The organism is Methylobacterium cerastii (assembly GCF_022179125.1).
Lineage (GTDB): Bacteria > Pseudomonadota > Alphaproteobacteria > Rhizobiales > Beijerinckiaceae > Methylobacterium > Methylobacterium cerastii.
On sequence record NZ_BPQG01000048.1, the window covers coordinates 1 to 54531 of the forward strand.

Here is a 54531-nt window from a genome sequence, read left to right on the forward strand (position 1 = left end):
AAACTTCTCTTTGGCCATGGTAGCCTCCGGTTCGGTGAGTGGTGCGCGCCGGGCCTGCGGTCAGGCCGGCGTCGCGGATGGGATGTCGAGGATCGGCTTACGCGTACTGGAGCTAGGCGTACTTGGCGATGACCTTGTCGGCTTCGCCGCGCGGCACTTCCTCGTAGTGGTCGAACTGCATCGTGAAGTTGGCGCGGCCCTGCGAGAAGGAGCGCAGCTGGTTCACGTAGCCGAACATGTTGGCGAGCGGCACCATCGCGTTGATGACGTTCGCGTTGCCGCGCATGTCCTGGCCCTGGATCTGGCCGCGGCGGGAGTTGAGGTCGCCGATCACCGAGCCGGTATACTCTTCCGGCGAGACGACCTCGACCTTCATCACCGGCTCGAGCAGCACGGAGCCGCCCTTCTGCAGCGCCTCGCGAAGAGCCGCGCGGGACGCGATCTCGAAGGCCAGCGCCGAGGAGTCGACGTCGTGGTAAGCGCCGTCGATCAGCTCCACCTTGATGTCGACCACCGGGAAGCCAGCGAGAATGCCGGCGCCGAGGACCGAGTTGAGGCCCTTCTCGACGCCCGGGATGTACTCCTTGGGTACCGCGCCGCCGATCACCTTCGAGGCGAACTCGAAGCCCTTGCCGGGCTCGTTCGGCTCGACCACGAACTTCACCCGCGCGAACTGGCCGGTACCGCCGGTCTGCTTCTTGTGGGTGTAGTCGATCTCGGTCCGCCGGGTCAGCTTTTCGCGGTACGCCACCTGCGGCTGACCGATGTTCGCGTCGACCTTGTAGGTGCGGCGCAGGATGTCGACCTTGATGTCGAGGTGGAGCTCGCCCATCCCGCGAAGGATGGTCTGGCCCGACTCCTGGTCGGTGGAGACGCGGAAGGACGGGTCCTCGGCCGCGAGCTTGGCGAGCGCGATGCCGAGCTTTTCCTGGTCAGCCTTCGACTTCGGCTCGACCGCGATCTCGATGACGGGCTCGGGGAACTCCATCTTCTCGAGGATCACGACCTTGACCGGGTCCGACAGCGTGTCGCCGGTGCGGGTGTCCTTGAGGCCGGCCAGGGCGACGATGTCGCCGGCGAAGGCCTCCTTGACGTCCTCACGGTTGTTGGCATGCATCAGGAGCATGCGGCCGACGCGCTCCTTCTTGTCGCGCGAGGAGTTGAGCACGTTGGCGCCCGACTCGATCTTGCCCGAGTACACGCGGCAGAACGTGATCGTCCCGACATGCGGGTCGTCCATGATCTTGAAGGCGAGCATCGAGAAGGGATCGCTGTCGGTCGGATGACGGACGATCTCTTCCTCGGTCTTGAAGTCGAGGCCCTTGATCTCGCCGCGGTCGGCGGGAGACGGCAGGTAGTCGACGACCGCGTCGAGCAGGGGCTGCACGCCCTTGTTCTTGAACGCCGAGCCGCAGAGCACCGGGTGGAAGGCGCGCAGCTGCACGGCGCGGCGGACGAGCATGCGAAGGGTCTCTTCGCTCGGCTCGACGCCGTCGAGGTAGGCGGTCATCGCCTCGTCGTCGAGTTCGACGCAGGCTTCGATCATCTTGGTGCGGTACTCGACCGCCTGATCCTTGAGGTCGGCGGGGATCTCTTCCTCGTCGTAGTTGGCGCCGAGCGCCTCGCCCGACCAGACGATCGCCTTCATCTTGATCAGGTCGATCACGCCGCGGAAGGTGCTCTCGGCGCCGATCGGCAGCTGCAGGCAGACCGGCTTGCCCGCGACGCGCGTGATGATGTCGGCGACGCACTTGAAGAAGTCGGCGCCGATCTTGTCCATCTTGTTGACGAACACGACGCGCGGCACGTCGTACTTGTCGGCCTGGCGCCAGACGGTCTCGGTCTGGGGCTCGACGCCCTGGTTGCCGTCGAGCACGCACACCGCGCCGTCGAGCACGCGGAGCGAGCGCTCCACCTCAATGGTGAAGTCGACGTGGCCGGGCGTGTCGATGATGTTCAGGCGCTTCTCGCGCCAGAAGCACGTCGTCGCGGCGGACGTGATCGTGATGCCGCGCTCCTGCTCCTGCTCCATCCAGTCCATGGTGGCGGCGCCCTCATGGACCTCGCCGATCTTATGGGACTTGCCGGTGTAGTAGAGGATCCGCTCGGTGGTCGTGGTCTTGCCGGCATCAATGTGGGCCATGATGCCGAAGTTGCGGTAGTCCTCGATCGCGTGGGTGCGGGGCATCGGGATCTCTCCGAAAGGGGCGTCGGGCCGCTTACCAGCGGTAGTGCGAGAAGGCGCGGTTGGCTTCAGCCATCCGGTGCGTGTCTTCCCGCTTCTTGACGGCGTTGCCGCGATTGTTCGCGGCATCGAGGAATTCGGCCGAGAGGCGCTCGACCATGGTGCGGTCGTTGCGGCCGCGGGCGGCCTGGATCAGCCAGCGGATCGCCAGCGCCTGACGGCGCTCGGTGCGGACCTCGACGGGAACCTGGTAGGTCGCGCCGCCGACGCGGCGGGAGCGCACCTCGATCATCGGTGCGACGTTCTCGAGCGCGGCGCGGAACACCTCGATCGGGTTGGCGCGGGCGCGGTTTTCGACGATCTCGAAGGCGCCGTAGACGATCCGCTCGGCAACCGATTTCTTGCCCTCGTACATGATCGAATTCATGAACTTGGTGAGAACGATGTCCCCGTACTTCGGGTCGGGGATGATCTCACGCTTCTCTGCGGAATGGCGACGGGACATGGCGGGTTCTTTCGAACGACAAAGGGTCTAAGCACCCCGCGCAGGCCGCCTTGAGCAACTCCCTTCGGAGCGCCGGCGACATCCTTACGAGGCAGTGGAATGCCGTGATGTCCGCCCAGACCAAACGTCCGGGCGGGTCGTGCTTACTTCGGACGCTTGGCGCCGTACTTGGAGCGGCGCTGCTTGCGGTTCTTGACGCCCTGCGTGTCGAGCACGCCGCGCAGAATGTGGTAGCGCACGCCCGGAAGGTCCTTCACGCGGCCGCCACGGATCATGACGACCGAGTGCTCCTGAAGGTTGTGGCCTTCGCCGGGGATGTAGCCGATCACCTCGAAGCCGTTGGTAAGGCGGACCTTGGCGACCTTGCGGAGCGCCGAGTTCGGCTTCTTCGGGGTCGTCGTGTAGACGCGGGTGCAGACGCCGCGCTTCTGCGGGCAGGCGTTGAGCGCCGGCACCTTGTTGCGGCTCCGCTGGATCTTCCGCGGCTGCGCGATCAGCTGGTTGATCGTCGGCATCTGGTGCCCTCTTCCTCCGGATCGCGGCGCTGCGCGATCCCGTGCGACGTAACGTGGCTCCCTGCGGAGCCGCCCACGAATGCCCCCGAAGGGAAATCCGCAAAACGAATATGCGCCAGGGGTCGGTGAGGACCCTTGGCGCGCTGTCGGCAGAGGAGCACCCCTGTTGAGGCAGGCGCGCTCGTACCTACTGATCTGACGAGGACGTCAGGCGATGTGAGCCTTCGACGGTGGTTCGGCGCGTCGTCGACGGTCGGTCGGGCTTGTCGCCCAGCCTCGTCAGCAGCCCCCCGGCCGTTCGAAGTGGCGCGCTTCTAGCCTCCATCGCCGGGTGGGTCAATGGTTTCCGGCCGATAATCTCGCCTCCGACGAGAGGTTAAGGTTTTATGCGGGGCGGCGGCGGGCCGAAGCGATTGTCGCCCGGGTCGCCCTGGCGGATCAGGACGGCGAAGAACAGCCATGCGCCGGCGATCAGGGCGAGGAGGCTGCAGACCACGACGACCGCGACGGCGGCGTCTCCGGCGTTCGACAGCGCCAGGGGAACCGCCGCCAACCCCGCTACGAGCGGAACGATCGGCAGCCAGCTCCACCAGCCGCTGCGGTTTACGTCGTGGCACCTCTTGGTCGCGAGCGCGATGCCGGCCCAGGCGGCGACGAGCGAAGCGATCTGGCCGAAGACCGGGATCCAGCCCAGCAGCAGGTTGACGGCGAACAGGACGAGGAAGCCGTAGAGCCAGTAGTCGCCGAGGGCGACGCGTCCGTTCGGGCTGAGATAGAAGCGCGTCCAGTCCGGCCTGGCTGCGCCGTGGAGCGCCACCGGGTGCGTCGGAGCCTCCGGGAAGGCCGGCACGACGCCGGGAATCAGGTACAGGTCTCGCGCCGTTCCGATCGGCCGGGCCGAATCGCCCGATCCGGGCTCGACCTGGAAGTCGACTGCCTCGCCGGCGTGCGGGGCGGCGCTGCACAGGTCGGTCAGGCCGTAGGCGTAGCGGCGTCCGTCGTCGCCCGCGACGAGGCCCGGGGCCGAGGCTTCCGCAACCGCCAGAACGCGTCCCCGCATCGCCCCGAAATCCTCGTCTCCGCCCGATGCGGTGCTGTGTTCCCCGTGCGGGGCGGCCCGTCAATCCGGGCGTGGCGTGCCGGATCGGGGCAGGTCGTGCCGGATGCGGGCCGACATCGCTCACGGAAGATTAAAGCGATTGGTCGAATTCTCCGCTTCGTCGGGGCGGCGCGCTGCGCCCCCGGCGGTTCGCGATGTCGACGGTCAGGGTGATGCGTATGGGTAGCGTTTCGAGTGCGGCCGAGAACGTCGTCCCCTTCCGGCGGATCGCCGCCGCGGGCCGGCCTCTGCCGTACGAGGGTGGCGTGCGCGAGGGGCAGGCCCGGCGCCGGTCCGAGCAGCGCGCGCTGATGGATGCGGTCTACGCCACGGGGACGCTCACGGTGGCCGCGGGCGATCGCGAGACCAAGCTCATCGCGTCCCGCCTTCAGGTCTACGGGTTCCTCGCCGTGGAGGAGGTCGAGCCGGAGGGCTCGCTGCGCCGCCTGCGCCCCTCCGAGGCGATCCGCGCCCGCGCCGAGCGCCCGTGGCGCCTGTCGAAGCCGGCCTATGCCGGTCTTTCGGTCAGCATTCCGACGGTGGACGACTTTCTGTTCGAGCCGACGGGCTTTTCGGCCTGAGATTCACTCGGCCGGCGCTTTTCGATTCGTTGGCCCTGACATGAAGAAGCGCGCCGCCCTCTCGGGCCGGCGCGCTTCTTCGTTCTGGATGGCTGATTCGAGGCGGTGCGGGACTTACGCCTCGCCCTCGTCGAGCTCGTCCTCGGTCGGCTTGGCGTTCTCGAGGATCTTCTCGGCGACGAGCCCGGAATTCTGCCGGATCGACGCCTCGATCTTGCCGGCGATCTCGGGGTTGTCGCGCAGGAACCCCTTCGAGTTCTCGCGGCCCTGGCCGAGGCGCTGGCTGTTGTAGGAGAACCAGGCGCCGGACTTCTCGACGATGCCGGCCTTGACGCCGAGGTCGATCAGCTCGCCGACCTTCGACACGCCCTCGCCGAACATGATGTCGAATTCGACCTGCTTGAACGGCGGCGCGACCTTGTTCTTGACGACCTTGACGCGGACCTGGTTGCCGATCGCCTCGTCGCGATCCTTCAGGGTCGAGATGCGGCGGATGTCGAGGCGGACCGAGGCGTAGAACTTCAGCGCGTTGCCGCCGGTGGTCGTCTCCGGGCTGCCGTACATCACGCCGATCTTCATCCGGATCTGGTTGATGAAGATCACCATGCACTTCGAGCGCGAGATCGAGCCGGTGAGCTTGCGCAGGGCCTGGCTCATCAGGCGCGCCTGGAGGCCGGGCTGGCTGTCGCCCATCTCGCCCTCGATCTCGGCGCGGGGCGTCAGTGCCGCCACCGAGTCGACCACGAGCACGTCGATGGCGCCGGAGCGCACCAGCGTATCGGTGATTTCGAGCGCCTGCTCTCCGGTATCGGGCTGCGAGATCAGCAGGTCGTCGAGCTGGACGCCGAGCTTGCGCGCATAGATCGGATCGAGGGCGTGCTCGGCGTCGACGAAGGCGCAGACGCCGCCCGTCTTCTGGGCCTCGGCGATGGTGTGGAGCGCGAGCGTGGTCTTGCCCGAGGATTCCGGCCCGTAGATCTCGATGACGCGGCCCCGCGGCAGGCCGCCGACGCCGAGCGCGATGTCGAGGCCGAGCGAGCCGGTCGAGACGGTCTCGACCTCCGCGATCTTGTCGTTCTTGCCGAGCCGCATGATCGAGCCCTTGCCGAAGGCCCGCTCGATCTGGGACAGCGCGGCGTCGATCGCCTTCGCCTTGTCCTTGTCCACCATGCCGGGGGTTTCCACCACTTTCAGTGCGGCCTGAGCCATCGTTCGGCATCCTTATGCAGGGGTTGGGCGCGCATCTCAATGCGCCGGAACCTGCATTTGATGTACCTATTTTGTTCTCATCGGGCAAGGGTGGAATCGCCCCCATGAGGAGTCATCTCCGTGCCTGCCCGCCGCCTTACGGCTCGGCCATCGTCGCCTTCACCGTCTCGACGAGTTGCTTGAGGCTGAAGGGCTTGGGCAGGAAGTTGAAGGTCTCGCCCTCGGGCAGGTTCTTGCGGAACGCGTCCTCGGCGTAGCCCGAGACGAAGATCACCTTGAGGTCCGGTAGGTGCTTGCGAATCTCGCGCAGCAGGGTCGGGCCGTCCATCTCCGGCATCACCACATCGGAGACGACGAGGTCGATCTGATGGCCGCCCTCGCGCACGATGTGGAGCGCGTCGATGCCGGAGGCGGCCTCGAGCACGGTGTAGCCGCGGGCCGAGAGCGCGCGGCTGTTGACGGCGCGGACCGGGTCTTCGTCCTCGACGAGGAGAATCACCCCCTGCCCGGTATGGTCGGCCGAGGGCTTTCGCGGAGGCGTTTTCGGAGCCGTCGTGGCCTTCGGATCGCCGACGAGGACGAAGTTCTCTCCCCCCGGCTGCGCGCCGGCCGCAGAAACGGACGCGTCGGCCGCGGCCGGCGGCAGCGCCGGCGCCGGCTCGGGCAGGGCCGCGGGCTCGTGGCGCGGCAGGTAGATCCGGAAGCTGGTGCCCTCGCCCACCGTCGACTGCACGTCGATGGTGCCGCCGGACTGCTTGACGATGCCGAACACCGTCGAGAGGCCGAGGCCGGTCCCCTTGCCGATCTCCTTGGTGGTGAAGAACGGCTCGAAGATCTTCTCCATCAGGTCGGACGGGATGCCCTCGCCGGTGTCGAGCACCTCGATCAGGACGTGGTCGCCGGCCGGCGCGCCGCCGCGCCCGTCGGGTTTGGCCGCCGCGCCCGGGTCGAGCACGTTGGCGGTGCGGATCAGCAGGCGGCCGCCGCCGGGCATCGCGTCGCGGGCGTTCACCGCGAGATTCACGATCACCTGCTCGAACTGGTTCACGTCGGCCTTCACCGGCCAGATGTCGCGCCCGTGCTTGAGGTCGAGCCCGACGCGCTCGCCGAGCAGGCGCTTCAGCAGCAGCGTCAGCTCCGAGAGCGCCTCGCCGACGTTCATCACCTCCGGCCGCAGCGTCTGCCGGCGCGAGAACGCCAGGAGCTGGCGCACGAGGCCCGCCGCCCGGTTGGCGTTCTGCTTGATCTGCATGATGTCCTGGAAGGCCGGGTCGGTCGGCTTGTGGCTCGCCAGAAGCAGGTCCGAGTAGCCGATGATCGCCTGGAGGACGTTGTTGAAGTCGTGCGCGATGCCGCCGGCGAGCTGCCCGACGGTGTCCATCTTCTGGGTCTGCGCGATCTGCTGCTCGAGCTGGCGCTGGGCCGTGGTGTCCAGGGCGTAGAGGATCAGCGGCTCGCGGTCGGCCTCCTCCTGCCCCTGCCCCGGGGCGCCCTCCCCGCCCGCGGTGCTGAGCCAGACCCGGGCCGAGCGGTTGGCGTTGCCGACCAGCATGACCTCGATCGGCTCGATCTCGGAGAGCCCGCTCGCCGCCTTGGCGAGCGCCGCATCGAGGGCCGGGCGGTCGCGCTCGACCACCGATTCGGCGAAGTTCGGCTCCTCGGCGCCGGCCGCGGATTCGGCCACCGCATGGCGCGGCAGGGTGCCGAACAGGCGGGCGAACGAGGCGTTGGCCCTGGCGATCCGGCCCGAGCGGTCCAGCGTCGCGATGGCGATCGGCGAGTTGTTGAGGAAGCGCGCGAGCCGCACCTCGGCCGCGCGCTGCGGCTCGTCGCTCTCCGCGCCGGCGGAGCGGTTGATGACGAAGGTGCGCGACGCGCCGGGCTTGCCGTCCTTGCCGAAGGCGACGCGGTGGTAGAGCCGGGCCGGCATCGGGTGGCCGTTGCGGCGGCGGAGATCCAGGTCGAACCGGTCGGTGCGGACCTCGCCCGGGAGCCCGGCGTTCTGGATCAGCGCGTCGGCGGCGGGCGCGATCTCGGAGAGGTGCGGGCCGCCGGGGCCGACCACCGCGAGGTCGTAGCCGAGCCAGGCCGCCAGCGTCGCGTTCATGTAGACGATCGCGCCGGTCGGATCGATCGAGAGGAAGCCGGCGGGCGCGTGGTCGAGGTAGTCGATCGCGTGCTGGAGTTCCTGGAAGACGTTCTCCTGGCGCTCGCGTTCGGCGGTGATGTCGCCCACCGTCCAGAGCGAGGCGGCCCGTCCCGGCCGCGGCAGCGGCCGGACCTGGATGCGGTACCAGGCGAAGTCGCGCCCCCGCGCGCCGCCCGCCGGCGGCGGCGACATCCGCACCTCCTCGGCGTGGCTGCGCCCGTCGCGGGCGGCCTGCGACAGGCGGTAGATCGCCTCCGACACCTCCGGCGAGCCGACGAAGATCCGCTCGACCGGGCGCAGCGTCGAGAAGCTGTCGCCGCCCGCCACGTTCAGGTAGGCCTCGTTGGCGTAGATCAGCCGGCCGCCCTCCTCGACCACGACGGTGGCCTCGGGGGCGGCGTCGACGATCGCCTTGGTGATGTCGTCGCGCCCGCCCTGCCCGCTGAGCTGGATCGCCCCGATCGCCATCGCGAACAGGAAGAACACGCCGGCCATGGCGAGCAGCGCCAGCAGCCAGATGATCAGCGACTGCGCCTGCTCGTTGGCCACGAACGACAGCCCGATCGCCGCCCCGACCAGCAGCCCGGCGAGCACGAGCAGCAATCCGACCCGCCCGGGCCGTTCCGACCGGTCGATCGAGCCCGAAACCGCGGGCGTGGGTCCACTCAGATCCGGCATCGGGCCTTGAATCCACAAACGAAGGACCGGTTATGCCCTCACCCCGCCGATCGGCAAGCGCTGTCTTTCGGGACGCGCCGACTTCCGACGGGGGCCGCCTTCCGGTCGGTCCCGGCTTAGTCTGGCCGAGGAAGGTGGACAAACCGTGCGTTCGGCGCGCTCACGCGGCCCGGCGGCGCAGGCGCATGACGAAGCCGATCACCTCGGCGACCGCCTTGTAGTGCTCGGCCGGGATCGCCTCGTCGATCTCCACGGTGGCGTGGAGCGCACGCGCCAGCGGCGGGTTCTCCAGCACCGGCACGTCGTGCGACTTGGCGAGCTCGCGGATGCGGAAGGCCAGGGAGTCGACGCCCTTGGCGACGACGACCGGCGCGCCCATCCCGGCCTCGTAGCGCAGGGCCACCGCGTAGTGGGTCGGGTTGGTGATGACCACCGTGGCGGTCGGCACCGCCGCCATCATCCGCTTCTTCACCCGCTGCATGCGGATCTGCTTCATCCGCCCCTTCACCTCGGGGTTGCCGTCGGATTCCTTCATCTCCTGCTTCATCTCCTCCTTGGACATGCGCAGGCGCTGGCGCCAGCGGTAGCGCTGGTACAGGGCGTCGGCCATCGTGATCGCGAGGTGGATGGCGAGCACGCCGCCGAGCAGCTTGATGCTGATGCCGAGGATCGCCGTGAGGCAGGCGGCGGGGTCGAGGCGGGCGAACACCTCGAGGCGGTCGCGGTCGCGCCACAGCAGGGTCCCGACCACGACGCCGACCACCGCCATCTTGGCAAGGCCCTTCACGAACTGGAACAGCGCCTCCATCCCGAGGATGCGCTTGACGCCGGCCATCGGCGAGATCCGCTCGAACTTCGGCCCGAGCGTCTCGGTGGTGAAGACCAGCGGGTGCTGCAGCAGGCCGGCGGCCAGACCCGCCACCGCCACGAGCCCGGCCGGCACCGCGAGCGCCTGCAGCCAGATCGTCAGGGTACGGCCCGCGATGCCCACCATGGCGTGCGGGTCGTCGGGCACCGCGTGGGCGTTCATCAGGAAGCCGCGCATCTCGGCGACGAGCCCGCGGGCGATGCTCGGCCCCGCGATCACCAGCGCCAGGGTGAAGGCCGCCAGGATCGCGAAGGTGTTGATCTCGGTGCTGGTCGCGACGTTGCCCTGCTCGATCGCCTGGTCGAGGCGCCGCTGGGTCGGTTCTTCGGTCTTGTCTTCCTGCTCGGTGCCCTCGGACATGGCTCAGCCGCTCCCGAGACGGACCAGGATATGTCCACGTTCGGCGCCGACCTGCCCCCTCTCCCATGGGGAGAGGGCTGGGGTGAGGGTCGTGACCTCGCCGGAAAACTCACGCCCCTCATCCTGTCCTTCTCCCCCTGGGAGAAGGGACCTGCGCCTCGACCACGCGATGGTCCGACACCGGCTCACCGTCCGGCGAATTCCAGCAGGTAGCGGCCGAGGTCGTCCAGGAACACGGTCATCATCACGCCGAGCGAGCCGAACAGGATCAGCATGCCGATCAGCACCGAGGCCGGCACCGCGACGAAGAACACCTGCAGCTGCGGCATCAGCCGCGACAGCACCCCGAGGCCGAGGTTGAACAGGATGCCGAAGGCGATGAACGGCGAGGCGATCTGCACGCCGAGGGTGAAGCCGCGGCCGATCGCCTTCAGCGCCAGGGTCGCCGCGTCGCCGAAGGCCGGCACCGCCTGCGGCGGCAGCACCGCGTAGCTCCGCCCGATCGCGTCGAGGGCCACGTGGTGCAGGTCGGCCGCCAGGATCAGCGTGATGCCGAGAAGCGAGAGGAAGTTGCCGAGCGCCGGCTGCTGGCCGCCCTGCGACGGGTCGACGGTCATGGCGTAGGACAGGCCGACCTGCTGCGAGATGATCAGGCCCGCGGTCTGGAGCGCGGCGAGGATCATCCGCACGGTCAGCCCGATCACAAGCCCGACCAGCGTCTCCGAGAACAGCAGGCCGATCAGCCGGGGCGTGCCGATCGCGTCGGCACCCACCGCCAGCAGCGGCCGCACCATGGGAAACAGCAGCAGCGAGACCAGCAGGGCGAAGGACAGCCGGATGCGCGGCGAGACCGATTGCTCGCCGACGCCCGGCATCAGCATGATCAGCGTGCCGACCCGGGCGAAGGTCAGCAGGTAGGCCGCCGCGATCCCGGGCAGGAGCAGGTTCATGCGCCGTCATAGCAGCAGGCCGCCCGCTTCGTCTCTTCTCACTGTCCGGCGGCGATGCGCGCGGCGATGCGGGTCATGTAGCCGGCGAGCGCGTCGCCCATGAACGGCAGCATCAGCAGCAAGGCCGCGAACACCGAGACGATCTTGGGCACGTAGATCAGGGTCTGCTCCTGGATCTGCGTCAGCGCCTGGACCAGCGAGACCACGAGCCCGACGGCCAGCGCCACCAGCATCAGCGGGCCGGCGACCTTGAGGAAGACGAAGATGCCGTCGCGCGCGACGTCGAGGATGGCGAGTCCGGTCATGGGTCTGGATGCTTGCTCGAACCGTTGGGGGATGTGACGCCTCGGCCCGCCCCGGGAACGGGGGCGGGCCTGGTCCGGCTAGATCTGCATCCGCATGATCTCCTCGTAGGCCGAGATCATCCGGTCGCGCACGGCGACCATGGTCTGCAGCGCGGTCTCGCTCTCGGCCACCGCCGTGACCACGTCGACCACGTTGGCCTTGCCGGCGGCCACCGCCATGCCCTGGGCGTCGGCCTTGCGGCCGGCGTCGCCGACGCCGTCGAGCGCCCGGCCCAGGAGCTGGGTGAAGTCGCCGCCCGCCCCTTGCGTCGGCTGGATCTTCGGCGCGCCCTTGAAGGCGCCGACGTTCTGGACGGCGGCGTAGGCGCCCGCCGCGAAGTTGCTGCTGGCCATGGTGGTCTTCCGCCTACTTCAGGATCTCGAGGGTGCGGGAGATCATCCGGCGCGCGGTGGTGACCATGTTGAGGTTCGCCTCGTAGGAGCGCTGGGCCTCGCGCATGTCCATGTTCTCGATCAGCCCGTTGACGTTGGGCATGCGCACCTCGCCCTTGGCGTCGGCGGCCGGGTTGCCGGGATCGTACTTGGTCCGGAAGGCGGTCATGTCGCGGCGCACGCGGCCCGCCTCGACGAGGTTCGCGCCGGTCTCGCGGTCGACGTGGCTCCTGAAGGTCGGGATCTTGCGCCGGTAGGGCTCGCCGTTGGCGCTCTGGGGCGCGGAATCCGCGTTGGCGATGTTCTCGGCGATGATCCGCATCCGGCCGGACTGCGCCTTGAGGCCGGCGGCGGCGATCGTGAGCGACTTGTTGAAATCCATGGCTCAGTCCCTTCCGATCACGTCTGGTCCGCCGGTCATTTCTTGCCGATGGCGATCTTCAGGACGTCGAGGCTCTTCTGGTACATCGACGCGGCGAGCTGGTAGTCCGACTGGTTGTCGCCGGACTTCATCATCTCGTCCTCGAGGTTGACCCCGTTGCCGCTCGGGCGGATCTCGAATTCCGTCACGCGGCGCGGGTCGGCGCCGACGCCCGCGTCGCCCGAGGCGGCGATGTGGCCGGCATTGGTCAGCGTCATCCCGCTGCCCGTCGAGGCCGCGAGGCCCGTGGCGCGGTCGAAGCTCGGCTGCGCGAGGTCGCGCGGGCGAAAGCCCGGCATGTCGGCGTTGGCGACGTTCTCGGCGAGCAGCTTCTGGCGCGCCTGATGCCACTGCATCTTGGTGCGGAGCATTCCGAGCAGCGGCATGTCGGTGACGGCCACGGTGGGGCTCCGGATTGCGCGGCGGCCCTGTCTCCGGCCGCCCGGCAAAATCTGCCGCCCTCATGGTTAACGTCGGGTTAAACTTTTGGCCGCGGCACGCGGAGCGAAGCTGTTAACGAAGACTTAACGATGATTGCCCGGCGGGGGGGCGCCCGTGATACTGACGGGGTGGTTTTGCGTAGGGCCGTCCCGGACCCGTGAAGAACGAGAGTAGTGTCCGTGCAATGGTTGCAGTCCGTGTTCGGGTCTGACGGCTCTCCGGTCGTGCAGTACGTCGCCATCTTCGCCGTGATCTTCGCGGTGCTGACGGTGATCGTGCTGGTGGTGCGGCGCCTCGGCGGCGGCGGCCTCGCCGACGCGAAGCGCGGCGGCCAGCGCGGGCGCCAGCCGCGGCTGGGCATCGTCGACGTGTACGAGCTCGACCGGCAGCGCCAGCTGATCCTGCTGCGGCGCGACAACGTCGAGCACCTGCTGCTCGTCGGCGGCCCGAACGACGTGGTGATCGAGCGCCACATCCAGCGCGGGCAGCAGCGCGACCCGGCCCTGCGCCCCGAGGCGATGGCCGAGCCCCTCGCGGCGCCCTTCGCCGAAACCCTGGCCGAGGCGGGGCCCGACCCGTTTTCCGGTCTCGAGACGCAGGCCCAGGCCGCGTTCCGGCCCGACTTCTCCATGCCGATCGTGCTCGCCCCGACCGTGTCCGGCCCGGGCGGGGCGCTCGCGTCCGCCGCGTCGCTCGCGGTTCCGCCGCTGGACGCCGCGCTTCTGGACGATTCCGAGCTGCGCCCGGACCGCGTCTCCGAACCGCGCGCCTCCGAGGCGATCGTCACCGGTCCCCGCCCGGACGCGCCGGCCCGCCGTCCGATGCGCCGGACCGCGCCGCCGCTGATCAACCCGCGCCCCGACGTCGCCTCCGAGCGCCCCCGCACCGAGGCGGCGCCGCCGGAGGAGCCCGCCTCCGCGTCGGTCCCGGTCCCCGGCGCGATCCCGCCGATCCCGCCCTTGCCGCCGGCCGAGCGCCGGCCGGTCGATCCGGCGATCCTCTCGGACATGGCCCGCCAGCTCGAAGCCGCGCTGGCGCGTCCGGCCTCGGCCGTCGCCCCCGCCCGGTCGGCCCCGCCTACGTTCTCGGACCCGGTTCCGGTCTCCGCGCCCGCTCCCGAGGCGCCGGCCGCGGTCGACCCGATGGCCGCGGCCATGGCGGCGCCTGTGGACTCACCGCTTCCGCAGGCGGAAAAGCCCGCCGCGGCGCCGTTCGCCATCCCGCCTGCCCCGGCTCCGAAGCCCGAGCCGTTCCTGCCGGCGCCGCCGCCGGTCGAGCCCGTGCCGCCGGCGCCGCCCGCAGCGGTCGAGCCGCGCGTGCCGCCGAAGGCCGAGCCCGCGCCGCCGCCGAAGGCCGCTGAGCCTGCGCCGGCCAAGTCCGCGCCGGGCAAGTCCGCGCCGGGTAAGTCCGCCGCCAACCCGTTCTCGGTGGAGGAGATCGAGGCCGAGTTCGCGCGCCTGCTCGGCCGGCCGTTGGACAAGCGGAACTGACGCGCGGCGCGCTCCTAGGGGTGGCCCCGCCGAGGCAGGGCCATCCCTCAATTACACGCCCTTGCGCAGCGTCTCCGGCATCATCAGCACCGCGAGGAAGCTGATGATCGCCGTCACGGCGAGGTAGGCGCCGACCCAGGCGATCCCGCCCCAGTCGACCAGGCGCTGGGCGATGTAGGGGGCGCCCGACGCCCCGACGATGCCGGCGAGGTTGTAGGTCACCGAGGCGCCGGTGTAGCGCACGCGGGTCGGGAACAGCTCCGGCAGCAGGGCGCCCATCGGCCCGAAGATCCAGCCCATCGTGAACAGGCTGAGGCAGAGGAAGGCGAGCACGACCGCGCCCGAGCCGGAGCTGAGCATCGGCCCGAGCAGGCCGCCGAGGCTGAACGCCACCACCATGCCGACCATCAGCACCGGCCGGCGCCCGAAGCGGTCGGCGTTCGCGCCGGAGAGCGCGATGCCGAGCGCCATGAAGCAGACGGCGATGCACTCGAACAGCAGGAAGGCGGGCCGGGTGTAGCCGAGCGCCGCGGTGCCGTAGCCGAGGGCGAAGACGGTGGAGATGTAGAACACCGCGTAGACCGCCACCATCGCCAGGGTGCCGACGACGAGGGCGTGGCCGTGGCCGGTGACCATCGCGGCGAAGGGCACGCGCTCGGGCTTGGACTGCGCCAGCGCCGCCTTGAACGCCGGCGTCTCGCTGAGCTTGAGCCGCACGTAGAGGCCGACGCCGACCAGCGCGGCCGAGGCGAGGAACGGCAGCCGCCAGCCCCAGGCCTGGAAGCTTTCCGCGCTCAGGCCGAAGCTGAGCGCCAGGAAGCTGAGGTTGGCCAGGATGAAGCCGACCGGCGCGCCGAGCTGCGGGAAGATGCCGTACCAGGCGCGCTTTCCCGGCGGCGCGTTCTCCACCGCCAGCAGCGCCGCCCCGCCCCACTCGCCGCCGAAGCCGATGCCCTGGCCGCAGCGCAGCAGGCACAACAGGGCCGGCGCCCACCAGCCGGCGGTGGCGTAGGTCGGCAGGCAGCCGATCAGCACCGTCGAGACGCCCATGATCAGGAGCGAGGCCACCAGCGTCGCCTTGCGCCCGACCCGGTCGCCGAAATGTCCGAACAGCGCCGCGCCCACCGGTCGCGCCAGGAAGGCGATCGCGAAGGTCGCGAACGCGCTGAGCTGCTGCACGCCGGGCTCGCCGGGCGGGAAGAACACCGGACCGATCACCAGCGCGGTCGCGGTGGCGTAGATGTAGAAATCGAAGAACTCGATCGCCGTGCCGACGAAGCTCGCGGCGAGGACCCGGCGGGCCGAGAGGGGGGGCGGCGTGGTCTGAAGCATGGGGGTTCGCGTTCGCACAGGGTCGGAATGCGCCCCGGTTAGTGCACCGCGCGGCGTTTGCACAGCATCCGGCGTGTCGAAACCCGATGGATGCAGGGATCGAGGGGCAACAACGTCAAGATCTGTAATCCTGCTGCCGCGACCACTTCCGCCGCCTCGAACGCGATGTAGACGACGATGAAGTCAGCGACCCGGCGGAGGTGCCGGCATTCCGCTCCCCGCCACGCCATGCCAACGCTCGCCTTCCGACGGGACCGCCGGCGGAGCCCACGAAAAAGGCCGGCGCCCCCTTCGGGACGCCGGCCTCGTCGTCTTAAGCGAGGATCAGCGGCTCTTCTTGTAGAGCTTGCTCGCGATCTCGAAGATCTCCTCCGGCGCGTAGTCGGGGGCGAAGGCGCCGTAATTGCCGTCGAGCTCCGGGATCTTGCCGCCTTCGGGGTGGCCGTCGACGATCTCGAGCTGGCCGGGCGGATCGCCCGGCAGCGCGACCTCGTCGTTCGACCAGACGCCGGCGGCTTCCGCGTAGTCCTTCGGGCTGAAGGTGTAGAGCCGGCGGTGGCTGCCCTCCTGCAGGTACTTCTGGCACTCCGGCACGCGGCTGAGGTCGATGTTCGGCGTTGGCAGCATCTTCTCGATCTCGACGCCGGTGATCTTCTTCAGCGCCAGCGCGTAGGCGTGGGCGTGGACCGAGCCGCGCACCAGCAGGTAGCCGCAGACCTCGCGGCCGGTCGGGTCCTTCAGGGTCTCGTAGACGCGCAACTTGTGGATGCGGGCGCCGCATTCCAGGTGGAAGTTGTGCAGCAGGTCGATGATCAGGTTCCCGGTCGTCGTGACCATGTCCATGTTCCACGACGCGGCGTTCGCGTTCATCGGCATCGCGCCGCCGCCGTTCGACAGGAAGCTGCCGGCGAGCCGGATGTCCTGCATGTCGTGGAACGGCGCCTTGGAGATGTCGACGTTCTCGGTGTCGTCGCCGGGGCCGTTGTTCAGCATCGACACGCCGGTCGAGACCAGCTCGACGTGGCCGAGTTCCTCGGCGAAGATGCTCGACACCAGGCTATAGAACGGTCGCAGCTTGCTCTTGTTGCGGAAGTTGAAGCTCTGGAACATGTAGTTCCCCAGCGTCGACATCTCGCCGTACTTGCCGCCGAGCAGTTCCTGCAGGGCTGCCGCGGCGTTCGGATCGGGTCGCTTCGGCTGCGGGAGCTCGGCCTGCAGCTTGTCGATGCGCATGAACATGGGTGGGGATCCTTATCGCCGGAGAGCCGGGACGCCCTGGTGCTACCGACCAGCGCCGACCTTGTTCCTGGATAAGGCCCGATCGCCGCCGCACCCTCTTCCGCTCGGGTCCCCGGGCGGCAGGCACGCGTCGGCGCCTCCCCGCACGGAGGCGGGGCGGGTCGGCGGTCCTCCGAACGGCGTTTTTTCGCGCGCCGCGTGCCCGCGTAAAGGACGGCTACGCGGTGAGCGCGCCGTCGAGGTCGTCGATCAGGTCGGCCGGGTCTTCGAGGCCGATCGAGAGGCGGACCACCTCCGGCCCGGCGCCGGCCGCGGTCTTCTGCGCGTCGGTGAGCTGGCGGTGCGTGGTCGAGGCCGGGTGGATCACCAGCGAGCGCGTGTCGCCGATGTTGGCCACGTGGGAGAACAGCTGCAGGCCGCCCACGAGCTTGACGCCCGCGTCGTAGCCGCCCTTCAGGCCGATGGTGAAGACCGAGCCGAAGCCGTGCGGCGTGTAGCGCTTGGCGAGCTCATGGTAGCGGTCGGCCTCGAGCCCCGGATAGCTCACCCACGACACCGCCGGGTGGCTCGCCAGGTGCGTGGCCACGGCGAGCGCGTTGTCGCAATGGCGCTGCATCCTGAGCGGCAGGGTCTCGATGCCGTTGAGGATCAGGAAGGCGTTGAACGGCGACAGCGCCGGGCCGAGGTCGCGCAGCCCCAGCACCCGGATGGCGATGGCGAAGCCGAAGTTGCCGAAGGTCTCGGCCAGCACCATGCCGGCATATTCCGGCCGCGGCTCGCTCATCATCGGGTAGCGCGCGTCGCCGGCCCACGGGAAGGTGCCGCCGTCGACCACGAGGCCGCCGATCGAGTTGCCGTGGCCGCCGAGGAACTTCGTCGCCGAGTGCACGACGATGTCGGCGCCGTGCTCGAACGGCCGGATCAGGTACGGCGTCGCCATCGTGTTGTCGACGATGAGCGGGATGTTGTGGCGCTTGGCGATCTCCGACAGGGCGGCGATGTCGGTGATGACGCCGCCCGGGTTGGCGATCGACTCGCAGAAGATCGCCTTGGTGCGCGGCGTGATCGCGCGCTCGAACGAGGACGGGTCGTCGGTGTCGGCCCAGACCACGCTCCAGCCAAAGTTCTTGTAGCTGTGGTTGAACTGGTTGATCGAGCCGCCGTAGAGCTTGTTGGCCGCGATGAACTCGTCGCCCGGCTGCATCAGCGCGTGCATGGTCAGGAACTCGGCCGCGTGGCCCGAGGACACGGCGACCGCCGCGGTGCCGCCTTCCAGCGCCGCGATGCGCTCCTCCAGCACGGCGTTCGTCGGGTTGGTGATGCGCGAGTAGATGTTGCCGAAGGCCTGGAGCCCGAACAGCGAGGCGGCGTGGTCGACGTCGTCGAACACGAAGCTCGTGGTCTGGTAGATCGGCGTCGCCCGCGCGCCCGTGGCCGCGTCGGGGCTCGCGCCAGCGTGGATCGCCAGGGTGTTGAAGCCGGGCAGCCGGTCGCTCATCGTGTTGCCTCCTAGGCCCGCGGGCCCGTCACCGCCGTGTACGCCCGCGCGGCGCGAGGGGGCAAGGTCTCGCCGCGCCCGTGCCCACGACCTGCCTGCCTCCGGGCTGAGCAAGGCGCCTCCGGGCTGAGCAAGGCGCCTCCGGTCCGGACGGCATGATGCCTTCACAAGAGGCAATAGATGCACAGTGATCAAGCATCTACGCAAACGCTTGTTATGCATCAGCCGATAGAGTCAGGCTTCAGGCGGCGCAATATCTACAACGAGCGATTGTTGCCATAGTCGCATAATGAATACTTTAACTGGCTATTCACGATTTCTGCCCAAGGGTTTCGACGGCGGATCGTTGGCTCGTCGTGCGCGGTCCGCCTTCGACCGGGAGGATGCTTTGCTCGCGCAGGATTTCATGGCGTTCCACGACGCCGCCAAGCGCAACGGCGTGATCCTCTCCTTCGGGGGCGACCTGTCGGAGAACGTGTTGTTCTCGCTGGGCGAGGTGCTGAAGCTGCGCATGCGCCAGGAGGAGACCGACGCCTCGGTGGCCAAGCGCGTGTTCTCGATCTTCGTCGAGCAGGCGCAGAACGTGATCCGCTACTCAGCCGACCGGGTCGCGTCGGCGACCGAGGCCGAGCAGCCCCGCGTCAGCGGCGGCATCATCGTGGTCGGCTCGGAGGGCGGGCGCTTCTTCGTCGTCTGCGGCAACGAGGTCGGCCGGGGCGACGTGCCGCGCCTGCGCGAGCGCCTGGACCACATCGTCGGGCTGTCGGCCGACGAGCTGAAGCGCTTCTACCGCGACAAGCTCCGCCAGGCCCCCGACGAGGGGAGCCTGGGCGGCAGCATCGGCCTGATCGAGATCGCCCGGCGATCGAGCGCGCCCGTCGAGTACGATATCCAGGAGATCGGCGATGACCGAAGCCTGTTCTGCCTCAAGGCGTACATCTGAGGACGCCGGCGCCATGACCCGCATCCAACTCCCGCCGACGGACCGCTCGCCGGAGGTCGACTTCGACTTCGACGGCGGCCGCCTCGCCATGCGCGGCGAATCCTACCCCGAGGACGCGGCCGCGTTCTTCGGCCCGCTGCTGCAATCCCTGCGCGGCTACCTCGAGACGCCGAGCCCGGAGCCGATCAGCTTCGACCTCTCGCTCGCCTACTTCAATTCGTCGAGCGCGAAGGCCTTGATGAACCTGTTCATGCCCCTGGAAGACGCGGCCGCCGAAGGGCGCCCGGTCACGATCCGCTGGCACTTCGCCGAAGGCGACGACACGATCGAGGAGGCCGGCGAGGACTTCGCCGCCGACTTCGACCACGCCCGCTTCGAAATGGTGAAGGACGTCGTCGCATGACCGGCGCGCGCAGCGCCTTCGCGGCGGCCCCGGTCCCGGCCGAGGACGCGTTCAGCCTCTTCGACAACGAGGAGGCGGTGATCGCGCGGGCGGACGCGATGCAGACCCGCCTGGCCGAGATGGCCGGCGGCGTGAAGGAGCTCGCCGGCGCCTATCGCCGCGGCACCCGCGAGCAGCGCCGCCTCGTCCGGCTCAGCGACCGGATGCAGCGCGACCTGCAGCAGGCCAACGCCCGCTTGGCGGAGCAGCAGCGCGACCTCCAGAGCCTCAACGAAGCCCTGTCGAGCGAGATCGACCATCGCCGGCGCCTCGAATCCGAGCTGCGGCGGCTGGCCGACACCGACGCCCTCACCGGCGCGATGACCCGCCGCTGCTTCCTCACCCTCGGCGAGCGCGCGTGGCGGGGGAGCCAGGATTCCGGCAGCACCGCCTGCGTGCTGATGCTCGACCTCGACCGCTTCAAGGCCATCAACGACCGCTACGGACATGCGGGGGGCGACGCCGCCCTCGTCGCCTTCGCCGAGGCCTGCCGCGCGAACCTGCGCGGGATCGACCTTTTCGGGCGCATGGGCGGCGAGGAGTTCGCCGTCGTGCTGGTCGACACCGGCGAGGCGGTCGCGCGCGAGGTCGCCGAGCGCCTGCGCCGCGCCGTGGCCGCCCTGACGGTCTCGGTCGAGCAGGGGGCGATCCCTGTGTCGGTCAGCGTCGGGCTCGCCGCCGGCCGGCCGGACGAGGCGCTGCAGACGGCGCTGATGCGCGCGGATGCGGCGCTCTACGCCGCCAAGGCGGCCGGGCGCGACTGCGTCCGCGGCACGGAGGCCGAGGACGGGACGGGGCGCGGAGAGGCACGATGAGCGACAGCGCCAGCCCCGCCGTCCCGCTTCGGCGCCGGTCCCTGCGCGGGTTGGGGCCGCTCAGCCGCGACGACCTCGCCGCCAACCTCGGCTTCGCGGACGTGGCCGCGGAAGAGGGCGTCGCCGACATCATGCGGCCGGGCGCCCTGCGCGGCGCCGCCCGCGGGCGCAACCTCGACAGCGTCGCCTACACCCTGTTCCTGCGCATCTACCCGGTGATCGCCATGGTGGTGCTCCTGACCCAGGCGGCCATCGCCTGGGTGAACTACAACGACCAGTATCGGCTCTACACCGAGCGCGCCGAGGTGATGGCGACGCTGGTCGCCGCCAGCATCGCGCAGCCCGGCTGGAACCGCGATCCCGCCCGGTCCCGCGCCGCCCTCGACGCGCTGACCCGCGACCCCGCCTTCCGCTACGCCGCCCTGCACGACGCGTCGGGCCGGACCGTGGTCGCGGCCGGGCAGATGCCGCGCACGCGCCCGTGGGAGCTGGCCCACGTCTCCGCCGACCTCGTGCCCGCGGGCGGCACCCGGGCGGAGGGCAGCCTCACGGTCGTGCTCTCCACCGCGGCCCTCCGCGCCAGCGCCGAGAAGCAGGCGATGCTTTCGCTGGCGATCAGCCTGCTGCTGATGCTGACCTTCGTGGCGACGCTGCACAGGACGGTGCGGCGGCACGTGATCGCCCGCCTGAAGCGCCTGCTCGTCGCCATGCGCGAGGTCGAGCACAAGCGCTGGGCCACCGTCGCGATGGACGGCGAGTTCCGCCCGCGCAACGAGATCGACGTGATCACCCAGGCCTTCAACAACATGGTGGAGGGCCTGCGCTCCGGCGACGAGGCCAAGCAGCTGCTGCGGGACCTCGCGGCCGCCCACGCCAAGCTGGAGCAGGCCAACCGCCTCGTGATCGAGAGCATCGGCTACGCCCGCTGCATCCAGTCCTCGGTCCTGCCCGACCACGCCGCCCTCGACCGGGCCGGCATCGAGGTCGCGATCCTGTGGGAGCCGCTCCACCTCGTCGGCGGCGACTACTTCTGGCTCGAGGAGGTCGACGGGTTGAGCTTCGTCGTGGTCGCCGACTGCACCGGCCACGGCGTGCCCGGCGCCTTCCTCACGTTGATCGTGGCCACCGCCCTCGACCGCCTGCTGCACGAGCGCGGCCTGCGCTCGCCTGCCGCGATCCTGGCCGGTCTCGACACGATGGTGCGGGCGCAACTGCGCCAGGACGGCCGCGGCTCGGAGTCGGACGACGGCCTCGATTGCGGCATCTGCGTCTGGGACCGGGATGCGCGCACCCTCCTGTTCGCGGGCGCCGGCCTGTCGCTCACCGTGATCCGCGACGGCGTCGCCGAGCGCATCCGCGGGGAGAAGCGCGGCCTCGGCTATCCCCGCACCGGGCGCGAGGTGCTGCCGGAGCGCGACGTCTCCGTGCCGGTCGCGGGCGCGACCTTCTACCTGATGACCGACGGCATCACCGACCAGATGGGGCGGCCCGATCCCGCGCGCCCCGCCCGCCTGATCGGCCAGAAGGCGGTGACCGGGCGGCTCGCCGCCCACGCCGCCCTCCCCCTGGCGCAGCAGGTCGCGGCCCTGGAGGTTGAGCTGGCGGCCTATCGCGGGCCGGAGGTCCGGCGCGACGACATGACCCTGATCGCCTTCCGGCCGCGCTGACGGGCGCGGCTCGGATCGCATCGCGCCGGGACCGGCCTTAAAGCGGAGCCGACCCTAAAAAAGACCCGATGCTCGTGCTGTCCCGGCGGCTTCCCGCCTTCGCACGGATCGACCCGCCCTTATGCTGAAAACCGCCTTCGTTGCTGCGCGCGACCGTCAGCGGCTGTCGGAGATCGCCTCGATCCTGATCGGCTTCGGCGTCAACAAGGTCGTGGACCGGCTCGGGCTGCGCTACATCCCCATCCTTCCGCGCCGCAAGCCGAAGATCGACATCACCCGCCTGTCGGAGCCCGAGCGCCTGCGCCGGGCGATCGAGGCGCTGGGGCCGACCTTCATCAAGTTCGGGCAGGTGCTCGCGAGCCGCCCCGACCTGCTCTCGCCGATGTGGACCGAGGAGCTGGCCAAGCTCCACAGCCAGGTCTCGCCGGTCTCGTGGGAGACGATCCGCCCGCAGCTCGAGGCAGACCTCGGGGCGCCGCCGCAGGAGATCTTCGCCGAGTTCGACACCGACGCGATCGCCTCGGCCTCGATCGCCCAGGTCTACCGGGCCAAGCTGCATTCGGGCGAGGACGTCATCGTCAAGGTGCTGCGCCCGGGCCTGCGCAAGATCATCGACGCGGACCTGCGCCTGATGGCGCACGGCGCCCGCATCGTCGAGACCGAGTGGCCGGACATGGCCCGCTACCAGCCGGGCGAGCAGATGCGCCACCTCGCCGCCGGCCTGAACGGCGAGCTCGACCTCTTGAACGAGGCGCGCAACTGCGAGTTGCTCGCCTCGCTGTTCTCCGACCGCGACGACATCGTCTTCCCGAAGATCCACTGGGAATGGTGCTCCGAGCGGGTGCTGGTGCAGGAGTTCATCCACGGCATCCCCCCGAACGACGAGGCGCGGCTCGCCGCCGCCGGCGTCGACAAGAAGCTGCTCGCCCAGAAGGGCACCGACGCGTTCCTGAAGATGGCGCTGATCGAGGGCGTGTTCCACGCAGACCCGCACCCGGGCAACATGCTGGCGATGTCGGGCAACCGCATCGGCTTCATCGATTTCGGCATCATCGGCCGCCTGTCGCAGAAGCGGCGCAACCAGCTCCTCGTGCTGATCGGCGCGATGCTCAAACAGGATGCCGACGGGCTGATGGCGGTGCTGCTCGACTGGACGGGCTCGAGCAGTCCGGACCTGACCCGGCTCGAAGGCTCGGCGCAGTCCTTCGTCGAAAGCCATTCCTCGATTCCGCTCAACCTCGGCCTCGTGCTCACCGACTTCATGACCATGGCGCGCGAGAACGACCTCGCGATGCCGACCGACCTCGCGATCCTGTTCAAGGGTCTCGTCACCGCCGACGGCGTGATGCGCCACCTCGACCCGGACTTCGACCTGTTCGCCGCCGCCGGCCCGACCGTGCGCGCGAGCATGAAGTCGCAGTTCTCCCTCGGCGGCCTCAAGACCAAGGCCGAGGCGCTCGGCGTCGGCCTCTACGGCGCGGCCTCCGAGCTGCCGACGCTGATCCACCTGATGCTGGTGCGGCTCAAGCAGGGGCGCGTCACCGTGGAGATCGAGGTGAAAGGCCTCGACAAGGTCACCCGCGGCATCGAGCGGGCGGCCGCCCGCGTCGCGGTGGCGCTGGTCGTGGCCGCCTTCGCCACCCAGCTCGCCCCGCGCCTGATCGACCTCGGGACGCCGGTCTTCGTGACGATCGGCCTGATCGTCTTCACCCTCGGGGTCGGCTGGCTGGTCCTGCTCGGCCGGAAGAAGTGACGGCCGGACGATGCGAGGCGCGTAAGTCCCGAGGCCTGTAACGTCCGGGCCTCGACCAGTCTCCGTCTTGGTCGAGCCGACGGCAGTACAATCCCATCTTGCGAGGCGGGAGCGGTATGCTAGCTTAACGCAGCCCATCGATTCGTGAGGATGCGGGTGGGGCGCGGCCAGAAGCGGGAGCATCCGCCGGCGGCGCTCCGATCTCGACACCTCGTCGCCCAAGCCTTCACGTTCCCTGGGCCGATCCACCCTCGCACGCCGCGCGGACGCGCCCGCCGGCGCCGCGCGACGGGCATCGGGGGAGCGAATGCGATGGACGCGGGCTACGATGTCTCGGCGTTCCAGGCCGTGGTCGGCGACCGGCGCCTCTCCGCCCTCGATGCGGAGAACCGGCGCTCGGGCGCGGCGACCCGGCAGGGCGGCGTGGACGCCACGGACGCTACGCTCCAAGAGCGCATCGACTTCGGTCTTCAAGAGCCCATCGTCGTGCCCGAGCGCCGCGTCGATGCGGACGGGTCCGACGCCAATCCGCGCCCTGCCGACCCCCTCGACCGGCACGTCCTCTGGACCACCACCGACGTCGTCATGGTGCTCGACCGCGACGGGCGCCTGCTCCGCGTGAGCGAGAACGGGTCCGCGCTCCTGGGGGCGTCGACCGCCGAATGCGTCGGCCGCCCCTGGATCGACGCCTGGTCCCTCCCCGAGAGCCGCGCCGGAATCCGAAACGCCCTCGATGCGGCGCGCGCCGGTCGGCCGTGCCGGGTCCAGGCGATGACGGGCGCCGACGCGCCGAGCTGGTGGGACGTGGCGGTGACGCCGGTCGCCGGCGCCGACGGCCGTCCCGAACGCATCCTGGCGGTGTCGCGCGACATCACCGACCTGAAGCGGAACGAGGCGCGCCAGACCCTGCACATGCAGGAACTCGCGCATCGGGTGAAGAACACCCTCGCCCTGGTCCAGGCGGTGGCGGCGCAGACCCTGCGCAACGCCGTCTCGCTGGAGCAGGCGGGGCAGGCCCTCGACGCCCGCCTCGTGGCCCTCGCCCACGCGCACGACGTGCTGGTGCAGGGGGCGTGGTCGAGCGCCTCGCTGTCGGGCCTCGTCGCGGGCGCGGTGGCCCTGCACGGCGACGGGGCGCCCGGGCGCTTCGCAGTGAGCGGCCCCGACGTGACCCTCGATGCCGGCCACGGCCTGACGCTGGCGCTGATGCTGCACGAGCTCTCGACCAACGCCGCCAAGTACGGCGCGCTCTCCACCGCCCCCGGCCAGGTGGCGATCTCGTGGGAGGTCGCCGGACCGGAGCCGGAGGCGCGCCTGCGCTTCCGCTGGGAGGAGATCGGCGGACCGCCCGTCGCGCCGCCGACGCGCTCCGGGTTCGGCACGCGCCTGATCGCCCGGAGCCTGAGCCACGATTTCGGCGGCGCGGTCTCCCTCGGCTTCCCGCCGACCGGTGCGGTGCTGACCCTGGAGGCGCCGCTCGCCTCGGTCGTCGCCGCCTGACCGCGAGCTGGGGCGCCGGAGCGGTCTTTCCGCCCCCAAAAGTCGCCGGCCCGCTTGGTGCTTTTCGTCGCGCGTGCGAGTGAGCGCGCGTGTCCACGCTCCTCCTCTACGTCGCGGCCGGCCTCTGCGAGATCGCCGGCTGCTTTGCCGCCTGGGCCTGGCTCCGGCTCGACCGATCGCCGCTCTGGCTGATTCCCGGCGCCGTGGCGCTCGGCCTGTTCGCGCTGCTCCTCACCCGCGTCGAGGCGGAGGGGGCCGGGCGCGCCTACGCCGCCTATGGCGGGGTCTACGTCGCGCTCTCCCTCGCCTGGCTCTGGCTGGTGGAGGGCCGCGTCCCGGACCGGTGGGATTGCGTCGGCGCGGGGATGTGCCTCGCCGGCGCGGGGCTGATCCTGTGGGGGCCGCGGGCCGCATGAGGCCGCGCCTTGACGGGGCGGACACCGGGGAATAGGCCCCGGGGCTGGTTTTCAAAGACAGTCTCCGCAGGCCTGATGACCGACAGCCCGACAGATCAACCCGTCGTTCTCCTGGTAGAAGACGACGGCCTTCTTCTGATGGAAGCCGCCGACACCCTCGCCGACGCGGGTTTCACGGTTCTCGAAGCGAGCCATGCGGACAAGGCCCTCAAGGTCCTGGAGAACCGGCACGACGTGCAGGTCCTGATGACCGACGTCGACATGCCGCAGGGCTCGATGGACGGCTTCGCCCTCGCCCGCCTCGTGGCCGACCGCTGGCCGACGATCCCGGTCCTCGTCGTGTCCGGCATGGGGACGCCCGGCCCCTACGACATGCCCGACGGCGCCCGCTTCATCCCGAAACCCTACGAGCCCAACACCCTGGTCCGGACCCTGCGCTCCTTCATCCACCGCGCCGCCTAGGGTCTTCCACCGAGCCCAGGGCCAGCGCTCGAGAGCGCCTGCCCTGTTCGTCTTCGGCCTCAATCGCCGGCGCGCGGCTCGAGGCTTTCGCTCCGCGGGGCGCTCTTCGCGCCCTGAAGCCGCCGGACGCGGCTTCCAACGATCGCCTTCCGCCGGTCGCAGCGCGGTTGCCCTGCCCCCGGTCGGCCGTGATAGGGCGTGGGTCCGAGGACCGAACCCGATGACCGACACGCCGAAGACCCCCCGCTTCGCCACGCAGGCGATCCATGCCGGCGCGAGCCCCGACCCGGCCACCGGCGCGCGGGCGCAGCCGATCTACTTCACCAACGGCTTCGTGTTCGATTCCACCGAGCAGGCCGCCGACATCTTCAACATGCGCCGCACCGGGTTCTCGTACTCGCGCGGCTCGAACCCCACCGTCGCCGCCCTGGAGCGGCGCGTGGCCGCGCTCGAAGGCGCCAAGGCCGCCGTCGCCGTGTCCTCGGGGCAGTCGGCGCTGCTCCTCGTGATGCTGACCCTGATGAAGAGCGGCGACGCCTACGTCGCCTCGCCGCGGCTGTTCGGCGGCTCGCTCGGGCTGATGCGCCGGCTCGACGGGCGCTACGACCTCAAGCCGCTCTTCGCCAAGGGCCTGACGCCGGCCGACTTCGAGGCGGCGATCACCCCGGAGACACGGGCGATCATCTGCGAGTCGATCGTCAACCCGTGCGCCACGGTGATGGACGTCGAAGGCATCGCGGAGGTGGCCCGGCGCCACGGGCTGCCGCTCGTCGTCGACAACACGCTGGCCTCGCCGGCCCTGATCCGGCCGATCGAGCACGGCGCCGACATCGTCGTGCACTCGACCTCGAAGTTCCTCGGCGGCTCCGGCCAGACCATCGGCGGAGTGATCTGCGACGCCGGCCGGTTCGACTGGGCGAAGACCGACCACTACAACCTGATCACCGGGGAATGGCCCGACTACGACGGCCTCGTCATCACCGAGCGCTTCCCCGACAACCCCTTCGCCGTCGCCTGCCGCCTGTTCGGCCTGCGCGACCTCGGCCCCGGCCTCTCGCCGATGAACGCCTTCCTGACGCTCACCGGCATCGAGACCCTGCCGCTCCGGATGGCGCGCCACTGCGCCAACGCGCGCACGGTCGCCGCCTACCTCAAGGATCATCCGGCGGTGGCCTGGGTCAGCTATCCCGGCCTGCCCGGGCAACCCGGCGAGGCGCTGGCGCAGCGCTACGTGCCGCAGGGGCCGGGTTCGATCTTCACCTTCGCCCTGAAGGGCGGCGAGCCGGCGGCGCTCAAGTTCATCACCAGCCTGGAGCTGATCTCGCACCTGGTGAACATCGGCGAGATCAAGTCGCTGGCGATCCATCCCGCCACGACGACCCACCGCCAGCTGCCGAAGGACGAGAAGGAGGCGGCCTGCGTCGGCCCCGACACCGTCCGCCTGTCGATCGGCCTGGAGAACGTCGAGGACCTGGTCGCGGACATCGAGCAGGCCCTGGCCCAGGTCGGCTGAGAGCCGCGTCGCAAGCCCTCGAATCCCACCCCCACACCTCATCCTGAGGCGCTTTCGCGAAGCGGAAGCCTCGAAGGAGCCCTCCAGGGATCGCGCGACCGCTGGAGGGCTCCTTCGAGGCCGCTGAGGCGGCACCTCAGGATGAGGAGGGGGACCGAGTGGAACGTCGGTGACCGCCGGTCAGGCTCGATCGATGTCGGATCGGCCCTCAGACCATGCCGAGCGCCTGCATGTAGAGCTCGAGGATCGCCTCCTCCTCCTGGCGCTCGCTGTGGTCCTTCTTGCGCATGCGCAGGATGGTGCGGACCGCCTTCACGTCGAAGCCGCGGCCCTTCAGCTCGGCCATCACTTCCTTGATGTCGCCGGCGATGCCGCTCTTCTCCTCTTCGAGGCGCTCGATGCGCTCGATGAACGCCCGCAGCTCGTCGGCGGCCACGCCCTCGGATGATGACACGTCGCCGGGGGTCGGCATGGCATGCGCGTTCATGGTTCTCTCCTGTCCTGCCCGGTTCGTAGGGGAGTAAACTTACCGGGAGCTTAGCCGGGACCGCCCGCGCCGCCCCGTCGCGGCACGGTCAGTGCGGCTCCGCCGCAGCCTTGGCGAAGGCGACCTGCTGCTCGGGGCTGGCCTCGGTCTGGTACTTCGCCTTCCACTCGGGGAACGGCATGCCGTAGACGCGCTCGCGGGCCTCGTCCTTGGTCAGGCCGAGCCCTTCGGCGTCGGCGGCGTCCTTCATCCAGTTCGACAGGCAGTTCCTGCAGAAGCCGGCGAGGTTCATCATCTCGATGTTCTGGACGTCGGTGCGCGCCTGGAGATGCGCCACCAGGCGCCGGTAGACCGCCGCCTCCAACTCGGTCTGGGTCTTCGGATCGATCTCGGTCATCGGTCTCTCGCGCGCTGTCTCTCGAAACTCCGCCCGAGGTCGGGGCGGGCGGCGCGCGAGTCAAGCGCGCGGCGTCATCAAGGGCCGGAGAAGCCCGGCGAAGCGCCGGGCCCACGCCTCCTGCCCGGCTTCCTCGGCGATGAGGTCCTGGCGGATCTCGACCAGCGCGTTGGCGAGCCCCCGCGCGGTGGCGTGCCGGTCGATGGTGTCGCCCGGTAGGCCGCCGCCGTAGGGCTCGTTGTCGCCCACCGTCAGGCCGGCCGGGTCGGCGCGCAGGCCGGCGATCAGCGGGGCGCTCAGGCGCTCGTCCTGGTCGTAGAGGATGCCGACCTCCCAGGGCCGGGCGACGCCGCGCCAGAACGGGGTGAAGCTGTGCATCGTCAGGATCGTCGGCGGCCCGGCGGCCTCCTCCGCCGCCGCCACCGCGGCGTCGATCGCCCGGTCGAACGGATCGTAGAAGCGGGCGATCCGCGCCTGCTTGCCGGCCTCGTCGATCCGGGCGTTGCCCGGCACCACCGCCCCGTCCGACAGGCGCATCACCAGCGTCGGGTCGGCGCGCCCCCGATTCGGGTCGATGATCAGCCGCGAAAAGTTCGTGAGGATCGCCGGGGCGCCGAGCAGCGCCGCGAGCCGCCGCGTCACGCCCGCCGCGCCGATGTCGTAGGCGATGTGGCGGCGGAATTCGCCCTCCGGCACCCCGAGCGCGATGTCGTCGGGCACGTGGTTCGAGGCGTGGTCGCAGACCAGGACCAGGCCGCAGGCGGGGTCGCCGGGGATCGTCTCGACGGGATGGGGCGGGTGTGTCTCGAGGCTGTGGGACAGGGGCACGGGTCCGGTTCGGTTCGCGGAGGCTGCGAGGCCTTGCCGTCGCGGCGAGCCTCGGGCAGAGCACGTATCAAGGATCGTGCGTTCACGGCAAGAAACGGGCACGGCAAGAAACAGGCCCGTCGCTCAAAAAGCCCGTCGCCCCTGCCCGCCCCCGCGGGTCGAGAAGGCGAGGACCGCACGAACGAGGAAACGACGCGCGAGAACCCGACCGATGACGCCTGAGATCGACCCCGCCACGCGCGCCCTGCGGACCCTGCTCGACGGCTTCCTGGCCGCGGCGATCAAGGCCGCCCACCCCGACACCTGCCTGCCGAGCCACCTGCCGCCGCCGACGCCCGGCCGGCTGATCATCCTCGGCGCCGGCAAGGCCGGGGGCAGCATGGCCGCGGTGGCGAGCCGGTTCTACCGCGAGCAGCACGGGCTCGGCGACGACCGCATCGTCGGGCTGGCCGTCGCCCGCCACGGCTACGGGCAGGACGCGCCCGGCATCCGCATGGTCGAGGCCGGTCATCCCGTGCCGGACGAGGCCGGCATCGCCGCGACCAGGGAGGCGCTGGCGCTCGCCACCGCCGCCGGCCCGGACGACGAGGTCCTGGTGCTGCTCTCGGGCGGCGGCTCGGCCAACTGGATCGCCCCGGCCGGCGACCTGACGCTCGCCGAGAAGCAGGCGATCACCCGCGCGATGCTGCGCTCCGGCGCGCCGATCGGCGAGATCAACACCGTGCGCAAGCACCTCTCGCGGATCAAGGGCGGCCGCCTCGCGGTGGCCGCGCGCAACGCGCGCTCGATCCTGACGCTGGCGATCTCCGACGTGCCGTTCGACGACCCCGCGGTGATCGCCTCGGGGCCGACCGTGCCCGACCCCTCGACGCTGGCCGAGTCCCGCGCCATCTGCGAGCGCCGCGGCATCCCCCTGCCCGAGACCGGGATTCGGCTCCTGAACGATCCCCTGAACGAGACCCCGAAGGCCGGCGACCCGGCCTTCGCCCGGGCCGAATACCGCATCGTCGCCCGGCCGATCGACGCGCTGGAGGCGGCGGCCGCCGCCGCCAAGGCCGCCGGCTACGAGCCGGTCATGCTCGGCGCCGACCTCGAGGGCGAGGCCCGCGAGGTCGCGGCCGAGCACGCCCGCATCGCCCGCGAGATCAAGGCGTCCGGCCGCAAGGTCGCGCTGATCTCCGGCGGCGAGCTCACCGTGACGATCCGCGGCGAGGGCCATGGCGGTCCGAACCAGGAATATGCGCTGGCGCTCGCCATCGCGCTCGACGGCGAGGCCGGGATCGCCGGGATCGCCGCCGACACCGACGGCACCGACGGCGGCCGCGGCGAGGCGACGGACCCGGCCGGCGGCCTCGTCGACCCCACCACCCTGGCGCGGGCGCGGGCGGCGGGCCTCGATCCGGCCGCGATGCTGGCCGACAACGATTCGACCCGTTTCTTCGCGGAGATCGGCGACCTGGTTCAGCCCGGTCCGACCAAGACCAACGTCAACGATTGCCGCATCATCCTCGTCGGCTGATCTTTTGGAGGGTTTTCGTTGCGTCTTCTCCTTGCCGGCGCGGTCCTTGCCGGCGCTGTCCTGGGCGTCGCGATGCTCGGTGCCTCGCCGGCCCGCGCGGACCTGCGCCTGTGCAACCTCACCCCGAGCAAGGTCGGCATCGCGCTCGGCTACCGCGACCCGCAGGGCTGGGTGACGGAGGGCTGGTGGGACCTGACGCCGAAGGCCTGCGAGACCCTGTTGAAGGGCGCCCTCGCCGCCCGGTTCTACTACGTCTTCGCCGTCGACTACACGCGCGGCGGCGAGTGGAGCGGCCGCTCGCTGATGTGCACCCGGGACAGCGAGTTCACGATCCGCGGCGTCGAGGATTGCCTCGCCCGCGGCTACGACCGCAACGGCTTCTTCGAGGTCGACACCGGCGAGCAGAAGAGCTGGACGATCCAGCTCTCCGATCCGAACCAGCCGGCCGCGCCGCAGCCGTGAGCCGTCCCTCCCCGCCTTGACGGGGCAGCACGACCGGTGCTTCTGGCCCCATGCCCGTCGTCACGACTTCATGATGCTCCGCCAAGGGGCACGCGCAAGGGGCACGCGACGGCAGCGATGTGCCCCCAGGAGGCCCGATGAAACGCTCACGCCGCACGAAGATCGTCGCCACCCTCGGGCCGGCCTCCGACACCCCGGAGATGATCGCGAAGCTCTTCCGGGCCGGCGTCGACGTGTTCCGCCTGAACATGAGCCACCTGCCGCGCGAAAAGTTGCCCGAGAAGGTCGAGGCGATCCGCGCGGTCGAGCGCGAGTTCAAGCGGCCGATCGGCATCCTCGTCGACCTCCAGGGGCCGAAGCTCCGCCTCGGCGCCTTCGCCGAGGGGTTCGCGATGATCGAGAACGGCGCGAGCTTCGTCCTCGACGGCGACCCAACGCCGGGCGACGTCCACCGCTGCTACCTGCCCCACCCCGAGATCCTGTCCGCCCTGGAGCCGGGCCACTCGGTCATCATCGACGACGGCAAGCTGCGCCTCACCGTCACCGAGGTGAGCGAGGCCCGCGCGGTCACCCGCGTCGAGGTCGGCGGCCGCATCTCGAACCGTAAGGGCGTCTCGCTGCCCCACACCGTCATCCCGCTGCCGGCGATGACCGACAAGGATCGCGGCGATCTCGAGGCCGGCCTCAACGTCGGCGCCGACTGGATCGCGGTGTCCTTCGTGCAGCGGCCCGAGGACGTGGCCGAGGTCAAGAAGGTCTGCGCCGGCCGCGCCCTGGTGATGGCCAAGATCGAGAAGCCGCAGGCGCTGACCCGCCTCGACGAGATCATGGAGATCTCCGACGGCGTGATGGTGGCCCGCGGCGACCTCGGCGTCGAGATGCCGCTTGAGCAGGTGCCCGGCGTGCAGAAGCGCATCACCCGCAGCGCACGGCGGCAGGGCAAGCCTGTGGTCGTCGCCACCCAGATGCTCGAATCGATGATCACGGCCCCCGTGCCCACCCGCGCCGAGGTCTCGGACGTGGCGACCGCGGTCTACGAGGGCGCGGATGCGGTGATGCTCTCGGCCGAGAGCGCGTCCGGCGCGTTCCCGCTCGAAGCCATCGCCATGATGAGCCGCATCGCCGAGGAGGTCGAGCGCGACGCGCTGTACTGGTCGATCATCCGCGCGCAGAACTCGACGCCGGACCACACCGCCGCCGACGCCATCGCGGCCGCCGCACACCAGATGGTGGACGCCCTCGACCTCGAGGCGATCATGGCCTGGACCCATTCGGGCTCGACGGCGCTCCGCCTCTCGCGCGAGCGCCCGAACGCCACGGTGATCGCGCTGACCCCCAAGCGCGAGACCGCGCGCCGCCTGGCCATCGCCTGGGGCACGCACCCGATCGTCACCAACGACGCCAGCGACGTGGACGACATGGCCTTCCGAGCCGCGAAGTTCGCCGTGCGCGAGCGCTTCGCCGAGGTCGGCGACCGCATCATCGTGGTCGCCGGCGTGCCGTTCGGGACGCCGGGCGCGACGAACCTCGTGCGCATCGCCTTCATCACCCGCGAGCACGCCGCGAAGGCGTGATCGACCGCTCCGTCCCGTTCTTCGGCGGGACGGAGCCCCCGCTCGGGCGGCAATCGTAACGAGGCTTCCGATGACGTCGCAGCCGCCCGACGGCCTCCCGGCCTATCGCCTGCTGACCGGCAAGGACGACGCGGCGTTCTGCCGTCGCGTCTCGGACGCCCTCGCCCTCGGCTACGTCCTGTACGGATCGCCGGCGGCGACCTTCAACGGCACCCACGTCGTCGTGGCCCAAGCCGTCGTCTGGCCTTCCGCGTCGCGCTGACGGTCGATGCGCCCGCCGGCTGGTCCGCGCGGCGCCTCAGGGTGCGACCGGGGCGGCCTCCGGCGCCGCGACCCGCTCGGCCAGCTTCGACACCGCGTCGGCCAGCGCCTGCGTCGCCACCCACGGCACCATGTGGCCGATTCCCGGCAGCACCACGAGGTCGGCGCCCGGGATCGCCCGGCTCAGCGGGTCGGCTTGCGTCGTGTTCCCGACGGCACCGTCGGCGTCGCCGGTGACGATCGTCGTCGGCACGCGCAGCGTTCCGTAGCGCGGCGCCTGCGCGGCGAGGGCGGCGGGAAGCGCGACCAGGTCCTGCACGCTGGCGAGCAGGGTGTCCGGGCGCAGGACCAGGGCGGCGCGACTGCGCTCGACGTAGCCCTCCGCCACCGGCTGCGGCTGGAAGACGTTGCGCGCCGCAGGCTCGAGGAAGCGCAGGCCGAGCGGCGGGCCGAGCGTCCGGCTCAGCAGCCACGCCACCGGCGGCTGCAGCGCGAGGCGCCAGTACCACGGCGGCGTCCGCGCCTCGCGGAACGGCAGCGCCACCGGCGCGACCAGCACCAGCCCGGAGACGCGCTCGGGATGGTCGAGGGCGAGGCTGAGCGCCAGGGCGCCGGCCCAGGAATGCCCGAGCACGATCGCCGGGCCGATCCCCATCCGCGACAGCGCCTCGGCGATGGCGGCGCCCTGGACCGCCGGGGCGGCGGCGTCCGCCCCCGAGAGCCGGTCGCTCCAGCCGAAGCCCGGCCGGTCGAAGGCGACGACGCGAAAACCCTGTGCGGCGAGCGTCCGCCCGACGCCCTCCATCGGGTCGGAGGCGTTGGCCGAAGCCCCGTGCAGCAGCACGATCGTGGCGCGGGCCCCGGTCTCGGGGTCGGCCTGGATCGTGGCGAGGCGGCCGCCGCGAACCGCGACGAACGGCCCTTCCGGCGGATGCTGCGCCGAGATGCGGGCGGTGATGATCAGGGTCGCCACCGCGCCCGCGCCGAGCACGGCGCCGACGAGGGCGGCCACGAGGCCGAACAGGCCCGCGAGCACGAGGAGCACGGCCTTCACAGGTCGCGACCGTCCACCTCGGGCGAAAGACGCTCCATCGCGTCCTTGAGCTTCGGCATGCGGGGATAGATCGCGAGCGCGCGGCGGTAGGCGTTCATCGCCCGCACCTTGTCGTCCATCGACAGGTAGATCCGTCCGAGCGCCGCCCAGGCCTCGAAGTGGCGCGGCTCCAGGATCAGGGCGCGCTGCAGGTCGGCGATCGCCGTGCTCTTGTCGGTGAGCAGCCAGAACACCGTCGCGCGGCGGTTCCAGCCCTCGGACCAGGCCGGCTCGATCGCGGTGACGCGATCCATCAGCTCGGCGGCCAGCGCGAAATCCTGCGTGGTCATCGCCTGGCGGGCGCGGTCGGTGAGGAGGTCGACGGTGGCGCTGCCGGACCGGTCGAGGCGCCGCTCGATCAGGGTCGCGACGCCCTTGGCCTCGACGTCGTCCCCGGCGTCGCGAAGACGCTCGTAGAGCTCGTTCAGGCCGGCGGCGGGCTGGCTGGTGGAGGGCTTGCGGTCCTGCGCCTTGAGCTCGGTGGGCGGCGGCTCGCGGTCCGGCGTGCGGGACGGCGCCGCGGCGGCCGCCGTCGCGACGGTGGCGAGCAGGGCGAACAGGAAAGGTCGTGCGATGGGCGCCATGGGGGAAGCTTGGTCCCCCCGCCCGCCGCCGTCAACGCGCGGGATGCCGCGCGGCGGGCGGCGCCTGCGCCGCCCGGTCCGGGCCTCCGTCGCGGACGGAGGCGGCGGGCCTCAGCCCTGGCGGGCCTTGAAGCGCTTCTGGGTCTTGTTGATCACGTAGACCCGGCCCTTGCGACGCACGAGCTGGTTGTCGCGGTGACGGCCACGGAGCGACTTGAGGGAGTTGCGAATCTTCATCGGTCTTGCACGCGGCGCGGGTCGGACCGGCCGTCCATCGAAAGGGTGTCGGGATCGCACGCCCTGGCGGGCGCACGGCGATGGCGGCGGACGCATCGCGGAAGGAGCGGCCCCATATCAGGATTCGCCCGTGCGAGGCAAGGCGTTCCGCGGCCGACCCAGGGCTCCCGATGAAGTTGAACGCAGAACTTATGGCACGGGTGGTGATCCCATCCCGTCATTCCGGGGCCGCGCAGCGGAACCCGGAATCCAGGACCGCCGTCGGTGCCGGGCATGGCGCTGCCGGCGGCTCCGGATCCCGGGCTCGCCTGCGGCGCCCCGGGATGACGATGTGGGTTTCGCGACCCGGGAGCGCCCGGTTCGAAATCCGATCCTGAGCGGTCGAGCCCCGCGTTCTCGCTCGCTTCGACGCCGCCAACAAACTGCAGGATGGACCCAAGTAGGCCCGGAGAAGGCATCACGCGTTCCGAACGAAAACGGCCGCCGGACCCGTGTCCGGCGGCCGTCCTGGGATCGCGAGGTTCGACCGGGGCTCCCCCCGGCCGCGAGTGTCAGGGCTTCGGCGCGGGCGCCGGCATCGCCGGGTCCGGTGCCGCGGCGGGCGCCGTCGCGGGCTGGACGGGCACGCCGGCGGGCATGTCCGCGGAGGCGACCGGCCCGGCGAGCTCCGGGTAGGCCTCGACCACGTGGGCGCCGTTGAGCGGCTTGTTGGCGCCGTTGTGGCAGGTGGCGCAGTTCATCTTCGGGACGTCGCCCATCGGGCCGTGACGGTTCGGCGGCAGGGTCGAGGACAGCGGCAGCATGTAGTCCTCGTTGAGGTCGCGGACCATGCGGATGCCGTGCCAGGCGGCGACCCGGTTCGGCGTGCTCGTGCTCCAATCCGCCACCGAGCGGGTGTTGTGGCAGTAGGTGCAGTTCACGCCGAGCGACTGCGCCATGCTGATCATGATCGCGAAGGTCTTCTCCGCGTCCTGGATCGGCTTGCCCTTGGTCTCGGGCAGCGCCGAGGTCGCGTTGACCCGGATCGCGTCCTCGGGCGTGTTCTTGTGGGCGTAGAAGGCGGCGTAGACGCCGTAGGGCAGCGAGGTCAGGCCGACCTGGGGGCTGGCGACGTTCTGCCCGTTGTTGCGCGGGATGACGCCGTGGCCGGCGTTGGGGCCGGGGTTCTCGAACCAGATGTTCTTCGGCACCGGCTGGCCGCGGTGGCAGGTGTAGCAGGTGACGCCGGCCTCGTGGACGTGGTTCTCCTTCCAGGTCGAGTTGATGTGCTGGACCATCTGCAGCATCCGCCGGGCGACGCGCTTCTGGTACAGGCTGTCGTCGGCCATGTTCTCGGTGTTGTGGCAGTAGGTGCAGCCCTGCTCGGGGGCGACCCACTCGGTCATCGAGGCCATCAGGCGGTTGAAGTTGTCGGCGGAGAGGTCGCCGAGAACCTTGACGTTCTCGTAGACCGCCGAGGCCTTCTCGCCCCCGGGCTCGGCCGGGTCGGCCGGCGCGGGCGCCTGGTTGGCCTCGATCTTGGCGGCCTTGTTCGCCTTGGTCTCGATGACGTCCATCGCAGTGCCGCGGAACCCGGTCTGCTGTTGCGCCATCGGCGGGCGGGTCCAGCCGGCGGTACCGAGCATGGCGATCGTGAGGAACAGCGCGGCGACCGCGCCGGCGACGGCGAGCAGGGTTCTCATGGGTGCACCGAGGGGGCGACGCTGGAGGGATCGACGATCGGGCCGTAGACCTGGGGGTAGGACGGGGCGACCCCGTGCTTGACCGCCCAGAGGTACCAGTTGTCGACGACGGTGCCGGTGAGGAGGATGCCGATGCCGCCCGTCAGCGTCGTCAGCACGGCGAACCACCAGGCCCAGCGGTGGACCGATTCCATCGTGGCGTTGAAGCCCATGGTCCAGCGCCAGAACAGGGCGGCGCGCTCGGTGGCGGTGCCGCGGTCGACGATCTGGTCGATCTCGCGCTCGCCGCCGTAGCGGCTCACCGCCAGGATCGTGCCGCCGTGCATCGCGAACAACAGCGTCGACCCATACAAGAAGACGATCGAAAGCATGTGGAAGGGGTTGTAGAACAGGTTGCCGTAGCGCAGCGAAAACGCCGCCGTCCAATCGAGGTGCGGGAAGATGCCGAAGGGCACCGCCTCGCTCCACGAGCCCATCATGATCGGGCGGATGAAGCCGAGCACGAGATAGAGCCAGATCGCCGAGGCGAAGGCCCAGGGCACGTGCTTGCCGAGGCCGAGCGCCGCGGCGCGGCGGTAGAGCCTAACCCACCACAGCAGGATCGAGGCGGTGAGGAAGAAGCCGGCGATCAGCCACCAGCCGCCTTCGTTGAGCGGCGGAAGGATGCGCAGGCCGTATTGCGGCCGTGGCGGCTCCAGCGCCAGCCAGGGCAGCTGGCGCACGAACTGGATCGGGTCCCAGTTCACCGAAGCCCACATGTTGAGGCCGATGATCTCGAAGGCGATCAGCCCGCAGGCGAAGGACAGCGCGCCGAGGTAGCCGATGTAGATCGGGCCGACCTGCGCGTTTCCGATCAGCCCCATGAGGTAGCTGTGGAACGGCGTGCCCCAGCGGGCGTCGACCGCGACCGGCACGCCGTGCTCCGGTTCGATCGGCCGGACCTGCACCTGCGTGATGATGTTCTGGTAGTACGCCATTGCCTCGGCCCTTTCCGGGAGCGTTCTTCAAGCGACGTGTCGGCCGTCACCGTCCCCGTGCCGGCCGCGCGGGGCGCGGCCGGGTCTCTCATGCGCTCAGCGCCACACCGGCAGGTTCAGCCACCAGCCCCACCATTCCGGCCAGCCCTGGGTCCAGAACGGGCCGCTGATCACGATGCAGACGGCGCTCCAGAAGCCGGCCGACAGCGCCAGGAACAAGCCCAGGCGGTGGATGCCCAGCGTGCCGATCGAGTAGCCGATCGTGTCGCGGAAGAAGGTGTCCTCGTGCTCGGGGCTCTTCACGGTCTCGCCCTTGGCGGGGTTCGTGGCCGAGAGGATCAGGCCGCCGTGCATGGCGAGCGCCAGCGTCGTGGTGAAGAAGAAGGTCACCGCGAGCATGTGCGCCGGATTGTAGTGGAAGTGCAGGTACTGGTACCCGGTGTTCGAAACCCAATCGAGGTGGCTGAGAATCCCGTAGGGGAAGCCGTAACCCCAGGCGCCCATCAGGAACGGGCGGACCACCACCAGCACGACGTAGGCGAAGATCGCCATCGAGAAGGCGAAGGGCACGTGGTAGCCCATGCCGAGCTTGCGGCAGATCTCGACCTCGCGCAGCGCCCAGGACGAGAACGACCCGATCGCGCAGAAGGTGATGATCTGCCAGAGGCCGCCCTCCTTGAGCGGCGCCAGCGCGAGCCCGTACTTGATGTCGGGCGGCGCGATGTTGATCTGCCAGATGTTCCAGGTCGGTCCCAGCGCGGCGCCGTAGACGACCAGCGCCGTGCCCAGCAGGGTGAAGAACAGGCCCGTGACGCCGAAGAAGCCGACGTAGAACGGCCCGACCCAGAAATCGAACAGGTCGCCGCCGACGAGGGTGCCGCCGCGGACGCGGTACTTCTTCTCGAAACTCAGCATCGCCATGGCGAAATGCCTCCGGATGGGTCTGCGGCCGTCGGGCGGCGGTCGGCGTCGGGCGCAGCGGGCGGGAGGATCGATCCTCCGGCCCGCCGCGGTCGTTGCGAGGCGTCCCGCGGGACGGCCTTCCGGGCACGCCCGGCCGGCCGCCGCGGGGCCGGGTCACGCCGGGGTCGGCGCGACGATCTGGAGGGAGGCCGCCTTGGAGTCCTTGGCGCCCTCCAGCCAGTTGAACCGGCTGGTGCTGAGCAGGATGAAGTGGATCAGCAACGCGAGCACGAAGAGGAAGGTGAACAGAGCCACCAGCGTGCGGCGGGGATCGAACAGGAGCCAGACCTTGTGCATGGTGTCCTCCCTTACGAGATCATCGAGACGAGGCCGTGGACCGCTTGGGCTCCGCCCTCGAGCATGGCGTAGCCCTTCGGCCCGGGCAGCCAGGGGCGCCACATCCAGACCAGGATGTGCGCGACCACGGCGATCGCGGTGAAGATGATGAAGCTCGTCAGGAAGATCGCGTGGAACTCCTTGGCTTCAGGTTCCGTCAGCCCCGAGAGGCTGCTCGGACGTTCGAGCGTTCCGGGATTGGCCATGGTTGAAGTACCTCCGTTTGGCTGACCGCGCGGCAGCGTCGCGCGGGGGGGAGCGCCGTGGCGGCGTTGAGGTGCCACGACCGGACTTCCACCCGTTGCCCGGACGGAAGCGTCTCGAAGGGCCGGGCTGCGCGGTGCGCGTCCGGCTCGGCCCGAAAGCGTCAGCCCATGAAGGCGTAGGGGATGGCCGAGACCGCCATGGCCCTGGCCTCGCCGAAGACCGAGCGGCGCTGAGCCGGGCGCCCGGCCTCGCGCGCCGGCATCACGCGCTGGGCGACCGCGGCGGCGAGGAAGAACGGGTAGGTCGCACCGAGGATGATCTTGAACTGGACCTCCTCCTGATGGAGCCGGGACGTCGCATCGATCGATCGGGCCATGGATGTCCTCCTGGACGCTTGGGCCGGCGCGGTGCGCGGGCTCGGCGGGGTGCGGGCGGATTCGTCCGGCCGGGGCCGGGGCGAAGGGGTGAGGGCGGAAAGGCCGGGCAGGCTCGCGGCGGCGCTCATGCGGCCACCCCGAGCTTGAGGGCGCCGTGGGCGGTCTCGACGTGCGCGGACCCGACGCGGGCGGCGCCGTCGCGGCGTGCGTCGCGCTCGGCGGCGTCGCGCAGGCGCTTGGCCATCGAGATCCGGACCAGGACCGGCTGGCTCTCGACATGCGCGTCGAGGGCTGCGCGCGCCGCCTCGTCCCACGGCAGCTCGCGGTGCATCCGCGCCGGCGTCGCCTCGACCGCATCCATGTCGCGGGCGAGCGGCAGGATGTGGAAGAGCATGTCGAACAGCGCGTTGCAGACTTCCTGCACGAGGTAGGTCGCGCCCGAGTAGCCCATGAACGGGGTGCCGGTGTGCCGCCTGATGATCGCGCCGGGGAACGAGGCCGGCACGAAGACCGCGCGGCAGCCACTTTCGGCCGCGTACATCCGCTCGTTGAACGAGCCGAACAGTACCAGCGGCGGGGTCTTCGCGATGGCCTCGCGGACCGCTTCGTTGTCGGGCTTGGCGCCGGGCTTCCGCGCGAAGGCGAAGGTGCAGGGCAGCCCCATCTCGTCTTCGAGGAAGTGGCGCACGCCGCGCGAATAGGTTTCGGTCGCGACGATGCCGAAGCTCGCGGTGCCGAAGAAGTCCTGCGTCACCGAGCGCCAAAGGTCCCAGACCGGCTTGATCGTGGTGTGCTTCTCGCGCTCGATGAACGGCTCGGGGTCGAGGCCGAGGATCTCGCCGAGCGAGCGCAGGAACTTGGTGGTCGAGAGCACGCCGATCGGGGCCTGTAGGTAGGGCCGCTCCAGGTCCTCGCAGAGCAGGCGCCCGAACTCGCGGTAGAGGCAGACGTTGGCGTCGGCGTTGACGAGCTTGGGCACGTCGGCGAGATGCGAGCCGAGGGGGAAGACCAGGTTGATCTCGGCGCCGATGCCCTCGACCACCCGGCGGATCTCGGCGAGATCCGAGGGCATGTTGAAGGTGCCGTAGGCCGGCCCGATCAGGTTGACCCGCGGGCGCTCGCCGTCCTTGCGGGCGGGGCGCGCCGGAATGCCCTTCTTCGCGAAGCGCTTGGCGCCGTATTCTTGCCAGAGCCAGCGCATCGCCCGGTCTGCGGTCTGCCACTGGTCCTCGTCGATGGTGCGCGGCAGGAAGCGCTGGATGTTGGTGCCCTCCGGCGTCACCCCGCCGCCGATCATCTCGGAGATCGAGCCGGTGACGACGACGCTGGGCTGGCCCGGATCGAGCACCGCGTGCGCCCGCTTCATCGCGCCCTCGGTGCCGTGGCGGCCGAGTTCCTCCTCGCCCAAGCCCGTGACGACGATCGGCAGCTCGTGCGGGGGCAGCGCGTCGGTGTAGTGCAGGACGGAAGTGACCGGCAGGTTCTCGCAGCCGACGGGGCCGTCGATGATGACCTGCAGGCCCTTGATCGCCGTGAAGACGTAGACGGCACCCCAGTATCCGCCGGCGCGGTCGTGATCGAGGACGAGCATCAGGCCATCTCCCCAATCGGGTCGTGGTCGTGCTTTTTCGGCGCGGGCGCCCGCGATACGCTCTTGCGGAGCTGCGGCACGTCCTCCCAGACGCCGGCGGCGTGGCCGGTGCCGACGCCCTCGAAGAAGTCCCGCATCGCGTCGAAGCGGCCCTTGTTGCCCAGCGCGGCGTTGATCACCGTGGCGAGCGAGCCGGCGCCGGCGACGCCCATCAGCGGCCGGGCCGAGATCAGGTTGGTGAAGTACAGGGACGGCGTCCCGGCCTCCTTGGCCTTCTGAACCACCGGGGTCGTGCCGATGGCGAGGTCCGGCCGGTATTCGTGCATCGCGGCGAGGTCGTCCTCTAGCGAGGCGCGGAACCTGACCTGGATGCCACGGGCCTCGAGCCAGTCGCGGTCGGCCTCGGCCCAGGGGGTTCTCGGGCAGGCGGTGCCGACGTAGCGGAGATCCGCGCCGCTCTCGACCAGCAGACGCCCGACGAGAAGCTCCGAGCCCTCGTAGCCGGAGAGCGTGATCCGGCCCTTGATCGGGGCCGCCGCGAGCACGGTGCGGATCGGCGGCAGCAGGCGATTCTTGGCGGCCTCGACCAGGCTCCGCGGCACGGCGCAGGCCTCGCCGATCCGATCGAGCCAGTCACTGGTGCCGTCGACGCCCACCGGCGCCGAGCCGACGATCGGCCGGCCGGCGGCCTCGAACTCGCGGATGCTCGCGGTGTAGAACGGGTGGATCGCCGCCACCGCCGCGCCGTCGAGCGCCGCATAGAGCTCGCGCCACTCGCGTGTCGGGACCACGGGGCCGGCGGCGAGCCCCAGCGGCTCCAGCATCGCGCCGATCACCACCGGGTCGGCCGGGAACATCTCGCCCAAAAGCGTCACCGTCGGGCGCTCGGAGCGGCCGGCGCGCGGCGCCTGGACCGGTCCCTGCTCGGCCTCGGTGCGGGCGAATTTCAGCATCGCGCCGGCGAGCACGTCCTTGGCCTCGGCGTGCGTCGGAACCCCGAAGCCCGGCACGTCGATGCCGATGATGCGGACGCCGTCGATCTCCTTCGGTAGCAGGCGCAGCGGCACGCCGGAGGCGGTGGGCACGCAGAGGTTGATCACCACGACGGCGTCGTAGTCGGCGGGCTTGGCCGTGAGGAACACCGCCTCGCGGATGTCCTCGAACAGCTTGCCGGTGACCAGCGTCTCGGAGTTAAACGGCACGTAGCCGACCGAGCGCTTGGCGCCGTAGAAATGCGAGGTGAAGGTCAGCCCGTAGACGCAGCAGGCCGAGCCGGAGAGGATCGTCGCGGTGCGCCGCATGCGCAGGCCGACCCGGAGCGAGCCGAAGGCCGGGCACATGCTCTGGGGCTGGTCGTGGGGCCCGACCGGATAATCTGTCTTGAGCTGCTCCAGCGTTTCCGACATGCCGGCGGCCTCGGCGGCCGCCCGCATCACGTCCTTGCCGGAATGGCAGCCGAGCCCGTCGCCCTTGGTCGCAGCGACATCGATCGGAGCGGCGGGGACCGGCGCCTGGAGGGCTTCCAGGGCGGAGGCCGGGACCTCCCGGCGGGCGCGAAGCGCTGCGATGTCAAGGGTGACGGCCATGCGGCTCAGACCTCGTCGTAGACGACTTCGAGGGACGGCTTGGTCACGTGGGCGACGCCGCACATGTCCTCGAAGGTCGCCGGCACCAGCACCACGTCGCGGCCGGTGTGCTCGCTCGAGAACAGGCCGAGGAGGCCGTCCTGCGAGAGCGGCGTCGGGTGGTTGGGCTTGGCGTCGGCGACGTTCTGGGCCAGATCCGAGAACAGCGAGCCCCAGCGCCCGTCGGGCCGGCCGATGATCTCGTAGTTCGCGCTCTTCTTGCGGATGTCGTCGTCGGCCGGGATCGAGGCCAGCACCGGGATGCCGACCGCGTCGGCGAAGGCCTGGGCCTCGCCGGTACCGTCGTCCTTGTTGATGACGAGGCCGCCGACGCCGACGTTGCCGCCGAGCTTGCGGAAGTATTCGACCGCCGAGCAGACGTTGTTGGCGACGTAGAGCGACTGCAGGTCGTTCGAGCCGACGACGATGACCTTCTGGCACATGTCGCGGGCGATCGGGAGGCCGAAGCCGCCGCAGACCACGTCGCCGAGGAAGTCGAGCAGGACGAAGTCGAATCCCCATTCGTGGAAGCCGAGCTTCTCTAGGAGCTCAAAACCGTGGATGATGCCGCGGCCGCCGCAGCCGCGTCCGACCTCGGGGCCGCCGAGCTCCATCGCGTAGACGCCGTCGCGCTTGAAGCAGACGTCGCCGATGGCGACCGCCTCGCCGGCGAGCTTCTTCTTGGTCGAGGTCTCGATGATGGTCGGGCAGGCCCGGCCGCCGAACAGCAGCGAGGTGGTGTCGCTCTTCGGGTCGCAGCCGATGAGCAGGACCTTCTTGCCCTGCTGGGCCATCATGTAGCTGAGGTTGGCCAGGGTGAACGACTTGCCGATGCCGCCCTTGCCGTAGATCGCGATGATCTGCGTCTCCTTCTTCGCCGGCGCGGTCACCACCGGATCCGGCTCGATCGCCGCCTCCGCGCGCAACGCGGCGTTGGTCAGGTGCATGTTCATGCGTTCCTCCAGTCGAGGACCATCTTCAGGCACTCGGGATCGCCGAAGGCCGTGCGATAGGCCTGCTCCGCCTCCGACGCGGGGCGCCGATGGGTGATCAGGCCGTCGAGCGAGAGGGCGCCGCGGGCGATGAGCGCGCCCACCGCTGCGAGGTCGTGCGGCCGGAACTCGGCGGCGACCCGGATCCGGGCCTCGCGCAGGAAGGCCGGCGGGAACGCGAAGGAGAGCGGTGCCTCGTAGAAGCCGGCAAGCACGATCTCGCCGCCGGGGCTAAGCCGCCCGATCAGCGTGTCGAGCAGGCTCGCATCGCCGCTGACGTCGGTGATCGTGGCGTAGTCGCGGCGCTCGTCCTGGTCGGGGTGGACGACCGGGTAGCCGAACGCGCCCCGCGACCGCACTGGATTGGTCTCCCACACGGTCGGCACCGCGCCGGACAGGGCGACGAGCCGGGCGAGCAGACGCCCGAGCACCCCGTGGCCGACGATCAGGGTGCGCTCGCCCGGGGCGCTCGCGGCCATTGCGTGGTAGGCGGTGGCGGCCAGCGCCAGCAGGATCGCCTTCTCTCCGAGGCTCGCCTCGACCGGCACCAGCTTCTCGGCCGGGACGATCAGGTGGGAGGCGGCGCCGCCGAACAGGCCGCGCACCGTGCCGAAGCAGCGCGCGCCCGGCACGAAGACCGCCTGCCCGACGCTGAGGCCGGAGCCTTCGGGTGCCATCTCGACGATCCCGACCGACTCGTAACCGGGCACCAGCGGGTAGCCCATGCCGGGGAAGCTCGGCATCCGTCCGGTCCAGAGCAGGCGCTCGGTGCCGGTGGAGATCCCGCTCCAGGTGACCGCGACCACCGCGTCGCCCTCTGCGGCCGGGGTCAGCGGAAGGCGATCGAGCGCCAACACCTCCGGTCTTTCGAGAACGACGGCGAGCGCGTCCATGTGCGGTGCCTCTTCCATCCCTGTCCGACTCTCCCGGTCGGCCGATCAGTCATCCTAGAATGACAACACAAAGCGTCAAGTCAAATTTACACTTTTGCCGATTTGCGGGCCACGATCAGGCGTGTCAGCAGGGGACGGCGAGTCTTCACACTTCGGATTTCGGCGAAGCCCGCGGCGCGAAGCATCGCCGACAACTCCTCGGCGGTGCGGGCGCGGCCGCTGCCCATCGCCAGCAGGTAGAAGCCGAAATACGCGTCGCTGATGGGCTCGGCCCCCGGTGTCCCAGCCAGCGGCTCGGCCACCAAAAGCGTGCCGCCGGACGGCAGCGCGTCGTGGGCCGCGCGCAGCAGCACCGCGACGCGGGCGTCGTCGTGGTCGTGGACGATCCGCACCAGCGAGATCGCGTCGGCGCCCCGCGGCAGGGGATCGGAGAAGAAGCTGCCGCCGCGGCAGGCGACCGTGAGGCCGGCGGCCCCGAGCCGCGCCTCTGCCCGCGCGGCGACGGCCGGCAGATCGAACAGCATCAGGCGCAAGCCGGGGTGGCGGGCGGCGGCGGCCGTGACGAAGGCGCCCTCCCCGCCGCCGACATCCATCAGGCAGGCGTGCGAGGCGAGCGAATAGGCGTCCAACACGTCCTCGGCGATGAGCGCCTGCGAGGCCGCCATCAGACGGCTGTAGCCGGCCACCGCGTCAGCCTCCGCGGCGTCGGGCTCGGCGGCCATCGCGTAAGGCCAGTAGCCGGAAAGACGCGTCGGCCCCGTCTCGCCGCGCAGCAGCGCCACCGGGTCGGCGAGGTCGGCGTAGAGCATGGCATGATGCTCGATCATCGCCGCCACCGAGGGGTTGCCGATCAGCGCCGCCCCGAGGTCGGCCAGCGCCCAGCGCCCTTCGGGCAGGCGGGCGATCAGGTCGAGGGAGGCGGCGGCCTTCAACAGACGCTCCGCCCGCTCCGGCGCGAGGCGGAAACGCTCGGCCAGGACCGCGGTCGGGAGCGGGCCGGGTCGCAGCGTGTGGAACAGGTCGAGGCGGACGCAGGCGAACAGCACCTGCGAGTAGGTGAACCCGGCGCACAGGTCGAACAGCGCCCGCGTGTTCCGCTGCGCGATGCGCCGCGTCAGGGGAAACCCGGCGGCCCAGCGCTGGAACGCCGGGCTCGCCACCCGGGCGATGCGGAACGCGCGAAAGCGCTCGCGAAGGGTGGGGCGCGGGCCGCGTGCGTGCACTCTCCCAGGGGGAGAGGGCTGGAGTGAGGAGCGTGCGTTGTCCGGAAAGGTGACGCCCCTCACACTGTCCCTCTCCCCTTGGACGAGGGGACCCGCGACCGGACCGGCATCCACCTCCGACAGCATGGAAAACCCCGCCTCAGGCGAATTCGTGGGCGAGGCTCGCGGGCAGGAATAGCCGGGTCTGTGCGGCGATCTCGGCACGGAGCGCGTCGGCGCCGGGGCAAGTCGGGATCACCTCGATCGCCTCGGCCGAGAGGCGCTTCAGGCGATCGAGCGCGCCGCCGCGGCCGAGGAGCAGGGCGGCGTTCGGGCGCCCGAGGGTGGCGTCGCGACCGGCCGGCTTGCCGATCTCCTCCTGGCGGCAGGCGACGTCGCGCAGGTCGTCGGCGACCTGATAGGCCTCGCCGAGGCATTCCCCGAGAAGCCGCCAGGGCAGCGGCGTGGCGCCCGCGGCGGCCGCGCCCGCCACGGTGGCGGCGGCGAACAAGGCGCCGGTCTTGGCCTGCTGGTAGTTCGACAGCGCGACCTCGGCCTCCGACTCCCAGGCCTGCCCCGCGACGATGCCGGCCGGCGAGCCGACGGCGCGGGCGACGAGCCCGACCAGCGCGGCCAGCCGCTGCGGGCGCTTGGCTGCACCGCGGGCCAGCGTCTCGAACGCCAGCACGATCAGCGCGTCGCCGGTGAGCACCGCCAGCGGCTCGCCGAAGGCGACGTGGACGGCGGGCTTCTTCCGACGCGTCTCGGCGTCGTCGAAGCAGGGCAGGTCGTCGTGGACGAGGGACGCGCAGTGCAGCAGCTCGATCGCGGCGGCTGCGGCTTCGGCCCCCTGCGGGTCGTCGTCGCCGCAGGCGGCGGCCACCGCGAGGCAGAGCCGCGGTCGGATGCGGTGGCCCCCTGGGAACACCGCATAGCGGATCGCCTCCGCGAGCCGCGGTGGTGCGCCCGGCGCTTCCGCGTAGGCGACGGCGATGTCCAGGGTCCGTTCGATGCGCTGGCCTGCGTCCACCGTGACCTCCCGTGTCAATTTGCGTTGACTTTCTCAAGTGTCATCCATGATTGACACTTGCGGCTCCGGAGATCAATGCCGGATTGTCAGCGCCGCGGAGGAACGATGGCGATCGAGCGGGTCGTGGTGATCGGGGGCGGCATCGGCGGGCTCGTCGCCGCTTTGCGGCTCGCCTGCGCCGGATGCGACGTGACGCTGCTCGAGGCGGCCGACGCGCCCGGCGGCAAGATGCGCAGCGTCGCCGTCGGCGGGACCCGGATCGAGGCCGGGCCCACCGTCTTCACCATGCGCTGGATCCTCGACGAGATCTTCGCGGAAGCCGGCGCGGAGCTCCGCAGCCGCGTCGCGCTCGCGCCCGCGCGCACCCTCGCCCGCCACGCCTGGAGCGCGACCGAGCGCCTCGACCTGTTCGCCGACATCGACGCCGCCGCCGACGCCATCGCCGACTTCGCCGGGCCGCGCGAGGCCGACGGCTATCGCCGTTTCTGCGCGCGCAGCGAGCAGGTCTTCCGCACCCTCGACGCGCCGTTCATCCGCGGCGCCCGGCCGGGTCCGGTGGACCTCGCCCGCCGCGCCGGCCTGTCGGGCCTGGGCGACCTCTGGCGGATCCAGCCCTTCGCCACCTTGTGGGGCGCGCTCGGCGACTATTTTCGCGACCCGCGGCTGCGGCAGCTGTTTGCCCGCTACGCGACCTATTGCGGCTCCTCGCCGTATCAGGCGCCGGCCACGCTGATGCTCGTCGCCCATGTCGAGCAGGCGGGCGTTTGGTCGATCGCGGGAGGCTTGAGCCGGCTCGCCGCCGCGATCGCCGAGCTCGCGTCCGAGCGCGGCGCGACCCTCCGCACCGGCGCCCGGGTCGAGCGCATCCTGGTCTCGGGGGGCGCCGTCTCGGGCGTCATGCTCGTCGGCGGCGAACGGATCGCCGCCGACGCCGTGGTGATGAACGGCGACGTCTCGGCTCTGGCCGCGGGGCTGCTCGGGCCGGAGGCGGTCGGCGCCGCCGACCCGGTGCCCCCGGCCGAGCGCTCGCTCTCGGCAGTGACCTTCTGCCTGAACGCCCGCACCGCGGGCTTCCCGCTGGCGCACCACACCGTATTCTTCTCGAACGACTACCGGGGGGAGTTCGACGCGATCCGCCGCGGGCGGCTGCCGGCGGACCCGACCACCTACGTCTGCGCGCAGGACAGGGTCGGCGACGCGGCGCCGGACGGGCCGGAGCGCCTGCTCTGCCTCGTCAACGCGCCGGCCGTGGGCGAGCGGCCCTTCACGAAACCGGAGATCGACGCATGCGAGACGACGATGCGGGCACGGCTGGCGGCGTGCGGCCTGACGATCGCGGCGGCCGAGACGGCGACCACTACGCCGGCCGGCTTCGCGACGCTGTTCCCGGCGACGGGGGGCGCGCTCTACGGCCGGGCCTCGCACGGCTGGAGCGCGACGTTCAAGCGGATGGGCGCACGGACGCGGCTCCCGGGCCTGTACTTGGCGGGGGGCAGCGTGCACCCGGGGCCGGGGGTGCCGATGGCGGCGCAGTCGGGGCGGATCGCGGCGGACACGCTGCTGGCGGACAGGCGGGCGGCGCGCCCCGTTTCGACACGCCGGTCGCCCGCGACGGCTACGTCTGGTGGTACGTCGACGCCCTGAGCGCGGACGGCAGCCAGGGGCTGACCATCATCGCCTTCATCGGCAGCGTGTTCTCGCCGTACTACGCCTGGGACGCCACGCGGAACCCGTTCGAGCACTGCGCCGTCAACGTCGTCCTCTACGGCGCGCGCGAGAACCGCTTCTGCATGACCGAGCGCGGCAGCAAGTCCCTGTCGCGCGACGCGAACAGCATCCGCATCGGGCCGAGCGGCATGGCCTGGGACGGCACGGCGCTGACCATCACCCTCGACGAGACCACGGCGCCGATCCCCTCCCGGGTGCGCGGCACGGTCAAGCTCTATCCCGCCGGGATCACGCCTGGCCCCTTCACCCTCGACGCGCACGGCGCGCATCGCTGGTGGCCGATGGCGCCGTCCTCGCCCGTCGAGGTCGCCCTCGATGCGCCCGCGATGCGCTGGTCCGGCACCGCCTACTTCGACACCAACCACGGCGACACGCCGCTGGCCGACGCCTTCACGAGCTGGACCTGGTGCCGGGCCGACCTCAGCGACGGCGCGGCAATCCTCTACGACGTCCGCCGCCGCGATGGCTCGGGCCAGAACCTCTCGCTCCGCTTCGACCGCGACGGCACCCGCCGCGACATCCGCCCGCCACTCGCCGCCGCCCTGCCCGCGACGCGGTTCTGGCGCGTGCCGCGGGAGACCCGCAGCGACGACGGGCGGGCCGAGGTGGTGCGGACCTTCGAAGACACGCCGTTCTATTCCCGTTCGCTGCTCTCGGCGCGCCTTGCTGGCGAGGCGGTGCGCCCTGTCCACGAGAGCCTGTCGCTCGACCGATTCCGCAACCCGCTGGTGCGGCTGATGCTGCCGTTCCGGATGCCACGCCGGGCGTGACGGCTTGGTGCCGTCGGTTTAGCGCCGCGCCCGCCGCGCCGGAGCGGTTTGAGAGTAGCGGGTCACCCCAGCCGCTCGGCGATGTGGTCGGCGACGCGCAGCGCGTTGGCGATGATCGTCAACGTCGGGTTCACCGCGCCGATCGACGGGAAGAAGCTCGCGTCGGTGACGTAGAGGTTGTCGAGCTCGTGCGCCTTGCAATTCAGGTCGAGCACCGACGCCTTCGGGTCTGTGCCGAAGCGCAGCGTGCCGGCCTGGTGCGCGGTACCGCTTAAGGGGATGTCCTTGCCGAGGTAGAGCGAGCGCTCGAACAGGTAGGTGTAGAGGCCGCCGGGCCGGAGCAGGTCCTCGAGCTTGCCGCGCAGGCGGTCGTGCGCCTTGCGGTTGGTCTCGCGCACGTCGAGGACGACCCGGCCGTCATGGCCGAGCATCACCCGGTTGTCGGGGTGCGGCAGGTCCTCGCTCTGCAGCCAGAAATCCATGGAGTGGCGAGCCACCATGTCGAAGGGGGCGTCGGGCAGGAAGCCGGTCCATTTCGGGAACTCTTCGCCGCGGATCTGTTCCGGATGCGTCTTGGCGCACATCTGGATCAGCCCCATCGGGAACTCCCAGTCCTTCGACTCGAAGTAGAAGTCCGAGACCGCGAGCGTCTTCTGGAAGACGGTGTCGTTGACCTCCTTCGAGAGCGCCATCAGCACCGACATGGTGTGGCGCATGTAGTTGCGCCCGACCTGGTCCGACCCGTTGGCGAGCCCGTTCGGATGGGCCGAATTGGCCGAGCGCAGCAGCAGCAGCGCCGAGGAGAGCGCGCCGCAGGCGACCACGACCACGTCCGCCGAGTAGCGCTCCGCCCTCCCCTCGCGGGTGACGTTGACCGCGCTCACCGTGCGGCCGGACGGGTCGGTCTCGAGCGTCGAGACGTAGGCGTTGACGAGCAGGGTGACGTTGTCGTGCCGGGCCAGCGTCGGGTCGACGGTCATCACCTGCGCGTCGGCCTTGCCGTTGAGCAGGCACGGGAACCCGTCGAAGGCGTCGCAGCGGATGCAGATGCTCGTCGGGGTCGGCTTGCCGTCGCGCTCGTCGAGCTTGATCCCGAGGGGCAAGTGGAACGGGTTGAGGCCGAGCTTGCCCCAATCGTCCGAGAGCTTCTGGATGCGCGGCTCGTGGCTGACGGGGGGGTGGTCGTAGGGGGCGCTCGACCACGGCTCGTTCGGGTCCTCGCCGCGCTGGCCGTGCACCGCGAACAGCGCCTCGGCCTGCGCGTAGTACGGTTCGAATTCTGCGTAGGAGACCGGCCAGGCCGGCGAGAGGCCGTCCACGTGGCGGACCTCGCCGAAGTCGCGCTCGCGCATCCGGAACAGGGCCGCGCCGTAGACCTTCGAGTTGCCGCCGACATAGTAGTGCAGCGCCGGGCTGAAGGTGCGCCCGTCGCCGCCGTACCAGGTCTCCTTCGCCTGGTAGGCGCCGTCGACGAAGACGGTCTTGGACGACCAGTTGTCCTGCGAGCGCGGAAGGTAGTCGCCGCGCTCCAGCAGCAGGATGCGCTTGCCGGTCTTCGCCAGCCGCGACGTCAGGGAGCCGCCGCCGGGGCCCGAGCCGATCACGATGACGTCGTAATGGTCTTCTCGCATCGGTCGGCCTCGCACTGCGGTATGCTCGAGAGAACGCGTTCGCCGGCCAACGGCACAAGGCAGGCGGCGTTCCGGGTCGGCCGGTCACGGCATCGTGCGCGCTGCGATGCAGCAAACGGGCCCGCCTCGCGCATCCGGCCGGGCAACTGCGGCGGGCGAGCGGCGTTGGCCCCACGAAACCCGATGCCGCCCTTCCCGTGTCCCTGCTTGGATCCCTCAATGCCCGTCACCCCAGGCGCCCGATGACGTGGTTCGATCTCGTGGCTTTGCCGCTGCTGGCGAAGGTCTGCCTCGTCTTCATGTTTCCGCTCAGCGCCTACGACAAGGTCGCGCACTGGGACGAGGCGATGGGGCAGGCACGCTCAGGCCCCCTGCCCTTCCCGGCGCTGCTGCTCGTGCTCGGCATCCTCGTCGAGGCGGTGACGCCGGTGCTGATCGTCGTCGGCGTTTTCGACCGCGCGGCGGCCTTCGTGCTCGCCGGCTTCTGTGCGGTCACCGCGCTGATGTACCACCCGTTCTGGCGCTTCCCGGGCTTCTGGTCGAAGGACGGCGAGGGCCGCGCCCATGTCTGGGACTTCTTCAAGAACTTCGGACTCGTGGGCGGGCTTCTACTGGTGGTGGTCGGCGGCGCCTATGCGCCGGCCTCGCAGGTGGTCGCCCACCCGCTCTCGAGCGGTCCGCAGGCCGCCCCGGCCGTGTCCGCCGCCGACCGTTGACGACCCGCGCGCTTGTACACTCCGATAGGGAAACCGACATGGCCGATCAACAGAACGGCGGTCCGCCGCCCACGATGCCCTACTGGCACGTCTACACCGACGCCGAGGGTGTCAGCCGGCAGGAGCGCTTCGCGCTTTCGGACTTCACGTTCGAAGGCATCGAGCCGCAGACTGCGCCGCAATGGAACGACAAGCAGGAGCCGTCGAAGGCCAACGTCACCTTCACGGTGCTGCCGGTCGGCTGGGTCGGGCAGTGGCACGAGAACCCGCGGCCGCAATGGATCGCGATCCTGTCGGGTCGCTGGTTCGTCGAGACCATGGACGGCACCCGCGTCGAGATGGGGCCGGGCGAGCTGATGATGGGCGAGGACCAGAACACCAGGGCGCGCGACGGACGGAAGGGCCACCTTTCCGGCACGGTCGGGACCGAGCCGTGCACGATGATCGTCACCGGCCTCGACGTGACGCCGACCGTGAACCAGCCCGGACGCTTCAAATAGGTTTGGCGGCGATGGATGGTTTCGAGGTCACGCAGCCGCGGTTCAAGGCCTTCGTGCTGCCGAACGCGCCGCTGGAGACGCTCGCCGAAGGCTTCCGCTGGTGCGAGGGGCCGGTCTGGTTCGGCGACCGCGACGAGCTGCTGTTCTCGGACCTGCCCAACGACCGGGTGATGCGCTGGAGCGAATCCGGCGGCGTGTCGGTGTACCGTTCGGGCACCGGCTTCGAGAACGGGCACGCCCGCGACCGCGAGGGGCGCCTGCTCTCGTGCTCGCACCGCGACCGCCGGATCACCCGCACCGAACACGACGGCACGATCTCCGTCTTGGTCGAGCGCTATCGGGGGCGCCGGCTGAACTCGCCGAACGACATCGTCTGCAAGTCCGACGGGACGATCTGGTTCAGCGACCCGCCCTACGGCATCCAGACCGACTACGAGGGCGGCAAGCAGGAGGCGGAGCTTCCCGCCGCACTCTACCGCTTCGACCCGCGCGACGGCTCGCTCGACGTGGTCGCCGACGACTTCGACGGGCCGAACGGCCTCGCCTTCTCGCCCGACGAGACCAGGCTCTACGTCGCCGAGAGCGGGCTGCAATTCGCCGACGACCCGAAGCGGTTCATCCGCGTCTTCGACGTCGCGCAGGACGGGTCGCTCTCGGGCGGCGGACTCTTCCATACCGTCGAGCCGGGCTTCGCCGACGGCTTCCGCTTCGACGAGGACGGCTTCCTCTGGTCGAGCGCCGGCGACGGCGTGCATTGCATCGATCCGCACGGCGAGCGTGTCGGCAAGATCCTGGTGCCGGCGACGGTCTCGAACCTCGCCTTCGGCGGGCGCAACCGCAGCCGCCTGTTCCTCTGCGCCTCGCACACGCTGTATGCGATCTACACCAACCGGCGCGGGGCGCGCCTCCTGTGAGCGCGGGCATCCGAGGGATCACCGGCTTTGAGCGCACCGTTGCGGACCTTGCGCGGACGGAAGCGTTCTACCGCGACGGGCTCGGGTTTGCGCAGGTCGGGTCGATCGAGCCGCTGCCGGCGGCAATCGCCGACGCTTACGGCTCAGACGGCGCCGTGGCCGCGCGCCTGACGATGCGGCTCGGCGCACAGTTCGTGGCGTTCCTGGCCTTCGACCCGCCGGGTGCGCCTTACCCGGATGTGCCGCTCGCGAACGATCCGGTGTTCCAGCATCTCGCGATCCCCGTGCGTGCGATGGAGGCCGCCCACGCGCAACTCCTGCGACTGTCGCCGCAGTCCATCAGCCACGGCGGGCCGCAGGTGCTGCCCGAGAGTTCGGGCGGCGTCACCGCCTACAAGTTCCGCGACCCCGACGGGCATCCCCTCGAACTGATCGCCTTCCCCGGCGGCCCGGCCGCGGAGCGATGGCGGACGGCGCCGGGCCTGTTCCTCGGCATCGACCATTCGGCGATCACCGTGACGAACCTCGATCGCGCGTTGGGCTTCTATGCCGACCTGCTCGGGTTACGCGTGGCCGGGCGCGGGCTGAACGCGGGCGAGACCCAGGCGCGCCTCGACGGTGTTCCCGATCCCGTCGTCGATGTCGTCGGCCTCGAACCGCCGGTCTGCGTCACGCCGCACCTGGAACTCCTGCATTACCGTCGGCCCGACACGAAGCGGCCGACGCCGGCCCCCTACGGCCCGCGCGACCCGGCGACGACGCGGCTCGTGTTCGAAGCCGACGACGTCACCGCCACCACGGAAGCGATCCGGCGGGCGGGCTACCGGGTCCGCCTGTCGGCCGACGGACGCAGTGCCTACGCCGAGGGTCCGGACGGGCACGGGCTCCGGGTCGTCGGCAGCGCGGGCGGCGCGGGCGGCGCGTCGGACCGGTAACCACCCTCGTCCGTTGTGCGCAATCGGGTTCTTCACTGCAACTGCAGATCGTGGCATGTGCCGTGCTCCGCCGGCCCTGTCCCAGGTGGCGGCCGCCTCGGCCCGGAGACCCGCATGACCCGTTTCCCGCTCCTCCGCCACGTCGTAATCGGCGGCGTCGTGCTCGCCGGCTTGGCCGTCGCACCGACATCCGCCGAAGAGGCCACCACCGCCGAGCAGACCGTCGACGCGATGAACAAACTGTGGGGGCAG

The 54531-nt window shown here is 70.7% G+C and carries 56 protein-coding genes (1 of these 56 only partly in view); 22 read left to right on the forward strand and 34 right to left on the reverse strand.

Annotation, left to right across the window (positions count from 1 at the left end):
• Nucleotides 1-112 precede the first annotated feature (112 nt).
• The 4 genes from fusA to MFF13_RS15770 form a co-directional block, all read right to left on the reverse strand.
• A complete protein-coding gene (fusA, locus tag MFF13_RS15755) occupies nt 113-2188 on the reverse strand; it encodes an elongation factor G (protein WP_147754335.1) in 2076 nt (691 codons plus the stop codon).
• 31 nt (nt 2189-2219) lie between these two features.
• Nucleotides 2220-2690 carry a 30S ribosomal protein S7 gene (rpsG, locus tag MFF13_RS15760; protein ID WP_147728202.1) on the reverse strand — a complete coding sequence of 157 codons (471 nt, stop codon included), beginning with the start codon at nt 2688-2690 and terminating at the stop codon, nt 2220-2222.
• Nucleotides 2691-2833: 143 nt separating this feature from the next.
• Nucleotides 2834-3205 (reverse strand): 30S ribosomal protein S12, encoded by a 372-nt coding sequence (gene rpsL / locus MFF13_RS15765; protein ID WP_066927123.1) that lies wholly within the window; start codon nt 3203-3205, stop codon nt 2834-2836.
• Between the two features lie 376 nt (nt 3206-3581).
• On the reverse strand, nt 3582-4265 hold the full coding sequence (locus tag MFF13_RS15770) for a DUF805 domain-containing protein (RefSeq protein ID WP_147832245.1): 684 nt from the start codon (nt 4263-4265) through the stop codon (nt 3582-3584).
• Between the two features lie 218 nt (nt 4266-4483).
• Between MFF13_RS15770 and MFF13_RS15775 the strand changes: the two genes are divergently transcribed.
• Nucleotides 4484-4885 (forward strand): hypothetical protein, encoded by a 402-nt coding sequence (locus tag MFF13_RS15775; protein ID WP_147832243.1) that lies wholly within the window; start codon nt 4484-4486, stop codon nt 4883-4885.
• Nucleotides 4886-4999: 114 nt separating this feature from the next.
• Here MFF13_RS15775 and recA read toward each other — a convergent pair whose 3' ends face one another.
• The 8 genes from recA to flgB form a co-directional block, all read right to left on the reverse strand.
• Nucleotides 5000-6094: a recombinase RecA gene (gene recA, locus MFF13_RS15780; RefSeq protein ID WP_147754337.1), complete on the reverse strand. Its 1095-nt coding sequence runs from the start codon at nt 6092-6094 to the stop codon at nt 5000-5002.
• A 136-nt stretch (nt 6095-6230) separates the two neighbouring features.
• Entirely contained in the window at nt 6231-8921 is a 2691-nt protein-coding gene (gene cckA, locus MFF13_RS15785; RefSeq protein WP_238272514.1) for a cell cycle histidine kinase CckA, read from the reverse strand.
• Nucleotides 8922-9081: 160 nt separating this feature from the next.
• On the reverse strand, nt 9082-10149 hold the full coding sequence (gene flhB / locus MFF13_RS15790; protein WP_147764916.1) for a flagellar biosynthesis protein FlhB: 1068 nt from the start codon (nt 10147-10149) through the stop codon (nt 9082-9084).
• Nucleotides 10150-10334: 185 nt separating this feature from the next.
• Nucleotides 10335-11099, reverse strand: coding sequence for a flagellar biosynthetic protein FliR (gene fliR, locus MFF13_RS15795; protein WP_147829783.1), 765 nt, complete (start codon nt 11097-11099; stop codon nt 10335-10337).
• 38 nt (nt 11100-11137) lie between these two features.
• Nucleotides 11138-11404 carry a flagellar biosynthesis protein FliQ gene (fliQ, locus tag MFF13_RS15800; RefSeq protein ID WP_147728151.1) on the reverse strand — a complete coding sequence of 89 codons (267 nt, stop codon included), beginning with the start codon at nt 11402-11404 and terminating at the stop codon, nt 11138-11140.
• Nucleotides 11405-11482: 78 nt separating this feature from the next.
• Entirely contained in the window at nt 11483-11797 is a 315-nt protein-coding gene (fliE, locus tag MFF13_RS15805) for a flagellar hook-basal body complex protein FliE (protein WP_147754437.1), read from the reverse strand.
• Nucleotides 11798-11810: 13 nt separating this feature from the next.
• The gene (gene flgC / locus MFF13_RS15810; protein WP_147754436.1) at nt 11811-12218 is read right to left on the reverse strand and encodes a flagellar basal body rod protein FlgC; all 408 of its coding nucleotides are present in this window, start codon (nt 12216-12218) and stop codon (nt 11811-11813) included.
• Between the two features lie 35 nt (nt 12219-12253).
• Nucleotides 12254-12658: a flagellar basal body rod protein FlgB gene (gene flgB, locus MFF13_RS15815; RefSeq protein WP_147754435.1), complete on the reverse strand. Its 405-nt coding sequence runs from the start codon at nt 12656-12658 to the stop codon at nt 12254-12256.
• 264 nt (nt 12659-12922) lie between these two features.
• Here flgB and MFF13_RS15820 point away from each other — a divergent pair, with 264 nt between their 5' ends.
• Nucleotides 12923-14188 (forward strand): flagellar biosynthetic protein FliO, encoded by a 1266-nt coding sequence (locus MFF13_RS15820; protein WP_238272515.1) that lies wholly within the window; start codon nt 12923-12925, stop codon nt 14186-14188.
• Nucleotides 14189-14239: 51 nt separating this feature from the next.
• Here the strand turns inward: MFF13_RS15820 and MFF13_RS15825 are convergent, their stop codons facing one another.
• The 3 genes from MFF13_RS15825 to MFF13_RS15835 all read right to left on the reverse strand — a co-directional run bounded on the left by MFF13_RS15825 (nt 14240) and on the right by MFF13_RS15835 (nt 18257).
• A complete protein-coding gene (locus MFF13_RS15825) occupies nt 14240-15520 on the reverse strand; it encodes an MFS transporter (RefSeq protein ID WP_238272516.1) in 1281 nt (426 codons plus the stop codon).
• Between the two features lie 324 nt (nt 15521-15844).
• Nucleotides 15845-16759 carry a manganese catalase family protein gene (locus MFF13_RS15830; RefSeq protein WP_147751170.1) on the reverse strand — a complete coding sequence of 305 codons (915 nt, stop codon included), beginning with the start codon at nt 16757-16759 and terminating at the stop codon, nt 15845-15847.
• Nucleotides 16760-16976: 217 nt separating this feature from the next.
• Nucleotides 16977-18257, reverse strand: a complete 1281-nt coding sequence (locus tag MFF13_RS15835) for an O-acetylhomoserine aminocarboxypropyltransferase (RefSeq protein WP_147829790.1) — start codon at nt 18255-18257, stop codon at nt 16977-16979.
• Between the two features lie 406 nt (nt 18258-18663).
• Here MFF13_RS15835 and MFF13_RS15840 point away from each other — a divergent pair, with 406 nt between their 5' ends.
• The 9 genes from MFF13_RS15840 to MFF13_RS15880 all read left to right on the forward strand — a co-directional run bounded on the left by MFF13_RS15840 (nt 18664) and on the right by MFF13_RS15880 (nt 27768).
• Nucleotides 18664-19200, forward strand: coding sequence for a SiaB family protein kinase (locus MFF13_RS15840; protein ID WP_238272517.1), 537 nt, complete (start codon nt 18664-18666; stop codon nt 19198-19200).
• Between the two features lie 13 nt (nt 19201-19213).
• Nucleotides 19214-19603, forward strand: a complete 390-nt coding sequence (locus MFF13_RS15845) for a DUF1987 domain-containing protein (RefSeq protein WP_147829794.1) — start codon at nt 19214-19216, stop codon at nt 19601-19603.
• Nucleotides 19600-20457 (forward strand): GGDEF domain-containing protein, encoded by an 858-nt coding sequence (locus MFF13_RS15850; protein WP_147829796.1) that lies wholly within the window; start codon nt 19600-19602, stop codon nt 20455-20457. The genes MFF13_RS15845 and MFF13_RS15850 overlap by 4 nt, the downstream gene beginning before the upstream one ends.
• Complete coding sequence (locus tag MFF13_RS15855; RefSeq protein WP_238272518.1) at nt 20454-22124, forward strand: PP2C family protein-serine/threonine phosphatase; 1671 nt, start codon at nt 20454-20456, stop codon at nt 22122-22124. The genes MFF13_RS15850 and MFF13_RS15855 overlap by 4 nt, the downstream gene beginning before the upstream one ends.
• Before the next feature lie 121 nt (nt 22125-22245).
• Nucleotides 22246-23877 (forward strand): ABC1 kinase family protein, encoded by a 1632-nt coding sequence (locus MFF13_RS15860; protein ID WP_238272519.1) that lies wholly within the window; start codon nt 22246-22248, stop codon nt 23875-23877.
• 312 nt (nt 23878-24189) lie between these two features.
• Nucleotides 24190-25377, forward strand: coding sequence for a sensor histidine kinase (locus MFF13_RS15865; protein WP_147829800.1), 1188 nt, complete (start codon nt 24190-24192; stop codon nt 25375-25377).
• 89 nt (nt 25378-25466) lie between these two features.
• The gene (locus tag MFF13_RS15870) at nt 25467-25793 is read left to right on the forward strand and encodes a YnfA family protein (RefSeq protein ID WP_147751162.1); all 327 of its coding nucleotides are present in this window, start codon (nt 25467-25469) and stop codon (nt 25791-25793) included.
• 75 nt (nt 25794-25868) lie between these two features.
• Entirely contained in the window at nt 25869-26255 is a 387-nt protein-coding gene (locus tag MFF13_RS15875) for a response regulator (RefSeq protein ID WP_147751161.1), read from the forward strand.
• Nucleotides 26256-26475: 220 nt separating this feature from the next.
• Entirely contained in the window at nt 26476-27768 is a 1293-nt protein-coding gene (locus tag MFF13_RS15880) for an O-acetylhomoserine aminocarboxypropyltransferase/cysteine synthase family protein (RefSeq protein ID WP_147829802.1), read from the forward strand.
• 208 nt (nt 27769-27976) lie between these two features.
• Here the strand turns inward: MFF13_RS15880 and MFF13_RS15885 are convergent, their stop codons facing one another.
• From MFF13_RS15885 to MFF13_RS15895, 3 genes are all read right to left on the reverse strand, one after another.
• Nucleotides 27977-28255, reverse strand: a complete 279-nt coding sequence (locus MFF13_RS15885) for a DUF2312 domain-containing protein (protein ID WP_147727302.1) — start codon at nt 28253-28255, stop codon at nt 27977-27979.
• A gap of 88 nt (nt 28256-28343) precedes the next feature.
• Nucleotides 28344-28652 carry a DUF1244 domain-containing protein gene (locus MFF13_RS15890; RefSeq protein WP_147829804.1) on the reverse strand — a complete coding sequence of 103 codons (309 nt, stop codon included), beginning with the start codon at nt 28650-28652 and terminating at the stop codon, nt 28344-28346.
• Nucleotides 28653-28712: 60 nt separating this feature from the next.
• Complete coding sequence (locus MFF13_RS15895) at nt 28713-29480, reverse strand: N-formylglutamate amidohydrolase (protein WP_147829806.1); 768 nt, start codon at nt 29478-29480, stop codon at nt 28713-28715.
• A gap of 211 nt (nt 29481-29691) precedes the next feature.
• Here MFF13_RS15895 and MFF13_RS15900 point away from each other — a divergent pair, with 211 nt between their 5' ends.
• The 4 genes from MFF13_RS15900 to MFF13_RS15915 all read left to right on the forward strand — a co-directional run bounded on the left by MFF13_RS15900 (nt 29692) and on the right by MFF13_RS15915 (nt 33297).
• Nucleotides 29692-30999 (forward strand): glycerate kinase type-2 family protein, encoded by a 1308-nt coding sequence (locus MFF13_RS15900; protein ID WP_147829808.1) that lies wholly within the window; start codon nt 29692-29694, stop codon nt 30997-30999.
• A gap of 72 nt (nt 31000-31071) precedes the next feature.
• A complete protein-coding gene (locus MFF13_RS15905; RefSeq protein ID WP_147728959.1) occupies nt 31072-31461 on the forward strand; it encodes a DUF1036 domain-containing protein in 390 nt (129 codons plus the stop codon).
• A 137-nt stretch (nt 31462-31598) separates the two neighbouring features.
• Nucleotides 31599-33035 carry a pyruvate kinase gene (gene pyk / locus MFF13_RS15910; RefSeq protein ID WP_147764211.1) on the forward strand — a complete coding sequence of 479 codons (1437 nt, stop codon included), beginning with the start codon at nt 31599-31601 and terminating at the stop codon, nt 33033-33035.
• A gap of 70 nt (nt 33036-33105) precedes the next feature.
• A complete protein-coding gene (locus MFF13_RS15915; protein WP_147829810.1) occupies nt 33106-33297 on the forward strand; it encodes a DUF1737 domain-containing protein in 192 nt (63 codons plus the stop codon).
• A gap of 36 nt (nt 33298-33333) precedes the next feature.
• On the opposite strand, the gene MFF13_RS15920 is transcribed toward MFF13_RS15915, so the two are convergent.
• From MFF13_RS15920 to MFF13_RS15990, 15 genes are all read right to left on the reverse strand, one after another.
• On the reverse strand, nt 33334-34350 hold the full coding sequence (locus MFF13_RS15920; protein ID WP_147829812.1) for an alpha/beta fold hydrolase: 1017 nt from the start codon (nt 34348-34350) through the stop codon (nt 33334-33336).
• Nucleotides 34347-34973, reverse strand: coding sequence for a tetratricopeptide repeat protein (locus MFF13_RS15925; RefSeq protein ID WP_147764214.1), 627 nt, complete (start codon nt 34971-34973; stop codon nt 34347-34349). Before MFF13_RS15925 ends, MFF13_RS15920 begins: the two co-directional genes overlap by 4 nt.
• A gap of 111 nt (nt 34974-35084) precedes the next feature.
• Nucleotides 35085-35210: a type B 50S ribosomal protein L36 gene (gene ykgO, locus MFF13_RS15930; protein WP_003601867.1), complete on the reverse strand. Its 126-nt coding sequence runs from the start codon at nt 35208-35210 to the stop codon at nt 35085-35087.
• 551 nt (nt 35211-35761) lie between these two features.
• Nucleotides 35762-36892: a photosynthetic reaction center cytochrome PufC gene (gene pufC / locus MFF13_RS15935; protein WP_147751153.1), complete on the reverse strand. Its 1131-nt coding sequence runs from the start codon at nt 36890-36892 to the stop codon at nt 35762-35764.
• A complete protein-coding gene (gene pufM, locus MFF13_RS15940; RefSeq protein WP_147751152.1) occupies nt 36889-37869 on the reverse strand; it encodes a photosynthetic reaction center subunit M in 981 nt (326 codons plus the stop codon). Before pufM ends, pufC begins: the two co-directional genes overlap by 4 nt.
• 96 nt (nt 37870-37965) lie before the next feature.
• Complete coding sequence (gene pufL, locus MFF13_RS15945) at nt 37966-38790, reverse strand: photosynthetic reaction center subunit L (RefSeq protein ID WP_147751151.1); 825 nt, start codon at nt 38788-38790, stop codon at nt 37966-37968.
• Between the two features lie 156 nt (nt 38791-38946).
• Nucleotides 38947-39129, reverse strand: a complete 183-nt coding sequence (pufA, locus tag MFF13_RS15950) for a light-harvesting antenna LH1, alpha subunit (RefSeq protein WP_147730006.1) — start codon at nt 39127-39129, stop codon at nt 38947-38949.
• Between the two features lie 11 nt (nt 39130-39140).
• Nucleotides 39141-39374: a light-harvesting antenna LH1, beta subunit gene (gene pufB / locus MFF13_RS15955; protein WP_147730005.1), complete on the reverse strand. Its 234-nt coding sequence runs from the start codon at nt 39372-39374 to the stop codon at nt 39141-39143.
• Between the two features lie 161 nt (nt 39375-39535).
• The gene (locus tag MFF13_RS15960) at nt 39536-39751 is read right to left on the reverse strand and encodes a hypothetical protein (RefSeq protein ID WP_147751150.1); all 216 of its coding nucleotides are present in this window, start codon (nt 39749-39751) and stop codon (nt 39536-39538) included.
• Nucleotides 39752-39876: 125 nt separating this feature from the next.
• Nucleotides 39877-41343 carry a chlorophyllide a reductase subunit Z gene (gene bchZ / locus MFF13_RS15965; RefSeq protein WP_147751149.1) on the reverse strand — a complete coding sequence of 489 codons (1467 nt, stop codon included), beginning with the start codon at nt 41341-41343 and terminating at the stop codon, nt 39877-39879.
• Nucleotides 41343-42929, reverse strand: coding sequence for a chlorophyllide a reductase subunit Y (gene bchY, locus MFF13_RS15970; protein ID WP_238272520.1), 1587 nt, complete (start codon nt 42927-42929; stop codon nt 41343-41345). Before bchY ends, bchZ begins: the two co-directional genes overlap by 1 nt.
• A gap of 5 nt (nt 42930-42934) precedes the next feature.
• Complete coding sequence (locus MFF13_RS15975; protein WP_147751147.1) at nt 42935-43921, reverse strand: chlorophyllide a reductase iron protein subunit X; 987 nt, start codon at nt 43919-43921, stop codon at nt 42935-42937.
• On the reverse strand, nt 43918-44853 hold the full coding sequence (gene bchC / locus MFF13_RS15980; protein WP_147751174.1) for a chlorophyll synthesis pathway protein BchC: 936 nt from the start codon (nt 44851-44853) through the stop codon (nt 43918-43920). Before bchC ends, MFF13_RS15975 begins: the two co-directional genes overlap by 4 nt.
• An 86-nt stretch (nt 44854-44939) precedes the next feature.
• Nucleotides 44940-46076, reverse strand: a complete 1137-nt coding sequence (locus tag MFF13_RS15985) for a methyltransferase (protein WP_238272521.1) — start codon at nt 46074-46076, stop codon at nt 44940-44942.
• Between the two features lie 139 nt (nt 46077-46215).
• Nucleotides 46216-47085, reverse strand: coding sequence for a polyprenyl synthetase family protein (locus MFF13_RS15990; RefSeq protein ID WP_147751145.1), 870 nt, complete (start codon nt 47083-47085; stop codon nt 46216-46218).
• A 105-nt stretch (nt 47086-47190) separates the two neighbouring features.
• Here MFF13_RS15990 and crtD point away from each other — a divergent pair, with 105 nt between their 5' ends.
• Together crtD and MFF13_RS16000 are read left to right on the forward strand one after the other, a co-directional pair.
• A complete protein-coding gene (crtD, locus tag MFF13_RS15995) occupies nt 47191-48729 on the forward strand; it encodes a 1-hydroxycarotenoid 3,4-desaturase CrtD (RefSeq protein ID WP_238272522.1) in 1539 nt (512 codons plus the stop codon).
• On the forward strand, nt 48726-49583 hold the full coding sequence (locus tag MFF13_RS16000; protein ID WP_147751173.1) for a carotenoid 1,2-hydratase family protein: 858 nt from the start codon (nt 48726-48728) through the stop codon (nt 49581-49583). Before crtD ends, MFF13_RS16000 begins: the two co-directional genes overlap by 4 nt.
• Before the next feature lie 62 nt (nt 49584-49645).
• Here the strand turns inward: MFF13_RS16000 and MFF13_RS16005 are convergent, their stop codons facing one another.
• Nucleotides 49646-51214, reverse strand: a complete 1569-nt coding sequence (locus MFF13_RS16005) for a GMC oxidoreductase (protein WP_147751143.1) — start codon at nt 51212-51214, stop codon at nt 49646-49648.
• A 242-nt stretch (nt 51215-51456) separates the two neighbouring features.
• On the opposite strand from MFF13_RS16005, the gene MFF13_RS16010 reads away from it, so the two are divergent.
• From MFF13_RS16010 to MFF13_RS16030, 5 genes are all read left to right on the forward strand, one after another.
• Entirely contained in the window at nt 51457-51930 is a 474-nt protein-coding gene (locus tag MFF13_RS16010; RefSeq protein WP_238272523.1) for a DoxX family protein, read from the forward strand.
• 38 nt (nt 51931-51968) lie between these two features.
• The gene (locus MFF13_RS16015) at nt 51969-52430 is read left to right on the forward strand and encodes a cupin domain-containing protein (RefSeq protein WP_147751142.1); all 462 of its coding nucleotides are present in this window, start codon (nt 51969-51971) and stop codon (nt 52428-52430) included.
• Between the two features lie 11 nt (nt 52431-52441).
• Nucleotides 52442-53344 carry an SMP-30/gluconolactonase/LRE family protein gene (locus tag MFF13_RS16020; protein ID WP_147751141.1) on the forward strand — a complete coding sequence of 301 codons (903 nt, stop codon included), beginning with the start codon at nt 52442-52444 and terminating at the stop codon, nt 53342-53344.
• Complete coding sequence (locus MFF13_RS16025; protein WP_147829826.1) at nt 53341-54279, forward strand: VOC family protein; 939 nt, start codon at nt 53341-53343, stop codon at nt 54277-54279. The genes MFF13_RS16020 and MFF13_RS16025 overlap by 4 nt, the downstream gene beginning before the upstream one ends.
• A gap of 114 nt (nt 54280-54393) precedes the next feature.
• A protein-coding gene (locus MFF13_RS16030) for a catalase family peroxidase (RefSeq protein ID WP_147751139.1) crosses the window boundary here: on the forward strand, nt 54394-54531 show its 5' end (the start). It continues 858 nt past the right edge of the window; the window shows 138 of its 996 coding nt (coding positions 1-138); it begins with the start codon at nt 54394-54396; its stop codon lies beyond the right edge, outside the window.

What these genes read in the sequence shown, in the direction of transcription:
- fusA (WP_147754335.1), bottom strand. Translation starts at nt 2,188, where the DNA reads ATGCCCCGCACCCACGCGATCGAGGACTACCGCAACTTCGGCATCATG.
- rpsG (WP_147728202.1), bottom strand. Translation starts at nt 2,690, where the DNA reads ATGTCCCGTCGCCATTCCGCAGAGAAGCGTGAGATCATCCCCGACCCG.
- rpsL (WP_066927123.1), bottom strand. Translation starts at nt 3,205, where the DNA reads ATGCCGACGATCAACCAGCTGATCGCGCAGCCGCGGAAGATCCAGCGG.
- MFF13_RS15770 (WP_147832245.1), bottom strand. Translation starts at nt 4,265, where the DNA reads ATGCGGGGACGCGTTCTGGCGGTTGCGGAAGCCTCGGCCCCGGGCCTC.
- MFF13_RS15775 (WP_147832243.1), top strand. Translation starts at nt 4,484, where the DNA reads ATGGGTAGCGTTTCGAGTGCGGCCGAGAACGTCGTCCCCTTCCGGCGG.
- recA (WP_147754337.1), bottom strand. Translation starts at nt 6,094, where the DNA reads ATGGCTCAGGCCGCACTGAAAGTGGTGGAAACCCCCGGCATGGTGGAC.
- cckA (WP_238272514.1), bottom strand. Translation starts at nt 8,921, where the DNA reads ATGCCGGATCTGAGTGGACCCACGCCCGCGGTTTCGGGCTCGATCGAC.
- flhB (WP_147764916.1), bottom strand. Translation starts at nt 10,149, where the DNA reads ATGTCCGAGGGCACCGAGCAGGAAGACAAGACCGAAGAACCGACCCAG.
- fliR (WP_147829783.1), bottom strand. Translation starts at nt 11,099, where the DNA reads ATGAACCTGCTCCTGCCCGGGATCGCGGCGGCCTACCTGCTGACCTTC.
- fliQ (WP_147728151.1), bottom strand. Translation starts at nt 11,404, where the DNA reads ATGACCGGACTCGCCATCCTCGACGTCGCGCGCGACGGCATCTTCGTC.
- fliE (WP_147754437.1), bottom strand. Translation starts at nt 11,797, where the DNA reads ATGGCCAGCAGCAACTTCGCGGCGGGCGCCTACGCCGCCGTCCAGAAC.
- flgC (WP_147754436.1), bottom strand. Translation starts at nt 12,218, where the DNA reads ATGGATTTCAACAAGTCGCTCACGATCGCCGCCGCCGGCCTCAAGGCG.
- MFF13_RS15825 (WP_238272516.1), bottom strand. Translation starts at nt 15,520, where the DNA reads ATGCTTCAGACCACGCCGCCCCCCCTCTCGGCCCGCCGGGTCCTCGCC.
- MFF13_RS15830 (WP_147751170.1), bottom strand. Translation starts at nt 16,759, where the DNA reads ATGTTCATGCGCATCGACAAGCTGCAGGCCGAGCTCCCGCAGCCGAAG.
- MFF13_RS15835 (WP_147829790.1), bottom strand. Translation starts at nt 18,257, where the DNA reads ATGAGCGACCGGCTGCCCGGCTTCAACACCCTGGCGATCCACGCTGGC.
- MFF13_RS15840 (WP_238272517.1), top strand. Translation starts at nt 18,664, where the DNA reads ATGGCGTTCCACGACGCCGCCAAGCGCAACGGCGTGATCCTCTCCTTC.
- MFF13_RS15845 (WP_147829794.1), top strand. Translation starts at nt 19,214, where the DNA reads ATGACCCGCATCCAACTCCCGCCGACGGACCGCTCGCCGGAGGTCGAC.
- MFF13_RS15850 (WP_147829796.1), top strand. Translation starts at nt 19,600, where the DNA reads ATGACCGGCGCGCGCAGCGCCTTCGCGGCGGCCCCGGTCCCGGCCGAG.
- MFF13_RS15855 (WP_238272518.1), top strand. Translation starts at nt 20,454, where the DNA reads ATGAGCGACAGCGCCAGCCCCGCCGTCCCGCTTCGGCGCCGGTCCCTG.
- MFF13_RS15860 (WP_238272519.1), top strand. Translation starts at nt 22,246, where the DNA reads ATGCTGAAAACCGCCTTCGTTGCTGCGCGCGACCGTCAGCGGCTGTCG.
- MFF13_RS15865 (WP_147829800.1), top strand. Translation starts at nt 24,190, where the DNA reads ATGGACGCGGGCTACGATGTCTCGGCGTTCCAGGCCGTGGTCGGCGAC.
- MFF13_RS15875 (WP_147751161.1), top strand. Translation starts at nt 25,869, where the DNA reads ATGACCGACAGCCCGACAGATCAACCCGTCGTTCTCCTGGTAGAAGAC.
- MFF13_RS15880 (WP_147829802.1), top strand. Translation starts at nt 26,476, where the DNA reads ATGACCGACACGCCGAAGACCCCCCGCTTCGCCACGCAGGCGATCCAT.
- MFF13_RS15885 (WP_147727302.1), bottom strand. Translation starts at nt 28,255, where the DNA reads ATGAACGCGCATGCCATGCCGACCCCCGGCGACGTGTCATCATCCGAG.
- MFF13_RS15890 (WP_147829804.1), bottom strand. Translation starts at nt 28,652, where the DNA reads ATGACCGAGATCGATCCGAAGACCCAGACCGAGTTGGAGGCGGCGGTC.
- MFF13_RS15900 (WP_147829808.1), top strand. Translation starts at nt 29,692, where the DNA reads ATGACGCCTGAGATCGACCCCGCCACGCGCGCCCTGCGGACCCTGCTC.
- MFF13_RS15905 (WP_147728959.1), top strand. Translation starts at nt 31,072, where the DNA reads ATGCTCGGTGCCTCGCCGGCCCGCGCGGACCTGCGCCTGTGCAACCTC.
- pyk (WP_147764211.1), top strand. Translation starts at nt 31,599, where the DNA reads ATGAAACGCTCACGCCGCACGAAGATCGTCGCCACCCTCGGGCCGGCC.
- MFF13_RS15915 (WP_147829810.1), top strand. Translation starts at nt 33,106, where the DNA reads ATGACGTCGCAGCCGCCCGACGGCCTCCCGGCCTATCGCCTGCTGACC.
- MFF13_RS15925 (WP_147764214.1), bottom strand. Translation starts at nt 34,973, where the DNA reads ATGGCGCCCATCGCACGACCTTTCCTGTTCGCCCTGCTCGCCACCGTC.
- ykgO (WP_003601867.1), bottom strand. Translation starts at nt 35,210, where the DNA reads ATGAAGATTCGCAACTCCCTCAAGTCGCTCCGTGGCCGTCACCGCGAC.
- pufC (WP_147751153.1), bottom strand. Translation starts at nt 36,892, where the DNA reads ATGAGAACCCTGCTCGCCGTCGCCGGCGCGGTCGCCGCGCTGTTCCTC.
- pufM (WP_147751152.1), bottom strand. Translation starts at nt 37,869, where the DNA reads ATGGCGTACTACCAGAACATCATCACGCAGGTGCAGGTCCGGCCGATC.
- pufL (WP_147751151.1), bottom strand. Translation starts at nt 38,790, where the DNA reads ATGGCGATGCTGAGTTTCGAGAAGAAGTACCGCGTCCGCGGCGGCACC.
- pufA (WP_147730006.1), bottom strand. Translation starts at nt 39,129, where the DNA reads ATGCACAAGGTCTGGCTCCTGTTCGATCCCCGCCGCACGCTGGTGGCT.
- pufB (WP_147730005.1), bottom strand. Translation starts at nt 39,374, where the DNA reads ATGGCCAATCCCGGAACGCTCGAACGTCCGAGCAGCCTCTCGGGGCTG.
- MFF13_RS15960 (WP_147751150.1), bottom strand. Translation starts at nt 39,751, where the DNA reads ATGGCCCGATCGATCGATGCGACGTCCCGGCTCCATCAGGAGGAGGTC.
- bchZ (WP_147751149.1), bottom strand. Translation starts at nt 41,343, where the DNA reads ATGCTCGTCCTCGATCACGACCGCGCCGGCGGATACTGGGGTGCCGTC.
- bchY (WP_238272520.1), bottom strand. Translation starts at nt 42,929, where the DNA reads ATGGCCGTCACCCTTGACATCGCAGCGCTTCGCGCCCGCCGGGAGGTC.
- MFF13_RS15975 (WP_147751147.1), bottom strand. Translation starts at nt 43,921, where the DNA reads ATGAACATGCACCTGACCAACGCCGCGTTGCGCGCGGAGGCGGCGATC.
- bchC (WP_147751174.1), bottom strand. Translation starts at nt 44,853, where the DNA reads ATGGACGCGCTCGCCGTCGTTCTCGAAAGACCGGAGGTGTTGGCGCTC.
- crtD (WP_238272522.1), top strand. Translation starts at nt 47,191, where the DNA reads ATGGCGATCGAGCGGGTCGTGGTGATCGGGGGCGGCATCGGCGGGCTC.
- MFF13_RS16005 (WP_147751143.1), bottom strand. Translation starts at nt 51,214, where the DNA reads ATGCGAGAAGACCATTACGACGTCATCGTGATCGGCTCGGGCCCCGGC.
- MFF13_RS16010 (WP_238272523.1), top strand. Translation starts at nt 51,457, where the DNA reads ATGACGTGGTTCGATCTCGTGGCTTTGCCGCTGCTGGCGAAGGTCTGC.
- MFF13_RS16015 (WP_147751142.1), top strand. Translation starts at nt 51,969, where the DNA reads ATGGCCGATCAACAGAACGGCGGTCCGCCGCCCACGATGCCCTACTGG.
- MFF13_RS16020 (WP_147751141.1), top strand. Translation starts at nt 52,442, where the DNA reads ATGGATGGTTTCGAGGTCACGCAGCCGCGGTTCAAGGCCTTCGTGCTG.